The organism is Streptomyces sp. NPDC029159 (assembly GCF_055564055.1).
Map to the genome: position 1 here is coordinate 491,249 of NZ_JBVHWT010000001.1, position 56,218 is coordinate 547,466.

Genomic DNA, 56,218 nt, shown 5'->3' on the forward strand with positions numbered 1-56,218 from the left:
CGCGCGGGGCGGACGGGTGGTGAGTGGAGTCATCCGGTCTCCTCATCGGGGCAGGAACGCCGTCGACTCCACTCTTCGCCCCGGACGCCCGCCGGATACCGTTTCTCTGCCCGCCGCAGATTCGCCACGGGCAGAGCAGACCGCTCGCACCCTTCCTGACCTGCGACGTTACGGACGGGGAGCGGGGCCGCGGGAGCAGGGCCGCGGACGCGAGGCAGCGGGTGCGGTGCCACGGTGGCGCTGCAACCGGCCCCGCGGCACCGCCCTCCGCACCGCCGCTCCGGCCGCCCGTCACTCCCCCACGTACGCCGCCAGATGCTCGCCGGTGACGGTGGAGCGCGCGGCGACGAGCGCGGCGGGTGTCCCCTCGAAGACGACCCGGCCGCCGTCGTGACCGGCGCCGGGCCCCAGGTCGACTATCCAGTCCGCATGCGCCATGACCGCCTGGTGGTGCTCGATGACGATCACGGACTTACCGGAGTCGACCAACCGGTCGAGCAGCCCGAGGAGTTGCTCGACATCCGCCAGATGGAGACCGGTCGTCGGCTCGTCCAGGACATAGACGCCGCCCTTGTCCGCCATGTGGGTGGCCAGCTTCAGGCGCTGGCGTTCGCCGCCGGAGAGCGTGGTGAGCGGCTGGCCGAGGGTGAGATAGCCGAGACCGACATCGGCCAGCCGCTCAAGGACCTTGTGGGCGGCGGGAGTCCGCGCCTCCCCGGCGGCGAAGAACTCCAGCGCCTCCGCTACCGGCATCGCCAGCACCTCGGCGATGTCCCGCCCGCCGAGCCGGTACTCCAGGACCGCGGCGTCGAAGCGCCGGCCCTCGCAGTCCTCGCAGGTGCTGGCGACCCCGGCCATCATCGCCAGATCGGTGTAGATCACCCCGGCGCCGTTGCACGTCGGGCACGCGCCCTCGGAGTTGGCGCTGAAGAGCGCCGGCTTGACCCCGTTGGCCTTGGCGAACGCCTTACGGATCGGTTCGAGCAGCCCGGTGTACGTCGCCGGGTTGCTCCGCCGCGACCCGCGGATCGGGCTCTGGTCGACGGAGACGACGCCCAGCTCCTCCGGGATCGAGCCGTGGACCAGCGAACTCTTGCCGGAGCCCGCGACGCCGGTGATCACGGTGAGCACCCCGAGCGGCAGATCGACGTCCACGTCCCGGAGGTTGTTGGCGTGCGCACGGCGGATCTTCAGCGCGCCGTCCGGCTCCCGTACCGCCGCCTTGATCCGGGCGCGATCGTCGAGGTGGCGTCCGGTGACGGTGTCGCTGCCGCGCAGCCCGGCGACGTCCCCCTCGAAGCAGACCGTGCCACCGCCCGTCCCGGCGCCGGGCCCCAGGTCGACGACGTGGTCGGCGATCTCGATGACCTCCGGTTTGTGCTCGACGACCAGCACGGTGTTGCCCTTGTCACGCAGCCGCAGCAGCAGCTCGTTCATCCGCCGGATGTCGTGCGGGTGCAGCCCCGCGGTCGGCTCGTCGAAGACATAGGTGACATCGGTGAGCGACGAGCCGAGATGGCGGACCATCTTGACGCGCTGCGCCTCGCCGCCGGACAGCGTGCCCGCGGGGCGGTCCAGGGAGAGATAGCCGAGTCCGATCTCGACGAAGGAGTCGAGGCTCTGTCCGAGCGCGGTGAGCAGCGGGGCGACGGAGGGGTCCGTCAGGCTCCGGACCCACTCCGCCAGGTCGCGGATCTCCATCCGGCAGGCGTCCGCGATCGAGAGCTTTCCGATCACGGCGGACCGGGCGTGCGCGGCGAGCCGCGTCCCGTCGCACTCGGGGCAGGGCGTGAAGGTGACCGCGCGCTCCACGAACGCCCTCACGTGCGGCTGCATCGCCTCCTTGTCCTTGGCGAGCATCGACTTCCGGATGCGCGGGATCAGACCCTCGTAGGTCATGTTGATCCCGGCGATCTTCATCCGCACCGGCTCGTGGTGCAGCAGATCGTGGAGTTCCTTCTCGGTGAACTTCTTGATCGGCGTGTCCGGGTCGAAGAAACCGGACTCCGCGTAGAGGCGGGAGTTCCAGCCGCCGCCGGTGTAGCCGGGGATGGTGAACGCGCCCTCGTTGATCGACTTCGTGTCGTCGTAGAGCTGCGCCGGGTCGAGGGCGGAGACCGTGCCGCGCCCCTCGCAGCCCGGGCACATCCCGCCCACCTTGTTGAAGGTGACCTTCTCCTTCTTGCCGTTCCCCACGGTGATCGCGCCCGCCGCCGACACCGACGGCACATTGAACGCGAACGCCCCGGGCGGGCCGACGTACGGCTTGGCCAGCCGGCTGAAGAGGATCCGCAACATCGCGTGGGCATCGGTGACGGTGCCGACCGTGGACCGCGGATCGGCGCCCATCCGCTGCTGGTCGACGCTGATCACGGTGGTCAGCCCGTCCAGCACATCAACCTCGGGCCGCGCCGGACTCGGCATGAACCCCTGGAGGAACGCGCTGTACGTCTCGTTGATCAGCCGCTGCGACTCCGCCGCGATGGTGTCGAACACCAGCGAACTCTTCCCCGACCCGGACACCCCGGTGAACACCGTGAGCCGCCGCTTGGGGATCTCGATGTCGACGCCCCGCAGATTGTTCACCCGCGCGCCGTGCACCCGGATCATCTCGTGGCTGTCGGCGAGGTGCCGGGCACCCGCCACCTGTCCGGGCGCCCCGGTGTCCGTGCCCGCCCTGCCGGCCTCGGTGTCCGTGCCCGCCCTGGAATGCGTACTCATGCTGATCCGTTCTCCCCCACGTCCCCGACCCGTCCCTGTCCTGTCTCCTACGACCGCGCCTGGGTGAAGCGCAGCATGTTCCCCGCCGGGTCCCGGAAGGCGCAGTCCCGGACGCCGTACGGCTGATCGACCGGCTCCTGGAGCACCTCACCGCCCGCGGCCCGGATCCGCTCGAAGGTCGCGTCGCAGTCGTCGGTCGCGAAGATGACGCCGCGCAGCAGCCCCTTGGCCAGCAGTTCCGCCATGGCCTGCCGGTCGGCGGGCGATGCGTTCGGATCGGCGAGCGGCGGTTCGAGGACGATGTTCACCCCCGGCTGCGAGGGCGACCCGACGGTCACCCACCGCATCCCCTCGAACCCGACGTCGTTCCGCACCTCGAGCCCGAGAACGTCCCGGTAGAAGGCGAGCGCCCGGTCGTGATCGTCGACGGCGATGAAGCACTGCGAAAGCGTGATGTCCATGCGCTCGACGCTACGGTCCGACGGCCGCATCCGCTTCTCCAATCGTGACGGGTTCGGGAGCGTGGAGCCCTCGGGGCTGTGCGCCTGTCCCCCGCCTCCGCACCGGCCGCGTGAAGATCTTCGCCATACACGGCGGCACCGCGGCGCCCGCCTCATGATCACGGGCCCGGTAGGCGCTCGGGCTCTCCCCCACCAGCTCCGTGAAGCGCGAGCTGAACGAGCCGAGCGACGTACACCCGACCGCGAAACAGACCTCCGTCACCGACAGATCCCCCCGCCGCAACAACGCCTTCGCCCGCTCGATCCGCCGCGTCATGACATAGCCGTACGGCGTCTCCCCGAAGGCCGCCCGGAAGCTCCGCGAGAAGTGCCCCGCCGACATCAGCGCGACCCGCGCCAGGGCCGGGACATCCAGCGGCTCGGCATACTCCCGATCCACCAGATCCCGCACCCGCCGCAGCCGCACGAGCTCCTCCACCGTCATGCACCCAGAGTGACACGGGGCACTGACAATCGACCGGCGCACAAGGGAACGAGCCGGGGCCGGACCGACGGCCCGGCGCCCGACACCACGCCCCACCTCATCCTTTACCCCGCCCCACCCGCCGTGCAGGATGCCCCTCGTGACCGATTGGCTGAACCGGACCCCGCTGGACCCCCACGGTGCGCACCTCGGACGCGCCAAGGACCACCCCTCGCTCGCCGATCACGCCTACGTCAGCCGCCGGAACGCGATCGTGGCCGCGGCCAAAGGCCACCGCGTCGGCGCCCCCTCGCCCCCGGTCGCGTACAACGACGCCGAACACGCCGCCTGGCGCACCATCCACGCCGCCCTCACCGAGGCACAACAGGGATGCGTGTGCCAGGCGGTCCTACGAGCACGCGATACCGCCCCGATCCCCGGGGACCACGTCCCGCAGCACGAAGAGGTCTCCGACCGCCTGGAACCGCTGGCGGGATTCCGCTTCACGCTCGCCGGCGGCGTCGTCCCGACCAAGCGCCTCCTGGGCGCCATGGCGGACGGCTACTTCCACGCCGTCCAGTACGTCCGCCACCCCGCCATGCCGCTCTACACCCCTGAACCCGACATCCTCCACGACGTCTTCGGCCACGGCATCCACCTCTCCGACCCCTGGTTCACCGACCTCTACCGCACCGTCGGCCGCGCCGCCGCCCGCGTGGAGTCGGCCGACGCCCTGGACCTGATCGGCCGCGTCTACTGGTTCACCCTCGAATACGGCCTCGCCTGGGAGAACGGCCACCCCAAGGCATACGGCGCCGCCCTCCTCTCCTCCTACGGCGAACTGGCCCACTTCCCCCGCACCACCATCCGCCCCTTCCACCTCCCCGACCTCCTCCGCCTCCCGTACCAGGTGGCCGGCTACCAAAGGGTCCTCTTCGCCGTCGACTCCCTGCCCCAACTGGCAGGGACCCTGCACGATTTCCTCGACGACTTCGACGAGGACACCCGCGACCGGTACGGCCTGCCACCGCTCGCCGAACGAGGGTCCATGGCACGGCCGGGATCGCTTGCGTCCAAGAGCTGAAACCCTCCGGTGCGGCGAGCGCCCAGGCACCGGACGGAGGGAAGAACAGCCCGGCCGGGCAGCGCCGGGACCGCATCCGCCACCTGTGGCAGGATGCCGCGATGACCTCCCACTCGCCCCTACCGGCGGTAGTTCCAGCAGGGCGAATGGCCACTACGGAGCAGCCGGTACTCGGCCTCCCCCACGGCCTGGAGCTACGCCCCTGGCGCCTGTCCGACGCCGACACCTTGATGACCGCCGGCCAGGACCCCGAGATCCGCCACTGGAACCGCCTGCTGGTGGAGACACCGGAAGACGCGCGCCGACGGATTGCCCGCATGCACGAGCGGTGGCGCGCCGAGCTGAGCGCGATCTGGGCCATCGCACGCCCGGACGGCGAAGCCCTCGGGCTGATCGGCTGGGGCGACATCGACCTCACCGGCGGCAGCGCCGAAATCGTCTACTGGCTCCTCCCCGCGGCGCGCGGCAGCGGCGTGGCCGTCGAGGCCACCCAACGCGTCACCGAGTGGGCCCTGAACGACCTCGGCCTGCACCGCCTGCGACTGTGCCACTCGGTGGCCAACCCGTCGTCCTGCCGCGTGGCGTTCAAGGCCGGATACCCCCTCGAAGGCACCCTGCGCAGCGCGCTGCTGCACGCGGACGGCTGGCACGACCAGCACCTGCACGCCCTCGTCCAGGGCGACATCTGAACCGGGACAGCACTCCGCAGTACCGCCCCGACGCCACCCTCAAGGCACACGCAAAAGGTCCCCTCCTCATCACGAGGAGGGGACCTTTTTCAGAGCGCCCGGCAGGCCTTGCACCTACATTTCCCACCGGTTGGTGGGCGTCTTTCCTTGGACCACAGACGCACGCTCCACCCGCCGTCCCCGGGGGCGAAGTTGCATCATGATCATATCTGATCCCCGAACCTCCGGACACCACCCACCACCGTCCGGTCACGCGCACTTGGGCCGACGAGGCAGATCGCCGACGGGTCAACGCGCGAGCAGCGGCCCGAAGGTCTGTGCGCCGATGCGTTCGGCCTGGTTCCGGTCGACGATGTGGCCGGGGACGTCCGGGTGTTCGGCGATCCAGGTGTGCGCGGTGGTGGGGCCGGTGAAGAAGTTCACCGCGTCGCAGCAGGCCGTGGCGGCGGGCCCGCCGCCGGGCCGCTGTCCGACGAACACCACGGCGTCCCGCGGCTCCCACACCGTCGTCCCGCCGCGGCTGGTGACGGTCACCGGCTCGCCGGTCACCGGGTCGGTGGAGGAGATCACCACGCCGGTGCCCAGCATGGCGGGGATGCCGAGCGCATCGATCGCGCACATCGACCACACCGTCACCCCGCCCGCGAGGGCGACGCGGTGGCGGGTCGGGACGGCGGAGAACGGGTACGCCGCGCGGATCCGCCCGCTCCCGTCCAGGGTGAGGAAGTCTTCGGCGGCCAGCTCGGCCAGCACCTCCCCGGCCGTACGGCCCGAAGGCGCGGCGACCGGCTCCAGCACTTCCGCCGCCGGGGCGGTGCCGGTGTCGACGAAGTGCCGCAGCACCGCCTGCTGCACCGCCCGCAGCCCCCGTTCCACGGGCGCGCGGCGCCCCCGCCCGCCACGCCCGACCACGTCGAACGCCTTCTCCGTCGCGCAGCAGTCCCCCGGCGCGGCCGCCTCCGATCCGCCACGACCAACCACATCGAGCGCCCCCTCCGTCGCGCACCAGCCTCCCGGAGCCGCCGCCCCCGGCCCGCTCGCGCCGCCGTCGAGGACCGCGCGGAGGGCCGCCACGCTCGGCGCCCCGGCCACCGTGCCGTCCTCGCCCCGGTACAAGCGGCACGACACGCTCGGCACCGCCCCGACCGGCGCGAACGGGTCCCGGCCGTCCACCAGGATCGTCGGCGAACCGTTCATCCCGTACGCGACGGCCTGCGCCTGATCATGGACCTCGATCTCCTCCACCTCCGCCCGCCGGCCCGCCAGCGCGGCGGCGACCCGTTCCATGGCCAGCGGGGCGTTCGGGCACCCCGGAACCGTCAGCACCGTGATCTGCATCCTGCTCGTCCTCCCGGCTCGTCCAGTGTCCGAACGCTTGACCTTCCAGTGCGCTGGAAGGTCAAGTCGTAGCCTGGAGACATGCGCATCGGCGACCTCGCCGCGGCCAGCGGACTGACCACCAAAACCCTCCGCTTCTACGAACAGGAAGGGCTGCTCCCCGCGCCTCCCCGCACCCCCGGCGGCTACCGCGACTACCCCGAGCAGACACGCACCCGCCTCGCCTTCATCCGCGACGCCCAGAGCGCCGGCCTCACCCTCGCCGAAATCCGCTCCGTCCTCACCCTGCGCGACAGCGGCCAGCCCCCTTGCGGCCACGTCACCACACTGATCGACGAGCACCTCGCCGACATCGAACGCCGCCTCACCGAACTCACCAAGACCCGCGATGTTCTACACGGTCTCGCTCGACGGGCCGCGGCCACCGATCCGGCGGGGTGCACCGGGGAGGATGTCTGTTCCATCCTCGCCGCGGGCGAGCGGGCTTGAGCTGATCGCTGTGCGCCTGCGGGCCACATGGTGGGGGCATGCGCACGAGGGTTCTCCGTCGGGCGCTTCGCACGTGGGGGCGTGGGGGAATGCAGGGGCCGAGGGTTCCGCCGCGGGCCTTGATCTCATCACGGACCGGGCGCAGGAACCCCAACGTGAAAAGGGGCACCCGATCCACTCGGGCAACCCTTCCGACCAGCCACTTCGCTGACCTCTGCGGAGGCTGTGGGTTTTGAACCCACGGTGAGGGGTTACCTCACGACAGTTTTCAAGACAATGCCCGCGAGCGGAACGGCACTGCTCCTGACCTGCCTATTCGGCCTTACGTTGTGCAGTCTCGTCTCTGCTCGTCCACGTCTCGTCCATAGACACCCAAGCTTGCGGCAGCACGAAGCTTTCGATGGTGCCGCCTGGTGCCGGCGCCTACCCTGCTGCCAGACCGTAGGGAGGCGGGTACACGTTGCCCGAGTACATCGGACTTGTCTGCGATGAAGCGTCGACCTCAGTTGTGGTCCTGGATCCCGGCTCCCGGGCCAGTGCGGTAGGGAAGTGCTGCACAGGCTGACGGGACTGAGCTCGTGGCACAGCAAGAGCCGGCCGGAGGAGGCCCACAGTGCCGACTTGGGCCCATGTGCCGAGTGAGCGCTGTGGGCCAGCAGGAGCTAATCAACTGGAGCCCATGCCCCCGCGCAGAAGCGCTTTCGTCCAAGCGATGAGATTCCTCATCACTGCTGCACTTCGTTCTGCGCCCGAGGAGCCAATGAACGGCATGAGCATCAAGGCCGGCAGGCTTGCCAGCGTTACGAGCAGTAGCGGCAAGAGCCCGAGGGCCACGATCATGACCTTCTGGATTCCACGTACTTGCATAACCACGGTTGTCAACGCGTCCACAGAGTCGCTCGTCTCCAAGTCAGTTGTCCGTTCCTTGACCAACACCCTGACTCCGAAGGTGTAGTTGCGGTAGAAAGCAACTATTGCCAACGCGTAGCACCGACGAGCTACTGAAAAGTAAGGTCCCCTGTGCACGAAATCTCCAGGTCAACGACTCGCCGCAGTGAAGTGGAGGTCAGCCAGCTCCCAGAGGTTGCAGAGCTTGCAACAGCGTTGACGACCATGTTCAACGCGCTAGAGGTCTCGCAGCAGCGCTACGCGGCTCGCACGCTCATGGATAAGAGCACGGTCTCCCGGTACCTCAACGGCCGCCGCGTAGCGACTCAAGACTTCATTGATCGAATGCTTGCAGAGATCGAGCGGTATCGCGGAACTCCAGTAACCCAGGAGACGAAAATGCGTCTCAGGTGCTTACGCCTTGCCGCACTTAAAGTGAGCGACCCTCAGACGTTTGAGCTCGAAAACCTACGAAATCAAGTTGATAGATCTCATCGAGAGATCCGGAACCTGAGCCGCCAGCAGGAAGCATTGGAAATGCTCCTCGACCAACGAGAGGCTGCAGCGGATGAAGCAAATAGACAGCTAGCAGAGCTCCGCAGCGACTGGGTAGCAGATCGACTGGAGAATGAATCCTCGCTGGAGATACTTTCCAGTAAATATCGGCGACTGGAAGCCGACCAAGAAGAACTTAGGGATGAAATTTCCCGACTCCGCCGACAACTCGATGAGGTCAACAAGCTCAAAGAAGAAACAGAGGAGAAATGCGAACTACTTGAGCAGAAACTCATGGAAGCCGAGGTGGCACTCGCCGAGCGCCTACGTGAAAGCGCAGAACGCTCATTCACCCTTTCCCTCGAAGAAGCCAAAGAGGAGATCGGGCGAGCGTACGAAAATCAACTTTTCCACGAGGCAGCCCGGCTACTATCCCTATCGGCCGCCCACTTCCCTGAAGCCGAAACAACTGAACTTACAGTATGGCTTCTCACCGAGAGTCGAGATCTAGATGCCTTTCGACTCCTCGATGACGCCATTCGATTCAACTCGATCGAATTCACCGACAATCTGGTGCGGGATTTCATCGAGCAATCACTAGTTGCTTCCGAACTGGAACAACACCTCTGGGCTAACCGGATCGCATCGAGGATCGCAACTTCCAAGTCGAGAGTAGAGCTACAGGAGCTTTACGAGCGCTGGCACCGTGGACCTCGCATGTACAAGCCTCTCGGAATTATCCGGAAAGCCTTAGTCGAATGGGCTTCCCGGGCAAGCGTCAGCGATTGTGCCGCAATGCTAGAAACTCTCAAAAAGCACAGCGACACCGTTATCGCAGTTCGCATGCTTCACCGACTTGGAGCCGGAAGTTCGCGAAGTGTAACGCGATTGATCGAACGATTCCGTCAACGCGGAATGGACTGGGAAGCGGACACAATTTCCTTCCGCCACGAAAAGGTATAGCTACGATCAGGATATCCCCCGTCGACCTCGTGCGGTCTACAGCCTCCGGAGCGCAGCGGGTGCCCGTCCGCTCGGGCGGCGTCCTGCACCGCCCTGCCGGCGGTTTGGGACGCCTCTCAGCTGAGACTCCTCTCGTGCTGAGTCTGACGTGCTGACCGTACGGATTCCTCCAGCACGGCAAGAAGATCCGTGGCCTGCGGCGTGGGCGGGGGTTCGATCTGCCCGCTGGCGGTCTTGGCGTCGACAAGTTGCTCCAGGTGTCCATCGCCCGTACTGCGCCCAGGCCCACGGGGGAGCCTGCTCACTGACGAAAAGCTGTGGCCGCGCTCGCCGACCCCGACGCCGCCGCAGTGTGTCCCGTCTGCCGTCCGGACCGAATCCTGCGGGGTAACCCCAAGCTGAGGGACGTTGCGTACGGCCTCTGCGCGGTCCCGCGGCGGCGGGATGACCTCTTATAAAGACCATGGGCGCATCCAGCACGTGCGCCCGCACTGCGCGAGGCACCGTTCTGGGTCACTCGCCGAAGCGAGACCCGAGCATGTCACCCGCTGCGTCCGGCCGTTCGGTATTCACGTGATACGAGCCATTCGTTGCCGTGTCCTTCGGCGTCAGCACCAACTTCACCCGGTGCACCGACGCCTCTGCATCCGCCGACACCACCCACGCCTTCACCCCCGCCTTGCCCTTGCCCTCCCTGCGCATCTCCACCGAGAACTCCAGCTCCACCGGCCCCACCTCGAACAGCGGCCCCGCATCACCACCGGTCGCCGCGGCCATCAGCTCCGCCCGCAAATGCGCCACAGCCTCCGCAATCCCGATCTCCTCAGCCACCCGAATTCCTCTTTGAACTCACGACACCGTGTGCACGTGGCAGCGCATCATCACAGACGGCGGACACCACCCGGCCAGTTCCCCGACCACATCGGCAATGGACACCGAACCGTGATTGACCACTCTGCGCCTTTCATTGAGAGAAAATTAACGTCCTATATTCGTTTTGCGGCGTGATGTCTTCGGCTAAATCGATAAGCCAGTAGGCCGGTGGTGACGATGTATTCCTGACTATTACTGTCGGGACCAGCTCTCAGGCCGCGGCCGCTCGGCTCTGCCGGGGTCAACGGCGGGTGGGATAGGAGCTCCCACGCACACCCCCACGGGGAGTCAGCGACGGCACCCCTCCACCTCGGTGCCGACCGATCCCTGTCGAAGGCACCGCTATGGCCTTGACCAGCCTGCGTGCGGTACTCGACTCATATTCCCGGCTCATCCACCGACGCGCGGCACGGGCGCCGACCAGGCTGGAGCGGGGCGAAGACAGGAGCGCTCAGACCAGCCCACCGACTCAGCGCAGATCAACGCCCCCGACACGCAGCACCGAGGGTCCCACCCTGGCCACAGGTTGGCCACACGCCTTGATCAACACCGAGATGCGGGCGAGCAGAGGTGAGACACCCCCAACGCAAAAGGGGCACCCGATCCACTCAGGCGCCCCTCCTGACCAGCCACTTAGCTGACCTCTGCGGAGGCTGTGGGATTTGAACCCACGGTGAGGGGTTACCTCACGACAGTTTTCAAGACTGTTCCCTTAGGCCGCTCGGGCAAGCCTCCCCGCGGCAGCGCCGGGGCGGTGCCGCGGGGTCAGGGTAGCGCGTCACTTGTCTCCTGTGCGCTGGCCCAGGGTGACTTCGGCGGTGTGCTCCTTGCCGTTGCGCTGGAAGGTCAGGGTGATCTTGTCGCCGGGCTTGTGCTGCCAGATCTCGCTGATCAGGGTGGGGCCGCTGTCGATGACGGTGTCGTCGAGCTTGGTGATCGTGTCGCCGGGGCGCAGGCCCGCGCGATCCGCCGGGCCGTTCGGGGTGACGGAGTCGGAGCCGCCGTTTCCGGTCTCGGCGATGGTCGCGCCGTTGCCGGTGTCCTTCATCGAGACCTGGACGCCGATCTGCGGGTAGATCGGCTGGCCCGTACGGATCAGGTCCTGGGCGACGCGGCGGGCCTGGTCGATCGGGATGGCGAAGCCCAGGCCGATGCTGCCGGACTGTTCGCCCTCGCCGCCCATGCCGCCGTTGCCGGCCGACTGGATGGCGGAGTTGATGCCGATGACGTTGCCGCCGGCGTCCATCAGGGGGCCGCCGGAGTTGCCGGGGTTGATGGAGGCGTCGGTCTGCAGGGCGCTCATGTACGAGGCGCTGGAGCCGCCGCCGTCGCTGGAGGCGACCGGGCGGTCCTTGGCGCTGATGATGCCGGTGGTGACGGTGCCGGAGAGGCCGAAGGGGGCGCCGATGGCGATGGTGGCGTCGCCGACCTGTACCTGGGAGGACTTGCCGAGCGGCAGCGGGTTCAGCTTGGCGTCCGAGGCGTTCTTCAGCTTGATGACGGCGACGTCGTAGCCCTGGGCCCGGCCGACGACCTCGGCGGCGTACTTCTTGCCGTCGGAGAACGTCGCGGTGAGCTTGCCGCCTTCTGCGGCGCTGGCGACGACGTGGTTGTTGGTGAGGATGTGGCCCTGTTTGTCGTAGACGAAGCCGGTGCCGGTGCCTCCCTCGCCGGTCGCGCCCTGCGCCTCGATGGTGACGACGCTGGGCAGCGCCTTCGCCGCTATCCCGGCGACGGAGGTGGGCTTGCGGTTGAGCGCGCCGGAGTTGCCGGGACCGGTGACCGTCGTCGAGGCGTGGTCGTCGCGGCCCGCGGCCCAGAAGCCGATGCCGCCGCCGACGCCGCCCGCGACCAGCGCGGCCACCAGGACCGCGGCGACCAGGCCGCCGTTGCGCCGCCGGGGCGGCTGCGCATCCGGGGCGCCCCAGCCGTTGCCGCCGCCCCCGCCGCCGTACGGGGGCTGCTGTCCGCCCCAGCCACCGCCGCCGCCGTACGACGGCAGCTGGGTGGTGGGCTCACCACCGGGGGCGCCCGGAGCGCCGTACGCGCCGGGGGCGGACGGGCCGGAGGCGCCGGGCCCCGGCTCGCCGGGGTGCCCGGTCGGGCCGTGCGGCGGCTCCTGGCCGGAGGCGGCGGGACCGGAGGGCGCGGCGGGTGCGGGGGCCGCGCCACCGGGTGCGCCTGCCGGGGCGTGCTCGGCCGTCCCCGGGGCGAACCCGGGGGCCGGGGGCGCCGCGGGCGGGGGCGGGGGCGGGGTGCCCGGGGCCGGTGGGGCAGCCGGGGCGGCGGAGGCGGACGTGGGTGTGCCGGCCGGCGCCTGGGGCGCCGGCTGCGGCGCTGCCTCCGGCGGGACGGAAGCGCCCTCGTTCTCGGTGCTCACAGCTCTCTCCTCGCTCACGACTGTGCCGGCCCGCGGGCCCGCCCCGGGAGGACCGGTCGGCCGGGGCGCCCTGTGGCGCTCCGGTCCGCCGCGGTACGGGGCCGGGCTCCGGTGTCCGGACGTTCCGGTCCTCGGTGCCGGGGACGCGCCCGCGGGACCCTGAACCGGGCTCCAGGATTCCGGATACCGGCGGTCCGGGCGAGTCCCGGCCGATCCGGGGCGGCCTCGGCCTCAGCCTTTCCCACCGTGCGTCAGCGCACCGTAAGGCGAGGCTGTGACCGTCCCCATCCTTGATGCCGGACCCGTACGGCGCATCCCCTGTAGCCGTCCCCGGTCAGCGCGGAGCGGCCCCGGGACGGCGGATGGCACGATAACGCGGTGAACTGTGCACGCCCCGCCCAGGACTCCGGTCCGGGCCGTCCCGCCCCGTCCGTCGTCGCCCACCGGGGCGCGTCCGAGGACGCCCCGGAGCACACGCTCGCCGCGTACCGCAAGGCCATCGAGGACGGCGCGGACGCCTTGGAGTGCGACGTCCGGCTCACCGCCGACGGCCATCTGGTGTGCGTGCACGACCGGCGGGTGAACCGCACGTCCAACGGGCGCGGCGCCGTCTCCGCCCTGGAGCTGGCCGACCTCGCCACGCTCGACTTCGGCTCCTGGAAGGCCGCGGCGGACGAGCCGGAGGCGCCGGACCGGCGGTACGCGGACCCGGAGCGGACCGGTGTGCTCACCCTGGAGCGGCTCCTGGAGCTGGTCGCGGACGCCGACCGGCGTGTCGAGCTGGCCGTCGAGACCAAACACCCCACCCGCTGGGCCGGACAGGTGGAGGAGCGGCTGGTCACCCTCCTCGACCGCTTCGGGCACACCGCCCGGCCGGGGCGCCCGGCGGCGGAGCGGCCCGCGGTGCGGGTGATGAGCTTCTCGGCCCGTTCGCTGCACCGGGTGCAGGTCGCGGCGCCGGAGATCCCGTCGGTCTATCTGATGCAGTTCCTCACGCCACGCCACCGCGACGGACGGCTGCCGTCCGGCGTCTCCATCGCCGGTCCCGGAATCCGCATCCTGCGCGCCCATCCGGAGTACGTCGAGCGCGCGCACCGCGCCGGGCACCGCGTCCATGTGTGGACGGTCAACGAGCCCGAGGACGTCGCGCTCTGCCGCGATCTCGGCGTGGACGCGGTCATCACGAACCGCCCGAAACAGGTACGAACCCAGCTCGGCCTCGGGTAGCCGCCCCCTGGGGCCGTGCGCCCGCGCCTGCGCCCTCTGGGTCCACATGTCGGATGCGTCACTGCTCGGCAGGTGGCCGGTTTCCGGTCCAGTCCATTGGGGAATTCATCCCGTGGCGTGGGGCAAAGGAGGTCTCGGGGGTGGCGTTGATGGTGGCACAGGAGGTGCCGACGTCGTCGATCATGGCCGTTCCCCATGGTCCGGCGGGCGTCGGAATAGCCAGGCGGCGCATGCGCAGCGAGCTGTCGGCAAGAGGAATTCCGGACACGGTCATCGATGATGCGGCGCTGGTGCTGACCGAGCTGCTGAGCAACGCCTGCCGGCACGCCCGCCCGCTGGACGCGAAGCATCTGCCCGACACGGTCCGTGACGACTCCGGCCGCCCGGGCAGCACGTACGGCTCCCGCCACGGGGGCGGCACCTACGGGACGCGCCAGAAGGGCGCCGCGTACGGGCCGGAGGACGACCGCGGGGAGGCGCCGCACGAGGCGGTGCTCGCCTCCTGGCGGGTGGACGACCGGGAGCGGCTGACGGTCGCGGTCACCGACGGCGGCGGGCCGACCCGTCCCCGCCCGGCCACACCCTCGATCACCGCGCGCGGCGGCCGGGGCCTGGCCATCATCCGTTCGCTCTCCCGTGACTGGGGCGTGCGCGACGTGATCGAGGGCGAGACGACGGTCTGGGCCGAGCTGTCGCTGCGGGACGCGTTCGCCGACCGCATCGCGATGACGCCGACGGCCACGGCGTCCGCCACCGTGCCCGCCCCGAGCCCGAGCCCGGAGGCCACGTACCCGGAATTCGGCGGTCCCGCCGCCCGGGCCGGTCGGCCGAGCCTGCCCGAGCTGTCGGACCTCGCCGATCTCTCCGCCTTCCCGGACCTCGACGACCCGCTGCCGCCGCACTGAGACGGCGGGCGGGCGGCGGACGCCCCCGGCGCGCACCCCGCGCCACGCGCCCCCGCAACACCCGCTCCCGCCCCCGGCCGGTCCGCACCCCGCGCCACGGCCGCCCCACACCGCCCGGATCCGGCCACGCCGCGGGCCCGCGCGCACGGCGCGCGACGTACCGCGTCGTCGGCCGGAGCGCCCGCGCGCGTACTCCTCTAGGCTCGCGCCGACACGCGTCCCGACGCACCGGATCGACCAGGAGACACCGCCGCCATGGCCAAGAAGCGCCGCCCCCAGCCCCAGGCCGCCGCACGTTCCGCCCACGACGGGCCGGTGCCGGTCGTCGGCGCCCGGGAGCCCTGCCCGTGCGGTTCCGGCCGCCGTTACAAGGCCTGCCACGGCCGGAGCGCGGCGCAGGCCGTCACCGAGCTGGTGCGGCGGCCCTTCGAGGGGCTGCCCGGCGAGTGCGACTGGGTCGCGCTGCGCGAGCTGGTGCCCGCCGCGACCGTCCCGCTGACGCTCAAGGGCGGGCTGCCCGAGGGCGTGCCGTCGGTGACGCTGGCGACGGTGCTGCCGATGGCGTGGCCCGCGCTGCGCCGGGACGACGGTTCGGTCCTGATCGGGCTGCAGAACGACACCTCCTCGGGCGACCTCAGCCGCGACCTCGCGGACACCCTGCAGCGTGCCCTTGTCGCCGAGCCCGGCACCCCGGTGACCGCCGGGCGGCCGGACGCCGACGGCCCGCGTCTCCAGGACCTGCTGGACACCGAGGCGCCCTTCACGCCGGAGGTCCACACCGGGTTCGAGTTCTGGGTGGACAACGCCGACCAGGCGTCCCCCGAGGTCGCCGCGTCCCTGGAGCGGGCGAACGCCGCCGCGCTGCCCACCGCCCGGATCGCCGGTCTGGAGGGTGCGTACTGGTGCGAGGCGCCCGGCAAGAACCACCTGCGCTGGGTCACCGCGCACCCCGAGGAGCAGCTGCTGGACGCGCTCGCCCGGTTGCACGCCGCCGGGGAGTCGTCGCTCGGCGAGGACACCCGGCTGGTCGGCTCGTTCCGCGCCCACGGGCTCGTCGTGCCGGTGTGGGACCTGCCGTCGTCGATGAGCGCCGAGGACGTCACGGCGCCGGCGGTCGCGTTCGGTGAGCGGCTGGCGAAGGCGCTCGCCGACCGGTCGCCGCTGACCTCGGAGGAGCGCCGGGCGCGCGGCGGCCTCACCAACCGTCAGGTCACGCTCAGCTGACAGTGACGGACCCGGGCGCCTCCGACGTGACTCCTGTCACAACCCCCTCTACTTACGGGTAAAGAGGCGTCCGGAATCCCGCGATCGAATTTGCGAACCGCCGATCTCTTGTTACGGTTCTAGGAGCCCGGTCGCTGGTGCATCCCCCGTCGCCAGCGACCGGGCGTTTCCATGTCCGCGGCCGGGTGTTCCGTCCCCGCCGCGCCCGCGCCTCCCGCCCGCCTCTCCGGCCGCCCGGCGCGCCCCCACCGCCGCTCCGCCCGGCCCCGAAGCCCCGCCCCGTACGGCCTGTACGGCGTTTCCGCGAACGCTCGCGCATGCGAATCCCCGCCGGGCACTGCGGAGTTGCCCCTGCCGCGCACGGCGACGCACGGACGGACGGCACAGGGAGCCGGGCGTACCCCGCAGGGCTCCGGTGACGTCACAGGGCGTCAGCTGCTGCCCCTGCCGCGGGATTTCCCGGCGTACTGCTGCGCCATCCGGGTGATTCGCGGGGCACTTCGGCGGCCCGGCCCGCGGGGGCGCGCGCACCGCACGCGCGCGCCCGCCGGGGGCCGTGGGCGCGCCCCGCCTCAGTAGGCGAGGCGGCTGCCGTCCGGGGTGCGGTTGCTCGCGGTGACCAGGGCGTCGACGATCGTGGCGACGTCGGGGAGCCAGGGCGCCGCGGCGGTGGCGGCGGGGGCGCGCTCCCAGCGGACCGCGCCGGCGCCGGTCTGCGAGGGCGGCAGCACCAGATAGCCGCCGTCACCGTGGAACCGCAGCGAGCTGGGCACCTCGTCCCGCGAGTGCAGCAGCTCGCCCAACTCCGCGAGGTCGTACGGCGCGACGAGCAGCGCGACGCGGGTGGGGGTGGCGACCACCGGGCCGAGGCGGACGCCGAAGTGGTCCAGGGCGGCCAGCGCCCGCGCACCGGCGGTGGCCGGGAGGCTCACCGCGCACGGCGCGCGGCCGCCGGTGGCGAGGATCACCGGGGCGTCGGGCCGGTTCGTCCACCACCAGCGGACCATCCGGGCGTCGGTGGTCGCCGCGAGCAGCCCGGGCTCGAAGGGGTGCGCGCCCGGTACGACGCACCCGGCGTCGGGACAGCTGCACCGTGGAGCCGCGCGTTCGCCGCGTCCGGACCGGGTACCGGGCGGCCGGGCGGCCGTGCGGAGCCGTACGCCGGGCACCACCGGCCACTGCCATTCGGTGGCGCAGTGGAGCGCCGCGCCGGCCAGGGCCGACTTCCCGGTGCGCCGGAACAGGTGCTTGAGTCGCCTGCCGAGGATCTCGCGCATGAGCGCTCGTTCCTTTCGTTAACGCCGAGGGTTGCGTCCATCGCACTGCATGCCGGTTCATCCCGCTGCGCGGCGTGTGGTGCGTCCCGCTCGTCCGGCCCGGGGCCGGTCACGCCACGTGGAGCTTGGTCACCGCGTTGTCGAAGGGGCAACGCATCACGCCGTACGCCGAGCGTGGAACGTGGCGGGAGGTGACGCGCCGGGGGCGCTTGCGGTGCGGTGGTGCGATCTCGCCACTTGTGGGTGCGTCGCGGTCGTCTTCCGTAAGGACGCCCGTGCCCGCCGGTGGGTTCCGGTGCGGCCCCAACTGGCCCCGCATCTCTCGGAGTACGTACCCGCCATCGTGCATATGACGCGCTGCCGATCGCGGCCAGTCGACCTCAAATGGCCTTGGGCAGGGCCCTTTTCAGGCCATACGGAAGGGGCGAACGGGGGCGGCAAACCCTCGCGGAACAGTGCTGGACATCACATCTCCGGTCCGTGTAGATGTGGAGGCGTGGAGAGCTGAGCGGCACGATATGGGGGTTTGCGATGCCATTCCGGGCAGCGAATCGGTGGCAGGACCGCGCCACATCGCTCAACAAAAAGCGGCATTTCCCACCCCGAAAAGCGCTGAGCTGGGGAAATGACCGGCCCGTCGGACGTCGCCGCTCGTGAGCACCCCCCATACCCCGAATGTGGCCGGAATCGACCCTTCTTCTTCCGGGTACGCGCACACTGCCGCCACCCCGGCGGCGCCCCCGGCCGCCGGTCACCCCCATCCCGCCGACCCACCACCGGGACCGGACGCCCCCGAAACCGGCGCCGCCCCGGGGCCGGACGCCCCCGCCGGGGCCGCGCCGCTCGACCGGACCGCCGTCGTCCAGGACCGGCTGGCGGGCTGGATCTCCGGGCTGACGGCCCTCCACGACCTCACCGAACGGCTCACCCGCACCCGGACACCGGACGCGGCGCTCCACGAGGTGCTGCGGGCCGGCGCCACGCTCGTCGGCGCGCCCCGGGGGCTGCTCGTCCTCGAACCGGCCGACGGCCTCGGGCCCGTCACCACCGCCGGCCTCGGTCTCGACCACGCCGAGCTGGGCCAGCTCGAAACCGTCCCGCGCGCCGCCCTGGCGTACGGCCGCCTCCTCGACGGCCTCCCGGAGCCCACCGCCGGACCGGACCCCGCCCCCGCCGCCCGACCGCACCCGGCGCACGACGAGCCCCCGCACGCCCCCGGCGCCGACGCCTGCCCCGGGCCGGCCGCCGGCGCCGAGCCCGCCCTCGGCCACCCCGTGCCCCCGGCCGACACGGAGCTGCCCGCCGCGGCCGGGCACCCCGGGGTCGCCGAGCCCGACGTCCTCGGGACGCCGGGGCTCGATCCGCGGGTGCGGGAGGTCGCGACACGGCTCGGGTACGCGGCCAGTTACGCCGTACCGCTGGACGCCGCGCCCATGGGGCGGCTCGGGGTCGCCGTCTGGCTCTACGACGAACCGGCCGAGCCCGACGACCACCGCCGCCATCTGCTGGACCTGTACCGCGCCCACGCCGCCGGACACCTGGCCCGCGTGCTGGAGCTGCACCGGGAGCGACAGCACACGGCGGCGGTCGCCGAGGGGCTGCTGCCGCACCGGCTGCCCCGGGTGCCCGGTATCCGGCTGGCGGTGCGGCACGCGGCCGGGCCGCGCGGCGGCGGTGACTGGTTCGACGCACTCCCGCTGCCGGACGGCGCCCTCGGGCTGGCCGTCGGCTCGGTCTCCGGGTACGGGCCCGACGCGGTCGCCGCGATGGGACGGCTGCGGGCGTCGCTGCGCGCCTACGCGGTGATGGAGGGCGAGGACCCGGTCGCCGTCCTCTCCGACCTGGAGCTGCTGCTGCGGCTGACCGAGCCGGACCGCTCCGCCACGGTGCTCTTCGCCTTCACGGAAGCCCCGGGCGGCGCGCCGTCCGGGACACCGGGCGGGGCGGTGGCGGCGGGGTCCGGCGGAACGTTCCCGCGCACGCTGACGCTGGCCGCGGCCGGGCACTGTCCGCCGCTGCTCACCGGGGAGCGGCGCACCGAGTTCGTCGAGACCTCGCTCTCCGCGCCGCTGACGATGCTGGCGTGCTGGGAAGCGCCGAGCGTGGAGATCGAACCGGCGCCCGGTGAGACGCTGCTGCTCTACAGCGACGGGCTGCTGCGCCGCACCGGCGACTGCGCCGACCGCGCCTTCGCCCGGCTGCACGCGGCCGCCGCCGGGGCGCCCCGGGCCGCTCAGCGGGACCCCGAGGCCCTCGTCGATCACGTTCTGGGCCGGCTGCTGCCCCAGGGGCTGGACGATCCGTCCTCCGCGGAGGACGTCGTTCTGCTCGCCGTCCACTTCGAGGCGTGAGGGGGCGTGCCTGGCGGGGGCGTGCCGACAACGCTCAGGAACCCTCCCTGACAGAAACCCCACCCGCAGCTCCGCCCGCGTAAGGACGAAGTGCCGGAGACGTCACACCTTCCGCCCTCTGGACCGCTTTCTGTCCGCACATACGATGGAGTGCGGTTCAGTCTTTATTAGGAGGCACCGTGACGGACGAGTTCACCCCGGAGACCCCGGACGAGGACGAGCAGCCGATCAAGCAGCGCAAGAACGGCCTGTACCCGGGCGTTTCGGATGAGCTCGCCGCGAGCATGCAGAGCGGCTGGGCCGACACCGAGCTGCGCGACCTGGAGCCGATCGAGCAGGCGCCGAACGCCGCGCGCCGCCGCGCCGCGCTCTCCGCGCGCTTCCCCGGCGAGCGTCTGGTGATCCCGGCGGGCAACCTCAAGACCCGCTCGAACGACACCGAGTACGACTTCCGCGCGTCGACGGAGTACGTCTACCTCACCGGCGACCAGACCGACGACAGCGTCCTGGTCCTGGAGCCCCGCACCGGCGCGGACGGCCACGACGCGACCATCCACCGGCTGCCCCGCTCCAACCGGGAGAACGGCGAATTCTGGCTCGACGGCATGGGCGAGCTGTGGGTCGGCCGCCGCAACAGCCTCGCCGAGTCCGAGGCGCTGCTCGGCGTCCCCTGCAAGGACGTCCGTGAGCTGGCCGCCGCGCTGACCGAGGCGACCGGCCCGGTCCGCGTCGTCCGCGGTCACGACGCCGGTATCGAGGCGGCGCTGCGCGACAAGGTCACCGCCGAGCGGGACGAGGAGCTGCGCGTCTACCTCTCCGAGGCGCGCGTGGTGAAGGACGACTTCGAGGTCGGCGAGCTGCAGAAGGCCGTCGACTCGACGGTCCGCGGCTTCGAGGACGTCGTGAAGGTCCTGGACAAGGCCGAGGCGACCTCCGAGCGGTACATCGAGGGCACGTTCTTCCTGCGCGCCCGCGTCGAGGGCAACGACGTCGGCTACGGCTCGATCTGCGCCGCCGGCCCGCACGCCACCACGCTGCACTGGGTCCGTAACAACGGCCAGGTCCGCTCCGGTGACCTGCTGCTCCTCGACGCCGGTGTGGAGACCAACAGCCTCTACACCGCGGACGTCACCCGCACCCTGCCGATCAACGGCCGCTACACCGACCTCCAGCGCAAGATCTACGACGCGGTGTACGAGGCCCAGGAGGCCGGTATCGCCGCGGTGAAGCCGGGCGCGAACTTCCGCGACTTCCACGACGCCTCGCAGCGTGTGCTGGCCGAGAAGCTGGTCGAGTGGGGCCTCGTCGAGGGCCCGGCCGAGCGCGTCCTGGAGCTGGGTCTCCAGCGCCGCTGGACGCTGCACGGCACCGGCCACATGCTCGGCCTGGACGTCCACGACTGCGCCGCGGCCCGCACCGAGGCGTACGTCAACGGCACGCTGGAGCCCGGCATGGTGCTGACCGTCGAGCCCGGTCTGTACTTCCAGGCGGACGATGTGACCGTCCCCGAGGAGTACCGCGGCATCGGCGTCCGGATCGAGGACGACATCCTCGTCACCGCCGACGGCAACCGGAACCTCTCCTCCGCGCTGCCCCGCCGCTCCGAGGACGTCGAGGCGTGGATGGCCGAACTCCGCGGCTGACCTGCACCTTCGCACGCCACGGCCGGTGGTCCCGGAAGGGGCCACCGGCCGTGCCGTGTCCGCAGCCGTCTTCAGGCCGGGATCGGGCGCGAGGTCCGTCCCGATGCCTTGTCGATCTCGTCGTGGGCCTTGCTCAGCAGCCGTTGCTCCACTTCGTGCAGGGCTCTGGCCGCCGCGACCTCCTCACCGACGCGCGGCTGGTTGGAGTCGACCGGGTGGCGGCTGGCGTAGCCGTGCCCGCGGATCTCCGTGCCGTCCGGTAGCCGGACCAGCGCCGCGGCGCGGGTGTGATGGGTGTCCTCCTGGAACTCCATCTCGATGTGCCAGCCGACCACGGTGTTCACCGTCATGACGCTCACCTCCGAGGAGACTCCCCTCCCTCCAGGGTGCGCCCGTCCGGCCCGGCCGTCAGTCCGTAAGGGCCGGACCGGACTCGGTGGGCTCCGTGCGCTGCCGGACGACGACCGGCGCCGCGCCGCCCACCCGGTACGCGCCGGCCAGGGTCGCCGCCCAGACCGCGGTGGCGGTGGACTCGGCGAGGTCCGCGTCGACCGGGCCGCGGGCGATGAGGATGCGGTAGTAGAAGGGCGCGCCGACGGCGGACATCACCGCTTCCGGGTCGGTGTCGGGCGGTACCTCGCCGCGTTCGATGCCGCGCCGCACCAGCCCTCCGGCCAGCCGCAGCCGGTCGTGGAAGAAGTCGGCGAGCACGGTCTCGGCGCGGGAGTTGCGTCCGGCGGAGGAGACGACGGCTTCGACGAGGCGGCGCATCGGCGCCGCGGTGTAGAAGGTGCCGATGCGGCGGGCGAGCAGCCGCAGGTCCTCGGGGAGGCTGCCGGTGTCGGGGAGCGGGATGCCGGTGGACGCCTCCGTGAGCAGTTCGCAGACGAGCCCCTCCACGGAGCGCCAGCGCCGGTAGATCGTCGCGAGGTGGATGCCGGAGCGCTGGGCGATGCGTTCCATGCTCAGCGCGGCGAATCCGCCCTCGCTCAACTCGTGCTGCACAGCGGCGAGTACGGCCGCGCGGGTGCGGGCGGTGCGTCCTCCGGGACGGCTCTCTCCCGGCGGTTGGTGCGCGGGGGTCACAGGCGCTCCGTATTGCGGTGTGGGGTCATGCAACGTATCGTCCGTGAAACACTAACGCGAGCGATTTCGCGTTAGGGTGCTGGTGTCGCTCTTACAGGGACGGGGACACGGCGGGGGATGCCCTCTCGCCCTGTGAGACGACGCCCCTTTCCTTGCGCGGCCTTACCCGGGCACTCCGGACACTCGTCACGGCATGACGACTCTCACATGGCGTCCGGCCGCCGCCGCATGATGCAATCGGGCGGGCGACCGCGTCACAGGGCTGGAAACTTCGGCACTTAGTCCGGTTTCGTACCTGCACACTGCGCGTATACCTCTTGCGTATACCTGGCGTTTATAGTTGCGGTATGACCCTCCCTCTCCCCCCACTCGGCATGGGCATGACCTCTGCCCGCCGAGCCGCCCGGCCCGCCCTGCTCGTCCCCGGTAACCGGACCCACCGAGAGGCAGGCCACTGATGGCCGCGGACACCACCCGCCCCGACGGCACGGCGGCGGCCCCCACCCGCCGCGGCGGCCGGCGCTGGGACTGGCCGGTCCTCGCGGGCTGCGCCATCGCGGGCCTGAGCGTCGGACTCGCCTCCCCGCCGAACACCTCGCAGCAGGCATGGGGCCTGTGCAGCGCCGTCGGCTACGCCCTCGCCGCGATCATCGCCGCCTGCTCGGTCCGCCGCTGGGGGCGGTGGCCCGCGATCATCTCCGTCGTCGGCGCCGGTCTGGTGCCGCTGATCTACCTGACGGTGATCGACAAGGAGCAGATGGAGGTCGGCGTCATCCAGCGCGGCGCCGCGCTGCTGCTGAAGTCCGGGACGCCGTACAACGCGGACCCGCACACCGTCCCGCAGTTCAACCCGTACCTGCCCGGGATGTCGCTGTTCGGCATACCCGACGCGCTGTTCGGCGACAACCCGCTGACCAGCGCGCGCCTCTGGTCCCTCATCGGATTCCTGGCGGTCGTCCTGTGGGCGGTCCGCGTCCTGACGAAGGACCGCGGCCCGGCCCCGCTCGCCACGCCCGGCGGCGTCACCCCGAGCACCGGCGCCCTGTGGCTCATCGCCTGCCCCGTCCTCATCCTGCCGCTGACCATCGGCGGCGTGGACCCGCCGGTCATCGGCCTGGTCGTGCTCGCCCTCGCCTTCCTCCAGCGGGACCGGCCGGGCGCCGCGGGCCTCGCGCTCGGCGTCGCCTCCGCCCTCAAGTGGACGGCGTGGCCGGCGATCCCGGTGGCGCTCGCCCTGCTCTGGGTGACGAAGGGGAAGGGCGCCGCCGCCAAGTGCGCGGCCGGTTCGATCGGCATCGCGGCGCTGGCCGCGCTCCCCGCCGCACTGATCGACTCCGAAGCCTTCCTCCAGAACGCGATCCTCTACCCGCTCGGCATGGGCGAGGCCAACTCGTCCGCGCAGAGCCCGCTCCTCGGCCATCTGATCGTCCTGCTGCTGCCGGAGATCGGTAAGACGGTGACGGTCGCGCTGATCGGCGTCAGCGCGGTCGGCGTCGCCGTCTCGCTGCTGGTCCGCCCGCCGCGCACGGTCATCGCCGCCGCCGACCGCCTCGCCATCGGCCTCCTCCTGGCGATCGTCCTCTCCCCCGCGACCCGCCTCGGCTACGCGATCTACCCGGTCGTCCTGATCTTCTGGCCCCGCTTCGCGGCGGCACTCTCCCCGACGGACACGCCCCCGCCGATCCCGCGCCAGAAGTCGGACGAGCCCGCGGTGACGGCCGGTGGCGCGGATACGTCCGACGCCGGTACGGATGCGAAGTCCGGTGCGAGCGCGGAAACCGCCGCCAAGAACGGCTGACGCCTCGCACATGAACGGCTGACGCCTCGCGTACGAAGAGGGCCGGGCCCGGGGAACTCCCCCGGGCCCGGCCCTTTCCGCATGTTCGGTTCCGTACGCCCGGCCGGCCGCCGCTCAGACCGTGAGCGTCCCGCCCTTGACCGCCGTCACGAACCGGCCCCACGCACCGGCACCCACCACGAGGGCGGGGCCACCGGGCACCTTGGAGTCGCGGACCGGGACGATGCCGGGGACGTCGTCGAGGATCTCGATGCACCTGTCGTCGACGGCGGTGCTGTAGCTGCTCTTCCGCCAGCGGGCGCCGCGGACGTCCTTCCTGCTGTTGCACTGCATTCCCGTACTCCTCCGCCGCCGCACCGATCAGGACCGGGCCACGCATGGTGAGCACGGCGTGACCCCGCGCAGATCGTACGGCCCGCAGCACTCGTCACCGCCACGCTCCCAGCGGCCTTCCGGCACCTGGTCTGCGGCTTCCCGCCGGTAGCGCGGTCGGCGCCGTGACGGCGGGCACGTCCGCGGATACGTCGGACTCTTCACCTGGCAGCTCAACCCACCACCGCATCCGGCCAGTTCCCCAGACTGACCTTCGACCGCCCTCCCCCACTTCCACGCCACGGCGGACCGCGTCACTCTGTGAGGGACCTTCGCAGAACGCACTGGAAGGGTGGACCATGACCGACCACTTCTCCCCCGACGCACCCTCGGACGACACTCCGCGCGACGCCGAGGAGCAACTGACCCTGCTCCGCGACGCCTTGCAGGCCAACGCCATCACGCTCCCGTCCCTCGGCCTCGACCTCCCGAACTTCGCCGCGCGCTACGCCCAGCCACTGATCGCCCTCGGCAACTGCAACCTCGCCACCGCCGAGGCCCTGACCGCCGCCCTCCTCAAGGCAGCTGCGCGGTGACGGAGTTGCGATAGCGGATCTCCGGGGCAGGGGCCACCCAGGAGACCGTACCGGGCATGCGCCGGGTGATACGGGGGAGAAGGGGCGGGTTTCTTTCAGGAAGGGTTCCTGTGAGCAGCGGGGGAGCGGGAGGCCCGGCACCGGTGTCCGGCCAGTTGGTGCCACGGCGTTCTGCCGAGGCGTCAGCGCTCGCCGTATAACGACGGTTTCGGCCCCGACCTGCGGCAAAAGGCGTCGGGCTCTGGTAGGTCCGGGTGACACCTCGCACCTCCACGGCACCTTTCACCAGTAGGTATTCCGCGGACATGACAGTCTCGACGCCGAACGGCGCTCCCCCGCCGTTCATCGCCGAGCCCCACGAGGACCACGTATGCCCTTCCGCCTCCGCCGCTCCTTCGCCCTGGCCGCCGTCGTCGGCGCGACCGTGTTCGCCACCACCGCCTGCGACGGCGACGGTGACGCCCCCGCCGTCGTGGAGGGCAGGGACGCCGGGTCCCCGGCCGCCAGTTCACCTGCCGGTTCGCCCGCCGCCGGGACACCGTCCGCGTCCGGCGACGGTCAGGCGTCGGCGTCGTCCGGCGCGGGACCGGGCGGCGAGTCCGGCAAGGAGGTGGGGGACGCCTGCACCACCGACAAGGTGCAGGTGGAGTTCGCGGACGCCGGAGGCACCCAACCGGCGGTCCTCATCAAGGCCACCAACATCTCCGACACCGCCTGCACCGCCTACGGCCTGCCGGTCGTCGGCCACCCGGCCACCAAGGCGCCCGTCACCACCGCCCCGGGCACCGACGCCCACGCCACGGTCGCCCTGGACCCGGGCGAGACCGCGTACGCCGCGCTGCTCCTCCCCGAGAAGGGCGCGCACCCGCACACCACGACCTCGTTCACCCTCGGCCTGCGCGACAAGGACGGCGACCCGCTCGACGGCACCGCCACCCTGAAGGCACCCGGCGAGGGCCTGACCGTCAACGACGCCTCCCGGGTCACCGCCTGGCAGGCGGACCAGGAGGACGCGCTCGGCTGACGCACGCGTCTCCCCGTACGGCGCGGTCGGCGCCGTACGGGGAGGTCACCGCCGTACGCACGCACCGGGCGCCGAAACCTGGGCCGGGGAGGTTCCCCCGAACGGCGGCACCCGGGTGGTGGCCGGCGGCCGGGCCCCGGACGGTGGGCGTATCCGACCAGAGGAGCGGTCATGGCGCATACGGCGACTCCGCACAACCACCCGCAGCACGGCGACGCACCGGAATCCCCCGACCGCCCGTGGGCGGTCGGCGGCACGGTGTTCGCGGGGATCGTCCTGATCGTCGGCGGTGTCCTCGACATCCTCAAGGGCATCACCGCGCTCTCCTCCGACGCCATCTACACGGCCGTCAACGAGTACGTGTACCGGTTCGACCTCACGGCCTGGGGCTGGGTGCTGGTGGCGCTCGGCATCGTCGCGGTGATCACCGGACTCGGCCTGCTGACGGACGCGATGTGGGCACGGATCCTGGGCGTGATGATGGCGTCCCTCAGCCTCATCGCCAACTTCATGTGGCTGCCCTACCAGCCCCTCTGGGCCATCATCTCCATCGCCCTCGCCGCCTGGGTCATCTGGGCCCTCTGCGCCCACCGACCGCAGCACCCGACGCTCTGAGGCAGCGCCTCCGGCCCCCGAAGGCGGCATTCGTACGGTGCCCGCCGCGCGTTGCGTGGCGGGCAGCGGGGCGTGCGGGGGGAGCGGGTGCCGGGGGCGGGTTTCCTTCAGGGAGGGTTCCTGTACGTGGCGAGGACGGCCGCCTCCACCCCTGCCTGCCCCTCCCCCGGGGGCGCTCCGCCGGACAGCCCCTAGCGGACGGTGCCGAGCAACGCGTAGTACGCCGCCGGGATCAGGACCGAGAAGGCCGGAGCGGCGGTCAGGAGGACGATGCGGGTGGTCGCGTACCGCTTGTACGAGGGCAGCGACGAGCCGACGATCAGCAGGACGAGGGGGAGGAGCAGCGCGCCGCAGTAGCCCCAGAAGTAGAGGGCGAAGCGGTGCTGTTGGGCCTTGTTGCAGGAACCGCACCACATCGGCGAGAGGAAGGCGAAGAGCGCGCCGAACCCCAGCATCGACGTGGTGACGATGCTCGACACCGCCGTCCAGAGGATGGCCCAGGGATCGCGGCGCTCCGGCCGCCAACTCGGCAACGCGGCGAGCGGACCTCCGGCGTACGGGCCGGTCCCGTAGTTCGCGGGCAGCCAGGTCCCGGGCTCCGCACCGATCGCCCCGGCATCCGGCCACGCCCGCTCCGCCCGGCGCTCCGCACCCGCCGCACCCGCCGCGCCCTCCTGCAGGAAGCCGGGCGGAAGCGGCGGCACGGGACGGGGCGGAGGGGGCGTGCGTCGGGGGCCGGCGGGCGGGAGAGCGGTCATACGGGCATCCAACTGCGGCGTCACCTGGGGCACATGAGTCGCGGTACTCAGACGGGAGGGCGGCGGCTGGTGGCGGCGGTCGCGGTGGCTCCGGTGGCGAATCCGGTGCGGCATCGACGGGTCGAATTGATTCAACAGGGGTAGTGTTTATCTGGTTGGATAAACACTACTAGTCGCCTCGGCCGAGGCGACTACCGGATCTGCACCCTGGGGGACCCATGGCACGAGCCACACAGAGTGAACAGGCAGGAAAGGCAGGAAAGGCAGGAGGGCAGGCGAAGCAGGGGGAACAAGCGGGGCGGGCCGAACGAGCCGCCAAGGCCGGGCCCGGTCCGGCAGCGGACTCCGGGGCGTCCCCAAGAACGTTCACCAATGCCGCCCGGCGGGCCCAGATCGTCGCGGCGGCGATCGACACCATCGCCGAACTCGGTTACGCCAAGGCGTCGTTCGCGCGGATCACCGAGCGGGCCGGGTTGAGCAGCCCGCGGATGATCTCGTACCACTTCGCCGACAAGGACGATCTGATGCGCCAGGTCGTGCGGGAGGTCTTCACCGCCGGGGCGGAGTTCATCGGGGGGCGGATGGCCGCCGAGGAGACGGTGGCGGGCAGGCTGCGCGCCTATCTGGAGGCCAATCTGGAGTTTCTGCGGGACCATCCGCGGGAGATGCTGGCGCTCACCGAGATCGGCCCGCACGCCCGGGACGCGGAGGGCGCCGCGTACACCTCGCGCAGCGCGCAGGAGCCGAGTCTGCGGGGGCTGGAGGAGTTGCTGGCGGCGGGGCAACGGAGCGGTGAGTTCCGGGAGTTCGATGTCGCGTCGATGGCGGTGATGATCCGCGGCGCCGTGGACGCCGCCGCGGTGCGCCTGCGCGGCGAACCGGCCCTCGACGTCGACACGTACGCCCGGGAACTGGTCACCGCCTTCGCCCGCGCGACGGAGTCGGAACGGTGACCGGCGGCGCGCCCGACACCGACGGCACGGCCCGCGCCGGCGGCACGGCCGGCCCGGGTCCCCGCACCGGCGGCGCGCTCAGCCGGGCGCTGCTGGTCCACGCCGGGCTCCCACTGGCGCTCTTCTACGGGCTGCGGTGGATGGGGGCGAGCCCGTTCGCCGCTCTGCTCGCCGGGGCCGTGATCCCGGTGGTGGGGGCGGTGCGCGGGGTCGTCGCCGAGCGCCGCGTCGGAGGGCTGCAACTCTTCCTGCTCGGCACGATGGGGCTGACCGTCGCGATGTCGTTCGTGACCGGCTCACCCCGGCTGCTGCTGGTCCGCAACGGGTGGGGGATGGCCGCGCTCGGCGGGTGGATGCTGTGCACGCTGCTGTTCCGCCGGCCGTTCCTGTACGAGGCGCTGCGGCTCGTCGTGGACGAGGAGCGGCAGCGGACACTGGCGGAGAGCTGGGAGCGGCATCCCGCGTTCCGGCGGATGCTGTGGCTGTGCAGCGCCCTCTGGGGCGTCGCCTGCCTGGTCGACAGCGCGGTGCGGGTCGCCCTGGCGATGACGCTGCCGATCGATGTGGTGCCGGTCCTCGACGATGTGCTGCTGGCCGTGACACTGCTGACGCTCTTCGCCGTCCAACGGCTCTTCGGCCGCGCCTACCTGCGGCGCAACGGGCTGCGCCGTGAAGGGGTGGCGGTCCTTCCGCTCGCCGTACCGGGGAGGGCCGGGTGACGCCCGCGGCGGACGGGGCGCGGGCCGCCGCGCCCCGCACCGTTCTGATCACCGGCGGCGCTTCCGGTATCGGTGCGGCGACCGCGCGGCGGCTGGCCCGGGGCGGGTGGCGGGTGGCCGTCGTCGACCGGGACGCCGCGGGCGCGGGGGCCGTCGCCGGGGAGTGCGGCGGGCTCGCCGTCGCCGCCGATGTGGGGGTGCCCGAGGAGAACGCGCGGGCGGTGGCCCGTACCGTCGAGGAGTTCGGGCGGCTCGACGCGGTCGTCCTCGGCGCCGCCGTCCCGGGCCGCTGCACCCTGGACGACTTCACCCCGCAGGCGTACCGGGACACCCTCCGCACCGATCTGGACGGCGTCGTCTACGGGCTGCACGCCGCGCTGCCGCCGCTGCGGAGCCGGGGCGGCAGCATCGTCGTCCTCGGCAGCCTCGCGGGGCTGACCGGCTCCCCCGACGTCTTCTACGCCACCGCCAAACACGCCCTCGTCGGGCTGGTCCGCTCCGCCGCGCCGCTGCTGGCCGCGGAGGGGATCCGGATCGACGCCGTCTGTCCGGGGCTGGTCGACACCCCGGCCGTCGCCCCGTTCCGCGCCGCGCTGCTCGCCCGCGGACTGCTGCTCGCGGCGCCGGACGAGGTGGCAACCGCCGTGGAAACCGTCCTCGCCGACCCGGACACCGGCCGCGTCTGGACCGTCCAGGCGGACCGCCCCGCGATGCCCGCCGACCTCCCCGTCATCCCACTGTTCACCCGCTGACACGCCGCTGACCTGGCGCTGCCTTGCCGCTGACCTGCCGCTTTCCGGAGTGCCTGAGCCGTTCCGCACGCCCGCCCAACACCCCTTCTCCTGCCGCGTGTTGACGGAACGAACCCCTCCCATCGGGCCTCCCTTGGGTGCGTCGGGCGGAGGAAACCCCTCCGCCCTCGGGCGGCGTTGATGTTCTGTGACGGCTTTCGGTCCGCCCCGCACCCGGCGGCGGCCCGGCCCCGTGCCGGCCGCCACGGGCGGCCCGGTCACCCACGGTCCATCGCCACGGGCACGACGGAAAGGAACACCATGAGTTTCCTCCAGCGGGACGACGGCACGACCACTCCCGAGCAGCCGCGCAGCCCGGACGGCGGCGGAGTCCGCCTGGTGAAGGCCGGCGAGGGCCCGACCGTGTGGCTCAACGGCGACGTCTACACCGTGAAGGTCGGAGCCGACGGGACCCACGGCGCCCTGGCCATGCTGGAGGCGTCGGTCCCGCCCGGCGGCGGCCCTCCGCTGCACAACCACACCCACGAGGACGAGGCGTTCTACCTGCTCTCCGGCCAACTGGAGATGTACGCCGACGACACCGGCTACGAGGTGAGATCCGGCGACTTCGTCTTCGTCCCACGCGGCATCTACCACCGCTTCCGCAACACCGGACTACACCCCGCCCGACTGCTCGCCGTCTTCACCCCCGCCGGCTTCGAACACCTCTTCCTGGAGGCCGGCCGCAAGGCCCGCCCAGGCGAGCCGATCCCCCCGTTCAACCCGGCGGACAACCCCAACACCAAGGAGATAGGCGAACGCTACGGCTCCTTCCAGGCACCGGATGCAGCGACGGGGTGACTACTGCGCGGACGGAGGAGCAGGGGCCTGTGCGGCTTGCTCCCGGCGGAACCGTTCGAGCAACTGCAGGTTCTTCTGCTGCCACTTCCGCTTGTAGTGGGACCCGGCGGTGAAAGCCACGAGGGCCAGAACCCCCAGGATCACGACGCCGGCAAGGAACTCGCCACGGCCGGCGATCCCTGCGAAGGGCAAAATTACGGCCCCGAGGAGGCCACATGCGAAGACCAGCTGAACTGGGTGCCAGTCCTCGGATGCCATGAGTTGTCTGCGTGCTCGGGCGGCGAGCTCCGGATGGATCAACGCAGGGTCCCAGGGCTGCCCCGGCGGATACCACGCGCCGGTGGACCGTATGCGAGCCAGCGTCGCTGCCGCCCGCTGCCGGGAGAGGGGCTGTCGTCCCGGAAGAATGTCAGTCGGAAGTGGCCACGCCCGTAGGACTCATATCTGCTGGGTTCGTAACCGAGCTCGGTGCCGATCCATATGGCGCGGTCAGCCCAGGAGGTCTGGTAGGCGGTGAACATCAGCTCAACCACGGGCCGTCCGTCGAAGTAGGAGACCGTGGTCAGGTCCTGCATCGTCAGCCGTCACTCTCTTCCGGAACTCCGCCGTCGGCCAGGTGCGCTCTTGCGCCTCAGTCTGCCCGACGCCGACCTATGAGTACGGCGAGGGCGGCTGCGAGCCGTACTCTGCATGACCGGGCAGCCTGCGACGCCGACCTCAACTGCCGCTCTCCTACGGTTCGTTCATCTCCAGCGAGGATCGAGGATCAGCTCGGCTTCGCCCCGGCGTCGTCCACGCCCGCCACCGGATCAAGCCGACTCTTCAACGGAGGTGTACGCCCCGCTCACGGACGACCGGGTCCGCACCGCCCCGCGCCGGACCGCACCGGACCGACCGGCAGCCGTGATCAAGGCCCGGTGAAGACGTACCTACCGGAGCCGGAAGCCCGGGCCCACCAAGGCCCTCGTCGCGCGTCGCTCACGACGCCATCGGCAGCGCTGCGCCCTCGCGCCATTTGAGGATCTTGTCGAAGCTCACCACGGCGCCTCTTCGGCCGGTGCCGGTGGCGTAGCGGACGTGGTCGGTGAGGGCCTCGATGAGGAAGAGGCCGCGGCCGTCCTCGGCGTCGGCGGGGGCGAGGGGCGGGGTGAGCAGGGTGGGGTCGGTGGAGCGGGGGGCGCGGACGAAGCCGGGGCCGGAGTCGCTGACCTCGATGTGGCAGGTGTCGCCGTCGATGTAGGCGGTGACGCGGTAGTCCGAGCCGTCCTCGCCACCGCCGTGTTCCACGGCGTTCGCGCACGCCTCGGAGAGCGCGACCGACAGGTCGTAGCAGATGTCCGGGTCGACCCCGGCGGTCTCCATCGCCCCCAGAAGCAGTCGCCGGGCAAGCGGCACACTCGCCGGTTCCCGGCGCAGATGGAGTGACCACCACATGCTCATCGCTCCAGCCTCCTGGCCGCGGCTCGACATACCGTTACGTATTGCCGCCGTAGGAGCGACGTAAGCATGCGCGGGGCGGCACACCGCTCGTTCGGCGGATGCGGAGTACCGAGCGCGCCGTGTAAGTGCGCTCCGGGGTGTGCGCCCCCGCGCGCCCCGGCGTCCCCCGGTGGGCCCCCTCGGGCGCCCCTGCGCGCCGACCTGCCGTAGGCGGCCGGTAAGGCGGGTGGGATGATGGCGCCGCCATGACTGCCCCCGCCCGCCACGCGCGTGCCGCCGCCGATCTGCGGCTGCTGAGGGCCGCGGTGTTCACCGCGGTCTGCGTCGTGCTGGCCGCGACCGGGCACATGGCCGGATCCCTCGCCTCCGTTCCGCTGTGGACGCTGGCCGCCGGCTGCGGCGTCGTCCTCGTCGTCGCCGCCCCGTTGGCCGGACGGGAGCGATCTCTACCCGGAATCGCCGCGGCGCTCACCGTCGGACAGCTCGCGCTGCACGCGCTGTTCTCCGCCGGCCAGCACTGTGCGGCGCCCGTGGCAGCGGCCGGCGGGCGGCTCGACGACGCCACCGTGATCACCCTCGCCCGCCGTCTGACCTGCGGTCTCGACGGCGTACGGCTCGGCGGCGAAGCGGCGCACCGCATCGTCGCGCAGAACGGTTTCGACCCGTCCGACCCGCGCACCGCCGAGGTTCTCGGCAGCGGCGGCGCGGACGGTATGGCCGGGATGGGGCACCTCGCGGGCGCGCCGATGGCGCACTCCGTGCTGCCGTCACTGCCGATGCTGCTCGGTCACCTCCTCGCCGCGCTGGCCGCCGGATGGCTGCTGCGCCGTGGCGAGGCGGCGCTGTGGCGGCTGATCCGGCTGTCCGCGCCGGTGGCGCACGAGGCCGCGGCGCAGGCGCTGGCCGGGGCGCTGCGCTCGGCGCTGACGCTGGTCCGCGCCCTCCTCGCCGGGCTTCCCGGCCACCGCACCGGCCCCACGGCGCCGCTCGCCCACGCGGCGGGCCCGTCCGGGCCGGAGGATCCCGCACTGCTGCACAGCGTCGTCCGGCGGGGCCCGCCCGCCGTGGCCCCGGGGCACGTCCGCACCGCCGGATTCGCCCTCGCGGCCTGACGCGCGCGCAGTACCCGCCCGACCGGGCCGGACTCCCGCGCCGTCATCGGCTGCGTCAAATCTTCCCCTTTGACGCTTTTGCCACTTGTGGCGTCGGCACCGTACGCCGACGCCCATGACGCCGATGTGGAGACATTTCGCCATGGCTTCTGAGATGACACCCGGGACGACGCCGGACACCACCCCTGACGCGCCGCGCCGCGGCCGCCGGATCGCGCGGCGCCTGCCGGTGATCGGCGGACTCGCGGCGGCGGGTGTGCTGGCCCTGGCCGGGCCGGCCTTCGCGCACGTCACCGTGGTGCCCGGCACCGCCGAACAGGGCGGCTACGCCACCGTCAGCATCAAGGTCCCCAACGAGCGCGACCACGCCTCGACGGTCAAGGTCGAGGTGAACCTGCCGACCGACCACCCGCTGGCGTCGGTCATGCCGCAGCCGGTGCCGGGCTGGAAGGTCGAGGTCACCGAGGCGAAGCTGGACAAGCCGCTGGAGATGCACGGCGAGAAGATCGACAAGGCGCCGTCGAAGATCACGTGGACGGCGGACGGCAAGGGCATCGGCCCCGGCCAGTTCCAGCAGTTCCCGCTCTCCGTCGGCCAGCTGCCCGACCACGCCGACCAGGTCGTCTTCAAGGCGCTCCAGACGTACGACAACAAGGAGGTCGTGCGCTGGATCGAACCGGCGAAGAAGGGCGCCCCGGAGCCGGAGAACCCGGCACCGGTCCTCGCCCTCACCCCGCCCGCCGGCGGGGCCGGCGGCGCCGAGCCCGCCGCCTCCACCGCGGCCGCGGACGCCTCCGGCAGCGACACCACGGCCCGGGTGCTCGGTGTCGTCGGCATCGTCGTCGGCATCATCGGAGTGGGCTTCGGCGTGTTCGCCGGACGCCGCCGCTCCGCCTGACCGCCTCCGGGCCGGCGTCCCGCGACGCCGGCCCGGTCCCCCGTTCACCGACCCCCGGACATATCGCCATGCGTGGAAAGACCCTGATCGCGGCCGTCCTCACGGCCGCTGCCGCCCTCACCCTGACCGCCTGCGGGCCCGACGACGACGGCGGCGACAAGCCCGCCGCGTCGGTCTCCGGCGCCACCGCCAAGCCGATCGTCACGCTCGATGACCCGATCGAGAAGCCGGACCTCACCCTCACCGACTCCGACGGCAAGCCGTACGACCTGCTGGCGAAGACCAAGGGCCACCCGACCCTCATCTACTTCGGCTACACCAACTGCCCGGACGTCTGCCCGCTGACGATGGCCAACATCGCCGTCGCGGTGAAGCAGCTGCCCAAGGCCGAACAGGACGATCTGCGGGTCCTGTTCATCACCTCCGACCCGGAGCGCGACACCCCCCAGGCCCTGAAGAAGTGGCTCGGCGGGATCAACAAGAACTTCACCGGCCTGACCGGGAAGTTCGCCGACATCCAGCGCGGCGCCCGCGACGTCAACATCGGCATCGAAAAGCCCGTGGTGAAGAAGAACGGCGACGTCGTCTCCACCCACGGCGCGCAGGTCCTGATGGCCTCCCCCAAGGACGACCGCATCCACTGGATGGGCATGCAGGAAGCCACCGCCGACAACTACACCTCCGCACTCCCGAAGCTCATCAAGGGGCAGAACCCGTGAACCGCCGCACCCTCACCGCCACCGCTCTCGCCGCCGTCTGCGCCCTCGGCCTCGCCGGATGCGGCGGCTCCGGTACGTCCGCGTCCGACAAGCCCGACGCCGCGAAGAGAGCCCCGCAGCTGAAGGTCTCCGGGGCGTACATGCCGCAGCCGGTCACCGACAAGATGGCCGGGGCGTTCCTCACCGTCGAGAACACCGGTGGCGCCGACAAGCTCACCTCCGTCACCAGCGATCTCTCCGACGATGTGTCCCTGCACACCACCAAGGGCAACGCCATGGAACACGTCAGCTCCCTGCCCGTTCCGGCGGACGGTGCACTGAAGCTGGCCAGCGGCGGCGACCACATCATGTTCATGGGCCTCAAGCGCAAGCCCGCCGAGGGCCAGAAGGTCACCATCGAGCTGCACTTCGCCAAGGCCGACGCGATCACCGTCCAGGTGCCGGTGAAGTCCGCGACGTACCGGCCCGCCACCGGCGGCGGTCACGACGCGGGCTCCGGGGACATGGACCACATGGATCACATGGACCACTCCGGGCACGCCCGCAAGTAAGCCGCCCGGGGCACGCCCCGCCGCCCTGGGGCACGCCGGTCCGCCGCCCGCCCCAGGGCACGCCGCCCCGGCCCACCGCCCGTAGGCCCGGGTACGTCCGCTCCGTACCCGGGCCCCGCGCCCACGCACTCGACGCACACGACGCACACGACGCACACGAAGGGGAGCATCCATGACGCCGCCCACCGGCACCGCGCCCGCCCGTCCCCGCCCCGGTGCCGCCCGGCTCCGGCGGCCGGTGGCCGCGCGCCTGCTGGCCGTCGCCGTCGCCCTCTGCGGCCTGCTGCTCGCCACCGCCGCACCGGCCCAGGCCCACGCGGCGCTGACCGGCAGCAACCCGGCCCAGGGCGCGGTGGTCGCGCACGCCCCCGAGCAGGTCACCCTCAGCTTCTCCGAGGGCGTCGCGATGGGCGACGACTCCGTACGCGTCCTCGACCCGCACGGCACCCGCGTCGACCGCGGCAAACTCCGCGACCTGTGCAGCGGCGAGACCGTCAAATACGGCACCGGCCTGCCGCCCGGCCTCCCCGACGGCACCTACACCGTCGCCTGGCAGGCCGTCTCCGCCGACAGCCACCCGGTCTCCGGCGCCTTCACCTTCTCCATCGGCGCCCCGTCCGCCACCAAGGCACCGCTGCCGCAGCAGGAGGCGGGCGGCGGCCCGGTCGGCGCGCTCTACGGCGTCGCCCGCTACCTCGCCTACGCCGGTTTCGTGCTGCTCTTCGGCGGCGCCGCGTTCGTCCTGGCGTGCCGCCCCGCGGCCGCCGGCGTCCGCTCCGTGCAGCGGCTGACCGTCCACGGCGGCTGGGTCCTCCTCACCGCCGCCACCCTCGCCCTCCTCCTGCTCCGCGGCCCCTACACCGGCTCCGGCAACCTCGCCGACGTCACCGACCTCGACGCCCTCCGCGCCGTCCTCCCGACGAAGACCGGCATCGCCCTCACCGCCCGCCTGCTCCTCCTCGCGGGCGCGGCCCTCTTCGTCACCCTGCTCTTCGGGGCGTACGAACGGACCCGGCGGGCGGTCGCGGAGCACCGCGACGGGGCCGCCCCGGGTGACGCGGCGGACCTCGCCCCCCGGGGCGACGCGGCCCGGACCCGGCTGCGGCGGCTCACCGCCGGACTCGCCGTGGGCGGCACACTGCTGGCCACCGGGACCGCCGCGACCTGGTCGTTCGCCGAACACGCCTCCACCGGTCTCCAGCCGGGCCTCGCGATCCCCGTCGACCTGCTGCATCTGCTCGCCGTCGCCACCTGGCTCGGTGGCCTCGCCGCCCTCGTCGTCTCCCTGTACTGGGGGCCGCCGGTGGAACGCACCGCCGTCCGCCGCTTCTCCCGCCTCGCCTTCGCCTCCGTCCTCACCCTGGTGGCCACCGGCCTCTACCAGTCCTGGCGCCAGGTCGGCACCGTCCACGCCCTGACCGGCACCGCCTACGGGCAACTGCTGATGCTCAAGGCGGGCCTGGTGCTCCTGCTCGTCGGCCTCGCCTGGGTCTCCCGCCGGTGGACGGCACGTCTGACGGAACGGGCGGATACGGGGGCGGGCGCCGGGGCCGAAACCGCCGGGGCCGCCGAGGCCGGCACCGCGGCATCGGCCAGTACGGTTCCGGTTCCCGGTCAGGCACCGGCCCCGGAGCGCACGGCGCACCCGGAGCGCACCACCGCCGACGCGCTCCCCGCGCCCGCGCTCCGGGACGCCCCCGACACCGACCCCGAGAACCCGGACCCCGCCCCCGTACGGGCAACCGCCCCGGAACCCGAGGCCGACACCCCCGACCCCGTAAGGGCCGCCCAACTCGCCCGGCAGCGGGCCGCGCTGAGCACCGCCCGCGTCAAGCGGCTGCGCGACGCCGATCCGCAGCGGCTCGGACTGCGGCGCTCGGTGCTGGCCGAGGCGGGCGTCGCCGTCCTCGTCCTCGCCGTCACCACCGTGCTGACCGGCACCGAACCGGCCCGCACCGAGGCCGCCCTCCAGGCCGCGGGCGCCGAACGGTCCCCCGACGCCAACCAGCCACAGGTGCTGACCATCCCGTTCGACACCGGCGGCGCACACGGCAAGGGCACCGCCCGCATCGACCTCGACCCCGGACGCGCGGGCGGCGGCAACCAGCTCCGGGTACGGCTCTCCGACCCCTCCGGGGCCACCATGGACGTCCCCGAGCTGAAGGTCTCCTTCACCCTCGGCGCCAAGCACCTCGGCCCGCTCCCGGTGACCGCCGCCCACACCGGCAAGGGCCACTGGCGCGCCGGCGACGTCCAGCTGCCCGTCGCCGGCCGGTGGCAGCTCTCCCTCCTCGTCCGGACCTCCGACATCGACCAGGTGACCGAAACCAGGAACGTGAAGATCGACTGATGAGCACGAAGAAGCCGCACGGCAACCGCGAAGCGACCCCGGACGCCAAGCCGGTCCCCCCGCAGACCCCGCGCCCCGCAGCCGCCCCGGCCGCACCGGCCACGGCGGGCACCTCCCCCGCCGGTGCCGCGCCCACCGTGGAGCTGTCCCGCCGCCGTCTGCTCGGCACCGTCGGCGCCGCCGGGGCGGCCGGACTCGTCGTCGGCGGCGCCGGCGGCGTCATCGGCGCGACCGCCGCCCGCGGCGACGCCCCCGCCCCGCTCACCACCATCGGCACCACCCGCGTCCCCTTCCGCGAAGACCGCGCCGCCCACCAGGCGGGCATCACCACCCCGCTCCAGGCCAACGGCCACCTCCTCGCCTTCGACCTCGCCCCCGACGCCGACCGCAAGGCCGCCGGCGCCCTGCTGCGCCGCTGGACCCGCACCGCCCAGGACCTCATGGCAGGACGCGCCCCGGCCCACGACACCGCCGTCGCCACCGACGCCGGACCGTCCTCCCTCACCGTCACCTTCGGCCTCGGCCACTCCTTCTTCGACCGCACCGGCCTGACGAAGCAGCGCCCCGTCCAGCTCGACCCGCTGCCCGACTTCTCCGCCGACGCCCTCGACCCCAAGCGCAGCAACGGCGACCTCTGGCTCCAGATCGGCGCCGACGACGCCCTCGTCGCCTTCCACGCCCTGCGCACCCTCCAGAAGGAAGCCGCCCCCACCGCCCGGCTGCGCTGGCAGATGAACGGCTTCAACCGCACCCCCGGCGCCACCGCCCACCCCATGACCACCCGCAACCTCATGGGCCAGATCGACGGCACCAACAACCCCAAACCGTCCGACCCCGACTTCGACACCCGCATCTTCGTCGACCGTGACGCCGACGCCACCTGGATGCGCGGCGGCTCGTACGCCGTCGTCCGCCGCATCCGGATGCTCCTCGACGACTGGGAGAAGCGGCCCCGCACCGACCAGGAGAAGATCATCGGGCGGCGCAAGGACACCGGCGCACCCCTGACCGGCGGCGACGAGACCACCCCCATGCGGCTCGACGCCAACCGCCCCGACGGCCTCCCCGTCATCCCCGCCAACGCCCACGCCCGCATCGCCGCCCCCGAGTCCAACCAGGGCGCCGCCCTGCTCCGCCGCCCGTTCTCGTACCACGACGGCTTCCGCGACGACGGCGCCCCCGACGCCGGACTCCTCTTCATCTGCTGGCAGGCCGACCCGCTGCGCGCCTTCACCCAGATCCAGCGCAAACTCGACCGCGGCGACGCCCTCTCCCCCTTCCTCCGCCACGAGGCCAGCGGCCTGTACGCCGTCCCGCCCGCCCCGGAGTCCGGCGGTTACGTGGCCCAGCCGCTGCTGGAGGGCTGATCCGACTCCGATATCCACAGGGTGGCGTCCGGCGGTGGCCGCCCTGTGGACACCCGACCGGCCCACGCCGCGGGCTCGGTATCGTGACGGCACAGGGAGATCGGCGGGGTGTCCCCCGCAAGCTCGGCGGGACATTCCCCGCAAGAACGCGAGGGAGACACCCGCATGTCGGCCAGTCGCTACACCTACCTCGGCCCGGCGGGCACCTTCACCGAAGCGGCGCTGCGCACGCTCCCGGAGGCGGCCACCCGTGAGCTGGAGCCGATGGTCTCCGTCCCCGCCGCCCTCGACGCCGTCCGCAACGGCGAGGCGGCCGCCGCCCTCGTCCCCATCGAGAACTCCGTCGAGGGCGGCGTCACCACCACCCTCGACGAACTCGCCGCCGGCGAACCGCTGATGATCTACCGCGAGGTGCTGCTGCCGATCACCTTCGCCCTGCTGGTCCGCCCCGGCACCACCCTCGCCGACGTCAAGACCGTCACCGGCCACCCCGTCGCCCAGCCGCAGGTCCGCAAGTGGCTCGCCGCCCAACTCCCCGACGCCGCCTGGGAGTCGGCCGCCTCCAACGCCGACGGCGCCCGCCTCGTCCAGGAGGGCCGCTACGACGGCGCGTTCGCCGGCGAGTTCGCCGCCGCCACCTACGGCCTGGAACCGCTGGTCACCGACATCCACGACGCACAGAACGCCGCCACCCGCTTCGTCCTCGTCGGCCGCCCGGCCCGCCCGGCCGCACCGACCGGCGCCGACAAGACCTCGCTGGTCCTGTGGCTGCGCGCCGACCACCCCGGTGCGCTCCTCGAACTCCTCCAGGAGTACGCGGTCCGCGGCGTGAACATGATGCGCATCGAGTCCCGGCCGACGGGCGAGGGCATCGGCAGGTACTGCTTCTCCGTCGACTGCGAGGGCCACATCACCGACCGGCGCGTCGGCGAGGTCCTGATGGGCCTCAAGCGGGTCTGCCGCGGCGTCCGCTTCCTCGGCTCGTACCCCCGTGCCGACCAGGTCGCGGCCACCGTCCGCCCCGACATGACCGACGCCGCCTTCACCGATGCCGCCGACTGGCTCAACCGCTGCCAGGACGGCCGCCTCTGAGAGGGGCGGATTCCTGACGGGGCGAGGCGTCCGGAGCGGCGATTCCGGCCACTGCCGGGAGACCGTACGGACCCCGTCCCGACGCCCTCACCACGGGCGTTCCACCCCACTGTGGACTATCCACAGAGTTATCCACAGGGCCGTCCCGGTGCCTGTGGGTAAGCGTTCGCGGGATTCGGACAGAGCGGACAAATCACTCTACCGAGCCCAGACCCCGCCACGCCGCCCCACATCGCCACACGCCGAGCCACGTCATCCCTTTTTCCGTGATCAGCCCTTTAGGGCTAGGTAACGCCACCCGAAAGAGTGCATGAAGAGGGTTTGGGTGCCCGATTCACCGCGAATGATTCGCCACCCGGAAGGCGAAGTTCCGAGTTCCACAGTTCTCACACACAGCCTGTGGATAAGAATGCCCACGCCACCCACACCTGTGGACAACTCGACTTTTCTCCACAGCCCGCCCCCCGGAATCCCCCACCTCGCGCCGCATGTCTCGCCCGGCGGACACCCTCCCAGGGCCCATCGAGGCGCCCTCGAAAAACCGCCATCCGGCGACGCGAACGACGCCCCGTCCACCCCGTCCGGAATGCCATCGAATTCCCTCCGCCATTCCGTCCCGCCGCGACGCCAGGAGGCTCCACACGACCACCCTTACCCAGGGAATAAACGGCCCAAAACGGACATTGCGACATGCGGAGGAATATCGCGTCGAGCCCCGCCGTCCGCCCCGGTAGCCTGGGAGGGTGATTGACCTTCGCCTGCTCCGTGAGGACCCCGACCGTGTGCGCGCCTCCCAGCGCGCCCGTGGAGAGGACGTCGCACTCGTCGACGCACTCCTCTCCGCCGACGAGCGGCGCAGGTCGTCCAGCGTCCGCTTCGATGAACTGCGCGCCGAGCAGAAGGCGCTCGGCAAGCTGATCCCCAAGGCCGCCGGCGACGAAAAGGCCGTGCTGCTGAAGAAGGCCGGCGAACTCGCCGCCGCCGTCAAGGCCGCCGACGCCGCCCAGGACGAAGCCAAGGAAGAGGCCCATGCCCTCCTCCAGAAGCTCGGCAACCTCGTCCACCCCGACGTCCCCGTCGGCGGCGAGGAGGACTTCACCCTCCTGGAGACCCACGGCACCATCCGTGACTTCGCCGCCGAGGGCTTCGAGCCCAAGGACCACCTGGAGATCGGCGAACTCCTCGGCGCCATCGACGTCGAACGCGGCGCCAAGGTCTCCGGCTCGCGCTTCTACTACCTCACCGGCATCGGCGCCCTGCTGGAGCTGGCCCTGGTCAACGCCGCCATCGCCCAGGCCACCGCCGCCGGCTTCACCCCGATGCTCACCCCCGCGCTGGTCCGCCCCCGCGCCATGGAGGGCACCGGCTTCCTCGGCCAGGCCGCCGAGAACGTCTACCACCTGGAGAAGGACGACTACTACCTCGTCGGCACCTCCGAGGTCCCCCTCGCCGCGTACCACATGGACGAGATCATCGAGGCGAACCAGCTGCCGCTGCGCTACGCCGGGTTCTCGCCCTGCTTCCGCCGCGAGGCCGGCACCTACGGCAAGGACACCCGCGGCATCTTCCGCGTCCACCAGTTCGACAAGGTCGAGATGTTCTCGTACGTCACGCCCGACGACGCCGAGAACGAGCACCGCCGCCTCCTCGACTGGGAGAAGCAGTGGCTGACCGGCCTGGAGCTGCCGTTCCAGGTCATCGACGTCGCCACCGGTGACCTCGGCGCCTCCGCCTCGCGCAAGTTCGACTGCGAGGCATGGATCCCCACCCAGGGCAAGTACCGCGAGCTGACCTCCGCCTCGAACTGCAACGAGTTCCAGGCCCGCCGGCTCTCGGTCCGGATGCGGGAGACCGTCGACGGCAAGCCGAAGGTCCAGCCGCTCGCGACGCTCAACGGCACGCTCTGCGCCGTCCCCCGCACCATCGTCGCGATCTTCGAGAACCACCAGCAGGCCGACGGCTCCGTGCGCGTCCCGGCCATGCTCCGCCCGTACCTCGGCGGCCGCGAGATCCTGGAGCCCGCCTCCAAGTGACCCCCTCCGGACCGGCCCCCACGCCAGCCCTGCCCTACCAGCTCATCGCGACGGACCTCGACGGGACGCTGCTGCGGGAGGACGGAACGATCTCCCCCCGCACCCGCGCGGCCCTCGCCACGGCCACCGCGGCCGGCGCCGCCCACATCGTGGTGACCGGCCGCGCGGTGCCCTGGACCCGCCACATACTGGAAGCGCTCGACTACCAGGGCATCGCGGTCTGCGGGCAGGGCTCGCAGGTCTACCACGCGGGCGAACAGCGCCTGCTGACCTCCGTCACCCTCGACCGCCAGCTCGCCGCCCTCGCCATCGCCAAGATCGAGACGGAGACCGGCCCGCTGCGACTCGCCGTCAGCCGCGACGGCCTCGAAGGCGAAGTACTGGTCGGCCCCGGCTACCACCACAAGGAGGGCCCGCTCCCGGCCCTCCCCGTCGACGACCACGCCGAGCTGTGGACTGCCGCGGTCAACAAGGTCTACCTCCAGCACCCGACGCTGGACGACGATGCGCTGGCGGAGGTCGCCCGCGCCACCGCCGGCGACCTCGTCGGCGTGACGGTCTCCGGACCCGGCATCGTCGAACTGCTCCCCCTCGGCCTGACCAAGGTCACCGGCCTCTCCCTGGCGGCCCGCCGCCTGGGCGCCAAGGCCGACTCCACCATCGCCTTCGGCGATATGCCCAACGACCTCACCATGTTCGCCTGGGCCGCCCACGGCGTCGCGATGGGCAACGCCCACCCCGAACTCAAGGCTGTCGCCGACGAGATCACCGCGTCGAACGAGGACGACGGGATCGCTGTGGTGTTGGAGCGGTTGTACGGGAGCGGGTAGCGGGAGCGGGTCAGGCGGCGCCCTGGGGAAGGTGTCGCCTTCGGGGCGTGCGGACCGGCGGTACGAACTGCTGGCAGTGCGAACTGCCGGTGGTACGAGCTGGGCGTGTGGTTTGCCTATCGGGTAGTGCGGGTCGGCGGTTCGGTCTGTCTGGAGCGTCATCGGTCGGCGGTGTTCGCCGGGTGGGTGGTCCGTCGCGGCTTCGATTACTCTCCGTGAACGAATGCGTGGGTCGCATCGTTCCAGTTACTTAGCGCAATAATTACAGAGAGTGATGTGGGTGTCGAGTGGCTGCGCCGCCTCTTCCCTGGTCGCTTTCGTGACCCCCTTCGCCGATCGCCTGCGCTGATTACCTTCGCTCGCTGATTGCCTTCGCTGACCTCCTTCGGGGTGCGCGACCTCGCCTCAGATCGGGCGGGCGCTCAGCCCGCAATGAGTCCGTGTACCGTGAACTTATAAGTTGTAGGATGACTGGGCAACCGGGCAGGAAGGGCGTGTGAGGGCGGATGGTGCTGCAGGCGGCGGGGCGTCGGTCTTTGGTGGACACGGTCGTCGAGGCGTTGCGGGCGCAGCTCGTCGCCGGGGAGTGGAAGGTCGGGGAGCGGATTCCCACCGAGCACGCGCTTGCCGAGCAGCTGGAGGTCGGACGTAACACCGTGCGGGAGGCGGTGCGGGTCCTGGTGCATGCCGGGATGCTGCGGTCCCGGCAGGGTGAGGGGACCTTCGTGGTGTCCGCCACCGACCCGGGTGCGGTCATGCGCGGGGTGCAGCGGGCCGGGATCCGGGACGTGCTGGAGGTCCGGATCGCGCTGGAGGCGGAGGCCGCGCGGCTGGCGGCGGTCCGTCATGAGCCCGCGGACCTGGAACGGATGCAGGCGGCGCTCGACGCCCAGGCACAGCTGGAGGGGGAGGACGGGCTGCCCGCGCACGGCAATCTGGAGCTGTATGCGGATCATGACGTCGCGTTCCACCGGGCGGTGGTCGAGGCGGCGCACAACACCGCGCTGACGGCCACGTACGGCTGGTTCAGCAGTTCGGTGCGGGAGGCGCTGGTCACGGCGTTGGACGACCAGGCGATTCCGAAGATCGTGCACGGTGATCACCATGCGGTCATGACGGCCATCGCCTCCGGCGACCCGGAAGCGGCGGAGCGGGCGGTCCGGGCGCTGCTGGACAAGCCGAAACGTGCCGTGGAGACGCTGCTCGACGGGCGGTGACGCGGCGGCACAAGGGGGAGAGAGGCGCCGGTTCGGGGCGGGGTTTCCCGGTGACGGGTCGGCTGGAGCGGTCCGGGGTGAGCGGTGGTGGGCTGCTCGGGCGGCGGCTCGTCCTGCCGTTCGTGGTGCTCTTCGTGGGCTGCTCGTGGTGCCCTTCGTGGCGCCGCTTGTGACGGGCCGTCTGGCGGGCGGTGTGTGCGGCGTTGTCGTTCTCCGTTCGTCGGGGCTTGCTGCGCCTGTCCCTTCGGGGGCTCAACTTCCTTTGTCAGTCCCCTATTTCTTCGAGTTGTGATTGGTGAGGTGTGTACGCATGTCCGGTAGCAGAGCCGAGGCTCCGTTGTCCGAGGTCCCGTTGGCCGAGGTCCCGTTGATTGATGCCGAGGAGGACCTGGCGGCGGCGCCGCAGGTCGTCGTGGCGCGACGGCAGTTGCGGGCGCATCCGGCGCTGTTGCTGGCCGGGATCGTGCTGGCGTCGTTGAACATGCGGGCGGCGCTGGCGGGGATGTCGCCGCTGCTCGCCGAGATCGGTCACCACTTCGGGCTGGCGGCGACGGCGACCAGTCTGGTGACGGCGATTCCGCTGGTGTTCATGGGGCTGGGGTCGATCGTTGCGCCGAAGCTGGCGCGTCGGTGGGGTACGGAGACGGTGCTGTGCGGGGCGTTGGTGCTGCTGTGCGGCGGCATCGTGCTGCGGATCGCGCCGCCGGTCGTGGCACTGTTCGCCGGGTGTGCGGTGGTGGGGACCGCGATAGCCCTGCTCAACGTGTTGATGCCGGGGCTGATCAAGCGGGACTTCCCGGAGAAGGCCGCCGGGATGACGGGGCTCTACACGACGGCGATGGTGCTGGGCGCGACGGTGTCGGCGGCGACCGCGGTGCCGTTGGAGGAGGCGCTCGGCAGTTGGCAGGGGGCGCTGGTCTCGTGGGCGTTGCTGGCGGGGGCGGCGGCGCTGGTCTGGGTGCCGCAGGCGGTGATGTCCCGTAGGGGTACGCACCACGGGGAGGCGGCGGCGCGTCCGGCGCACACCGTCGAGGACGGGCCGCGGCTGAACCGGTCGGCGCTGGCGTGGCAGGTGACGCTGTTCATGGGGTCACAGTCGCTGATCGCGTACGTGATGATCGCGTGGATGCCGACGATCTTCACGGATCACGGGATGGGCAAGGGCAAGGCGGGGCTGATCTTCGCGTTCAGCACGTTGGTGCAGATGGCGGGTTCGTTCGTGGTGCCGATGCTGGCGGGACGGATGCGTCAGCAGCGGCTGCTGGGTGTGATGGTGTCGGCGCTGATGGCATGCGGTGTCGTGGGGCTGATGGTGGCGCCGGTCGCGGGGGCGTGGCTGTGGGCGGTGCTGCTGGGGCTCGGTCAGGGCGGTGCGCTGGGGCTGGCGCTGACGATGATGGTGCTGCGCTCCGGGGATGCGCATACGGCGGCCCGGGTGTCGGGGATGGCGCAGACCGGCGGGTATCTGCTGGCGGCGGTCGGCCCGTTGGCGCTGGGTGCGGTGCATCAGGTGACCGGTGGGTGGAGTGTGCCGCTGGTGCTGATGCTGGTGGTGTGTGCGGGGCTGGCGCTGCTGGGCATGGGCGCGGGCCGAGACCGGCGGATCGGGGCTCCGGCGGCGTAACCGGCATCGGGGACATGGAGGAAGCGGGGCGGTGGCCGGGAGGCGCCGCCTCGCTTGGTGTTCGGGATGCGTGGGGGTGCGGGGCCCATCCCGTGCGGGGAGGGTGGCGGAGGCAATTCCCCTACGGGTGGAACGGGCCGGGCCCGTACGGGTGGAACAGGCTGGCCCCGTAAGGGTGGAACGCGCTCCCCCGTACGGAGCCAGGGCGGGGCGGGGCAGCGGTACACACGCGGGTCGGCCCCCGGCGCCCGGCCCCCTGGCAGGAACCCGGTTACGACGGCGTAGCGCGGAGACGCGCATCGCGGGCGACGGCTTCGTGGGTGGCGCGGTGGACGGCGTGGGCGAGGCGGGCGCCCCAGAGGGCGCGGGGGCCCGCGAAGTGTTCGGCGGGGGTGGCGTTTCCCGGGGTGCGGGCGGCGATGCAGACCGCGTCGGTGGGGGTGCCGGAGGCGTCGTAGCCGTTGTCGTGGAGCGCCTGGACCTTGGCTTCGGTGGCGGTGGCGACGGCGTTGACGAGGGCCGCGTCGGTGAGGGGTACCGGGAGTGCGACGAGGATGTTGATGGTGCCGGGGCCGGGGTGGGGCACGGTGTGCAGGGCGGGTACGGCGGCCCAGCCGGAGACGCCGACACCGGCGGTGACCAGGGCTTCCGCGCCGTCCTCGGTGGTGTGGGCGGCGGTGGCGAGGATGTCGGCGGCGGTCATCAGTGCCACGCCGGGCGGGAGCGGGGCCGAGGGGGATGCGGGTGGCGTGGTGAGGGCCGGGGCGGCTATCTCGGTGAGGTGGTGGTGCGGGTCGCGGCGGGTGTAGCCGTGGGGGACCTGGGCGTTGAGGAACCAGTGGCGTTCGCCGATGCCGCCGCCGAGGACGGCGCTGGAGATCATCCGCCAGCCCGGTCCGGCCCGCCAGAGGAGCGCCGGGAGGGTGGCGGGTGCGCCGGGGGCGCCGGGGTGGTGCAGCGTCTCGGTGGTGATCAGCGGGGAGGTGGCCGGTGCCGTGGTGGCCGGTGCCGTGGTGGGGGCGGGTGGTGTCGGGGAGGGCGTCGGGGGCGTCACGCGGTCACCTTACGGAGGGCCCGTAGGGGGGGCGGCGCCTGCGCCGGCTCGGCCTCAGGCCAGAGTCCGTACGACCGGCTCCGGGCTCGGCCCGCACATCCGGGACTGCACCCCCAGCTCCGGGCCCGGGTCCGCACATCCGGAGCCGCACCCCGGCTCCGGCCTCAGGATCGGCCTCGTCTCCGGCCTCAGGCTCGGCCTCGTTCACGTACGCCCGGCCTCGGCCCACTCCGTACGCCGTTACGTCGCCCCCGCTCCGTACAGCGGTCGGCGACGCTTCGGATCCGAGCGCCGTGGTCGGCAACCCGCCGTCGTACAGCGGCAGTCACTCCTCCCCGGCGAGGGTGAGGGCGCGGAGGCGGCGGGTGGCGTACCAGGTGGCGGCGGTGGTGGCAGCGATGAGGAGGATCGCGGCGGTGGGGAGGGTGACGGCGGAGGCGATGGTGGAGTCGGGGGCGAGGCGGCCGCCGAGGGCGAGGGCCCACTGCTGGATGCTGAGGGTACGGGCGCCCGGGACGAGGCTGCCGAAGAGAGATTCCCAGACGAGGGCGTAGACCAGGCCGATGACGACGGCATGGCGGGTGATCGTGCCGAGGAGCAGGAAGACGGCGGCGTAGGCGATCGAGGCGACGGCTGCGGCGGTGGCGTAGGCGACGGCGATCTGCTGGCTGTTGCCGTTGAGGACGTAGCCGGCGACGAGGACGGGGACGGCGGAGAAGACGAGGGCGGTGCCGGTGGCGACGGTGAGTTTGGTGAGGACGATGGTGCTGCGGCGGATGGGCTTGGCGAGGAGGTAGACGACGGAACCGTCGTCGATCTCCGGGCCGATGGCGCCGGTTCCGGCGATGACGCCGATCAGGGGGACGAGAGTGGCGAGGGCGAATCCGCCGAGGATCTGCTGGGCGGTGGTGTCGTCGGCGCCGGTGAGGGTGCGGACGGCGACCGCGATGACGAGGAGGAGGGCGGGCAGGGCGAAGAGGATCAGGGCGCGCCGGCTGCCAAGGAGGGTGCGGTAGGTGAGGCGGGCGACGGTGGGGTGGAAGAGGGCGGGCGGCAGGGGTGCGGCGGGGGTGGGTGGGCTGGTGGTGGACATGTGCGGGTTCCTTCCGGGGCGGGCGGGAGCGCTGCGGGCCGGGGCGGGCGCGGGCCGCGTCGGTGCAGGTCAGGCCGTGACGAGGTAGGAGAAGACGGATTCCAGGGATTCGTCGGAGGGGGTGACCGTGAGGAGGCGGATGCCCTGGTCGTGGGCGACGCGGGGCAGCAGCGTGGTGAAGCGGGTGAAGTCGACGGCCTGGATGTGGAGGGCGCCTTCGGTGTGGTCGACCTGGATGCCTGCGGTGGAGGGGTCGGCGATGAGGGCGGCGGCGAGGGCGCGGTCGTTGTCGGAGCGGACGAGGTAGCGGTGCGGGCGGTCCGTCATCAGGCGGCGGATCTTGCGGAAGTCGCCTGAGGCCGCGTGGCGTCCGGCGACGACGACCTCGATATGGGTGGCGAGTTGTTCGACCTCTTCGAGGATGTGGGAGGAGAAGAGGACGGTGCGGCCCTCCTCGCCCATGTGGCGCAGGAGTTCCATGAGGTGCATGCGCTGGCGGGGGTCCATGCCGTTGAACGGTTCGTCGAGGAGCAGGACCGTGGGGTCGTGGACGAGCGCGGAGGCCATTTTGACGCGCTGGCGCATGCCTTTGCTGTACGTGGCGATCTTGCGGTCCTGGGCGTACGTCATGTCGACGGTGGCGAGGGCGGCGGCCGCCTCGGTGCGGCCGAGGCCGTGGAGTTCGGCGTTGGCGAGGACGAATTCGCGGCCGGTGAGGACGTCGTACATGGCTTCGCGTTCGGGGACGATGCCGAGGTGGCGGTAGCTGCGGGCGTTGCGCCAGACGGGGTCGCCGTCGAGGGTGACGGTGCCGTGGGAGGGGGCGAGGAAGCCGCCCATCATGTTGATGAGGGTGGATTTTCCGGCGCCGTTGGGGCCGAGGAGGCCGGTGACGCCGGGGCCGATGGTCATGGTGATGTCGTTGACGGCGACGACGTTGCCGAACCAGCGGGAGACGTGGTCGATGCGGAGGGTGCTCATGGGCGCGGCTCCTCGTCGGTGCGGGTGGCGGGGTGGGTGTGGCGGGCGGTGTGGGTCACAGGCCGGCCTTGCGGTAGCGGCGCATGAGCAGGGCGAACGAGGCGGCGACGGCGGCCAGCACGACGAGGAGGTAGAGGACGCCCGCGGTGGTGGTGGGGGCCAGCGACTGGGGGAAGGAGGTGGTGCCGCCGAGGAAGGTGGCCTGGACGCCGTCGATCAGGGTGATCGGGGAGAAGAGGCCGAGCCAGCCGACGGCGGATTCGTGGCCCTGGACGTAGGCGATGCCCTGGAGGGCGCTGACGGCCCCGTAGGGGAGGGTGAGGGCGGCGATGACGGCGGCGACGCCGAAGCCGCGGCGGGGGGTGGCGGCGGCGATGACCAGGCCGATGCCGGCGAAGAGGAGGGAGAGGAGGGCGACGGTGAGCAGGCCCTGGGCGAAGCCCGCGGTCTGGTCGGCGAAGTCGAGCTTCGCGAGGAGGGCCCCGGCGTAGAGGATCACCAGCGGGGTGGCGGTGAGGAGGAAGAGGGCGGCGGCGAGGGCGGCGAATTTCGCGGTGACGTAGTCGATGCGCTCGATGGGGCGGGAGAAGTAGAGCGGTACGGAGCGGAAGCGCAGGTCGCGGGAGACGGACTGGGGTGCCTGGGCCGCGAGGTAGAGGCCGATGACGGCCTGGAGGTAGATCGCGTAGCGGCTGGGGTCGAGGGGGAGGCTGTGGGCCTTGGTGACGACGGTGACCGCGACCATGATTCCGGCGGGCAGGCACATGACGCCGAGGAGGAGCATCGGCAGCACCTTGGACTTGGCGGAGCGGCCGAGTCCGTAGGCGCCGCGCAGGCTCTGGACGAAGAGGGAGCGGCGGGCGTAGGCGCGGCCGAGGCGGGGGCCGTCGTAGTGGCGGTAGCCGATGTTGTGCAGGGACGCCCCGGCCGGTGGCTGCGGGGCCGTCGCGGTGTTCTGCGGCTCGCTCATGCCGTGGCCTCCGTGGGTCGGGGCCGGGGGTGGCCGGTGGTGGGGGCGGTGTCGGGGGTGGGTGGCCCGTAGGGGGCGGGGCGGTGGTCGCCCGGTGTGGCGGCCGGTGAGGTGGGGTCAGCGGGCATCGGGGGCGCCTCCCTTCGGGGCGGGGTGCGGGACGGGGGCGGGGATGGCGGGTTCGGCCGGGGTGCCGGGTGGGGTCTCGGCTCCGGTGGCGCTCGCCGGGGTGCGGAAGACCTCGGCGAGGTGGTGGCGGCGGGGTTCCATGCGGACGAGACCGAGGCCGAGGACGGCGACGGTGTCGCGGACGAGGTCGTGGGGGTCCGTGCCGCCGGGCGCGCCGGCCTCGATGTGGAGGAGGTGGCCGGCGGTGGTGGCCGGGGCGGCGCCGGGCACGTCACGGGTGACGGTGGCTCCGGCGGCGGCGAGGGCCGAGTGGAGGGCGGCGGTGCCGTCGGGGTGCTCATCGGTGTCGGTGACCTCGACGACCAGGGAGGTCGTCTCCCGGGTGAACTCGCCGGTGGCGGAGGAGCGCAGCAGCGCCCCGCCGTCGATGACGACGACGTGGTCGCAGGTGCGTTCCAGCTCGCCGAGGAGGTGGGAGGTGACCAGGACGGAGATGCCGAAGTCGGTGTGGACGCGGCGGATCAGGCCGAGCATGTCGTCCCGGCCGACGGGGTCGAGGCCGTTGGTCGGCTCGTCGAGGAAGACCAGTTCCGGGTCGTGGACGAGGGCCTGGGCGAGTTTGACGCGCTGTTTCATGCCCGTGGAGTAGCCGCCGATGGGGCGGTAGCGCTCCTCGTAGAGGCCGACGTGGCGGAGGGTGTCCGCGGTGCGTTCGCGGGCCGCGGTGGGGGGCAGGCCGGACATCCGGGCCATGTGGACGACGAATTCGGTGGCGGAGACGTCCGGGGGCAGGCAGTCGTGTTCGGGCATGTAGCCGACGCGTTCGCGGATGGCGGCGCCGTGGGTGGTGACGTCCATGCCGAGGACGTGTGCGGTGCCCTCGGTGGCCGGTGCGAGGCCGAGGAGGATTTTGATCAGGGTCGATTTTCCGGCCCCGTTGGCGCCCACCAGGCCGGTCACACCGGGCGCGATGTCCACGGTCAGCCGGTCCAGGGCGGTCACCCGCGGGAACCGCTTGCTGAGGCTTTCGGTCAGGATGACGGTCACGTCTCGACGGTAGTGGTGCCCGCCGTACGGATCATCAGCCCAGGCGACGGTCCGGCCCTACCTCTCGGGGACGACGCCCCTTAGGGGATGCCCTTCCCACGGGGCATGGCGGAGGTGACGGGCGGGGTGCGGGCTCCGGGGCGGATTCGGCTGCGGGGGCGGTGCGGGTGGCCGGTCGGCGGATGCGCAACAGGGTTCGGGCGGTGGGCCCGCGGCAGGTTTCGGGCGGGTTCGCCGCACGCCTCTTGACGTAGACGTCAGCAATTGTCACATTCATCGGTGTCAAGTTACGCGCACGTACCGCGACGATGCCCTGCTGACGGACGGACGGTTGACGATGCCTGCAGTGACCTCACAGAATCCGGCCGGCACCCTCGGCGCGCGGCTACGCGGCTTCCGCGAGGTCCAACGGCTCGCCTACGAGTGCGCCGAGGCCGTCGCCGCGCAGCTCAAACCGGGCGTCACCGAGCGTGAGGCGGCGCGGATGCAGCGGGTGTGGCTGCGCGAGCGCGGGGTGCGGGACTGGTTCCACCTGCCGTTCGCATGGTTCGGCGACCGGACGGCGTTCGCCGGGTTCCGCGTGCCGCTGCAGTTCTTCCCGACGGGGCGGCGGCTGGAGCCGGGGATGCCGTTCATCCTCGACATGGCCCCGGTCCACCGCGGCTTCACCGCCGACATCGGCTACTCCGGCTGCCTGGGCCTCAACCCCGTCCACGATCGGCTGATGGCCGACCTGGAAGCACACCGCGAACTGATCCTCCGCGAGGTGCGCGAGCGCCGTCCGCTGCGGGAGATCTACGAGGACGTCGAGCGCCTGATGGTGCGCCAGGGGCACACGAACCGGCATCGCGCCTACCCGTTCGGGGTCATCGCCCACAAGGTCGACCGGGTGCGGGAGCGGCGCTGGGCGCCCACGGTGTTCGGCTTCGGGACGCAGTCCCTGAAGGGGCTGGCGTCGGACGCGCTGCACGGGCACCGGGAGGGCTGGTCGCCGCTGTGGAGCCCGTACTCCTTCTCCGACCATCCGCCGCAGCCGGGCCTGTGGGCCGTCGAACCTCATCTCGGATTCCGCGGTACGGGGGCGAAGTTCGAGGAACTCCTCGTCGTGACGGACTCCACGGACCCGCAGGAGAGCGCGTTCTGGCTGGATGACGATCTGCCGCATGTGCGGCGGTGGCAGGAGGAGAAGGCCGGGTGACGCAGCTTCCGGATCCGGTCGGCAACGCAGTCGAGGAAGAGGGCGAGGAGAGGGACATGGCGGACGCGGTGGAAGGGCGCGGGGCGGCGGATGCTGCCGGCGCGGCGGACTCCGGGAGCGGTGGCGCGGCTGCCGGGGCCGGTCTCCCGGGGGCCCGGGAGCGGTGGGTGCGGACCGGCGGCATCGAACTGTGCGTCGCCGAACTGGGTGATCCGGAGCGGCCCACGGTGCTGCTGGTGCACGGCTATCCGGACAGCAAGGAGGTCTGGTCCGAGGTCGCGCGGCGGCTCGCCGACCGCTTCCATGTGGTGCTGTACGACGTGCGGGGCTGCGGGCGCTCGACCGCGCCGCAGCCGCTGCGCGGGGGGTTCACGCTGGAGAAGCTGACCGATGACTTCCTCGCCGTCGTGGACGCCGTCAGCCCGGACCGGCCGGTGCATCTGGTGGGGCACGACTGGGGCTCGGTGCAGTCCTGGGAGTTCGCGACGGTCCGGCGGACCGAGGGCCGGATCGCGTCGTTCACCTCGATGTCGGGCCCGTCCCTCGACCACTTCGGCCACTGGATCAAGGGGCGCCTCAAGCGGCCCACCCCCCGCCGCGCCACCCAGCTCCTGTCCCAGTCCCTGAAGTCCTGGTACGTGTACGCGCTGCACACCCCCGCGCTGCCGGAGATGGCCTGGAAGGGCCCGCTCGGCAAGCGGTGGCCGGCGCTCATGGAACGGTTCGAGAAGGTGCCGGGCGGCGACTACCCGACGTCGTCCCTGCCCCGCGACGCGGCCCACGGCGCCTGGCTGTACCGCGACAACATCCGCTCCCGCCTCGGCCACCCCCGCGACGACGCCTTCGCCCACTGCCCGGTGCAGCTCATCACCCCGACCGGCGACGCGTTCCTGTCGGAGCGGCTCTACGACGACCTCGACCGGTGGGCGCCCCGGCTCACCCGCCGCACCCTCCCGGCCAAGCACTGGGTGCCGCGCACCCGGCCCGACCAACTGGCCGCCTGGATCACGGAGTTCGTCGCCGCCCAGGAGGAGGGCGACCCGGCGAAGGCGGTCGCGGCGTCCGGGGCGTACGCGGACCGGTTCGGCGGACAGCTGGTGCTGGTGACCGGCGCGGCGAGCGGCATCGGCCGGGCGACGGCGTTCGCGTTCGCGGAGGCCGGGGCGCGGATCATCGCGGTGGACCGGGACGCGGAGGGCGCCGCCCGGACCGCGGACATGGCCCGGCTGATCGGCGCGCCGCAGGCGTACAGCGAGGTGGTCGACGTCGCGGACGCGGCGGCGATGGAGAAGCTCGCGGACCACGTCGACGCCGCCTACGGCACGGTCGATGTGCTGGTCAACAACGCGGGTATCGGGCTGTCGGGCTCCTTCATGGAGACGTCGGTGGAGGACTGGCAGAAGGTTCTGGACGTCAATCTCTGGGGCGTCATCCACGGCTGCCGGACCTTCGGGAAGCGGATGGCGGAGCGCGGTCAGGGCGGGCACATCGTCAACACCGCGTCCGCCGCGGCGTTCCAGCCGTCCCGGGCCCTGCCCGCGTACAGCACGTCCAAGGCGGCGGTGCTGATGCTCAGCGAGTGTCTCCGCGCGGAGCTGGCGGGGCAGGGCATCGGGGTCTCGGCGATCTGCCCGGGGCTGGTCAACACCAACATCACCGCCACCTCGCGGTTCACCGGGGTGTCGGCCGACGAGGAGAAGGCCCGCCGAACGAAGGCCACCCGGGCCTACGGGCTGCGCAACTACCCGCCGGAGAAGGTCGCGGACGCCGTCCTGCGCGCCGTGGTCCGCAACCAGGCGGTGGTCCCCGTCACCCCCGAAGCGCGCGGTGCGCGGTTCCTCTCCCGGGTGGCGCCGCGCGCGCTGCGGGCCGTCGCCCGCATCGAGCCTCCGCTGTGAGACGGGCGGGAGCGGGCTCCGGGGCGCGTCCGGCCAGGGTCTGTTCTGGCCTGCGTCCGGCCGAGGGTTGTTCCGGCCGGCGCCCGGCTGGGGCCTGTTCCGGCCTGCGCCCGGCCGGGGTTCGCCTCGGCTCGGGCCGGGTGGTGGCTGGCCCGGTGGTGGCCGGTCGGGTGGCACCCCGTCCCACCGTGGCCCGGGTGCGGACGGGGCCCGGCGCGGGTCCCGTCCGTGCCTGCCACCGGCGTACCGGGTCCGCCCGGGACGAGGTCCGGGCGCGTCGGTCCGGCCTGGGCAGCAAGGCGGTGCGGGGGCAGGTGAGGCGCCCGTACCATCCCTCGCAGGACGGGGCGTTGCACGGCCGTCGCCCCGCCGGCGCCTCCCGGGTCGTACGCGCCGCGGCGGGTGCGGTGGGCGGCGCGGCCGACCTGTGAGGAGCACCGCCTTGACCGACCAGCCGCAGCCGGAGTACCGCATCGAGGACCTGGCCCGCCTCAGCGGCGCCACCGTCCGGACCATCCGCGCCTACCAGGACCGCGGTCTGCTGCCCCGCCCGGAGCGCCGGGGCCGCGCCAACGTCTACGGCGACGCCCACCTCACGCGGCTGCGGCAGATCACCGACCTGCTGGAGCGCGGCTACACCCTCGCCAGCATCAAGGAACTTCTGACGGCCTGGGACGCCGGGCGGGACCTCGGCGGGGTCCTCGGGCTGGCCGCCGAGGTCGACGGGCCGTGGAGCGAGGAGCAGTCCTCCCTCGTCACCGCCGAGCAGCTGCACGACGCGTTCGGCGGTGCGGCGGGCGGCTCGGGGATCGACGGCGCGGCGCTCGCCGAGGCCGTCGAACTGGGCATCCTGGAGCCCGTACCGGGCCGGGCCGGTGTGTACGCGGTGCCCAGCCCGCAGGAGCTGGCCGTCGCCGCCGAACTGCACTCCGCAGGCGTCCCGCTCGCTGCCGTCGCCACCCATCTGCGGGAGGTGCGCGCGCAGGTCGAGCACATCGCCTCCCGCTTCCTGGACTTCACCACCGAGCACGTCTTCCAGCCGTTCCTCGACCAGCCGCCGACGGAAGCCGCGGCGGCCGAGGCGGCGGCGTTGATCCGGCGGCTGCGGCCGCTGGCCCGGCAGACCATCGACGCCGAACTCGCCCGGGCGATGCGCACACTCGCCACCCGCCATCTGCGCGAGCACCTCGCCGGTGCGCTCCCGCCGGGTGACGCTCCCGGTACGCCCAGGACCGACGCCTCCTGCAAGGGCGGGACCGGCACCTTCGACGGACGCGTGCCCGGCGGCGGGGCGGGTGCCCGCGGGCCCTTCGCCGCCGGACCGCGCCGGTGCGGCGGTGTGCCCCGGCCCGCACGCGAGGGTGGCGTCGCGCCGCTCGCCGGGGCCGGCTCCGCCCCGGGCCCCCGTGCCGAGGCGGGCCGGGCCGCGGTCGTGCTGCCCGCCGACGCGGTGGCGGCCGTGCGGGAGCTGGTCGGCCCGGAGCACACCGCCGCGTTCATCACGGCGGCCGCGCTGCGGGAGGTGCAGGCCCGTGCCCTGGACGCCCTGGTCCCGCCGCTCCCCCACGGCGCGGGGCCGGGCGGGTCGGCGCCCGCACCCGGGCCGGACGGTCCGGGCAGCTCCGGCGAGACCCGCGGCACCACCGGCGGCTGAGACCGCGGGCCGGGCCGCGGCCGGTACCGGGGCCCGT

Annotated in this window: 52 protein-coding genes and 1 tRNA gene (1 of these 53 only partly in view); 31 read left to right on the top strand and 22 right to left on the bottom strand. The window is 72.3% G+C overall.

Annotation, left to right across the window (positions count from 1 at the left end; all coding sequences use genetic code 11):
* The 4 genes from ACZ4U4_RS02225 to ACZ4U4_RS02240 all read right to left on the bottom strand — a co-directional run.
* Positions 1 to 33 carry the 5' end (the start) of an ATP-dependent Clp protease proteolytic subunit gene (locus tag ACZ4U4_RS02225; protein WP_467868389.1) on the bottom strand. The gene continues 606 nt to the left of window position 1, outside the view, so 33 of the gene's 639 nt are visible here — the first part of the coding sequence; it begins with the start codon at positions 31 to 33; the stop codon falls past the left edge of the window.
* Between the two features lie 258 nt (positions 34 to 291).
* Positions 292 to 2,610 carry an ATP-binding cassette domain-containing protein gene (locus ACZ4U4_RS02230; RefSeq protein ID WP_467868926.1) on the bottom strand — a complete coding sequence of 773 codons (2,319 nt, stop codon included), beginning with the start codon at positions 2,608 to 2,610 and terminating at the stop codon, positions 292 to 294.
* Positions 2,611 to 2,768: 158 nt separating this feature from the next.
* Positions 2,769 to 3,182, bottom strand: coding sequence for a VOC family protein (locus ACZ4U4_RS02235; RefSeq protein ID WP_030288615.1), 414 nt, complete (start codon positions 3,180 to 3,182; stop codon positions 2,769 to 2,771).
* A gap of 10 nt (positions 3,183 to 3,192) precedes the next feature.
* Positions 3,193 to 3,666, bottom strand: coding sequence for a helix-turn-helix transcriptional regulator (locus tag ACZ4U4_RS02240; RefSeq protein WP_467868391.1), 474 nt, complete (start codon positions 3,664 to 3,666; stop codon positions 3,193 to 3,195).
* A gap of 139 nt (positions 3,667 to 3,805) precedes the next feature.
* On the opposite strand from ACZ4U4_RS02240, the gene ACZ4U4_RS02245 reads away from it, so the two are divergent.
* Positions 3,806 to 4,729, top strand: coding sequence for a phenylalanine 4-monooxygenase (locus tag ACZ4U4_RS02245; RefSeq protein WP_467868392.1), 924 nt, complete (start codon positions 3,806 to 3,808; stop codon positions 4,727 to 4,729).
* A gap of 146 nt (positions 4,730 to 4,875) precedes the next feature.
* Positions 4,876 to 5,418, top strand: a complete 543-nt coding sequence (locus ACZ4U4_RS02250) for a GNAT family N-acetyltransferase (RefSeq protein ID WP_467868394.1) — start codon at positions 4,876 to 4,878, stop codon at positions 5,416 to 5,418.
* Between the two features lie 288 nt (positions 5,419 to 5,706).
* Here the strand turns inward: ACZ4U4_RS02250 and merB are convergent, their stop codons facing one another.
* The gene (gene merB / locus ACZ4U4_RS02255) at positions 5,707 to 6,756 is read right to left on the bottom strand and encodes an organomercurial lyase (protein WP_467868395.1); all 1,050 of its coding nucleotides are present in this window, start codon (positions 6,754 to 6,756) and stop codon (positions 5,707 to 5,709) included.
* An 81-nt stretch (positions 6,757 to 6,837) separates the two neighbouring features.
* Between merB and ACZ4U4_RS02260 the strand changes: the two genes are divergently transcribed.
* Entirely contained in the window at positions 6,838 to 7,245 is a 408-nt protein-coding gene (locus ACZ4U4_RS02260; protein ID WP_467868397.1) for a heavy metal-responsive transcriptional regulator, read from the top strand.
* 666 nt (positions 7,246 to 7,911) lie between these two features.
* On the opposite strand, the gene ACZ4U4_RS02265 is transcribed toward ACZ4U4_RS02260, so the two are convergent.
* Entirely contained in the window at positions 7,912 to 8,226 is a 315-nt protein-coding gene (locus ACZ4U4_RS02265) for a hypothetical protein (protein ID WP_467868398.1), read from the bottom strand.
* Positions 8,227 to 8,265: 39 nt separating this feature from the next.
* Here ACZ4U4_RS02265 and ACZ4U4_RS02270 point away from each other — a divergent pair, with 39 nt between their 5' ends.
* Entirely contained in the window at positions 8,266 to 9,591 is a 1,326-nt protein-coding gene (locus ACZ4U4_RS02270; protein ID WP_467868400.1) for a hypothetical protein, read from the top strand.
* A 513-nt stretch (positions 9,592 to 10,104) separates the two neighbouring features.
* Here the strand turns inward: ACZ4U4_RS02270 and ACZ4U4_RS02275 are convergent.
* The 3 genes from ACZ4U4_RS02275 to ACZ4U4_RS02285 all read right to left on the bottom strand — a co-directional run bounded on the left by ACZ4U4_RS02275 (position 10,105) and on the right by ACZ4U4_RS02285 (position 12,844).
* On the bottom strand, positions 10,105 to 10,422 hold the full coding sequence (locus ACZ4U4_RS02275) for a trypco2 family protein (protein ID WP_467868402.1): 318 nt from the start codon (positions 10,420 to 10,422) through the stop codon (positions 10,105 to 10,107).
* 689 nt (positions 10,423 to 11,111) lie between these two features.
* Positions 11,112 to 11,199: transfer RNA gene (locus ACZ4U4_RS02280), tRNA-Ser, on the bottom strand.
* Between the two features lie 43 nt (positions 11,200 to 11,242).
* Positions 11,243 to 12,844 carry a S1C family serine protease gene (locus ACZ4U4_RS02285; protein ID WP_467868404.1) on the bottom strand — a complete coding sequence of 534 codons (1,602 nt, stop codon included), beginning with the start codon at positions 12,842 to 12,844 and terminating at the stop codon, positions 11,243 to 11,245.
* Positions 12,845 to 13,222: 378 nt separating this feature from the next.
* On the opposite strand from ACZ4U4_RS02285, the gene ACZ4U4_RS02290 reads away from it, so the two are divergent.
* Positions 13,223 to 14,071: a glycerophosphodiester phosphodiesterase gene (locus ACZ4U4_RS02290; protein ID WP_467868405.1), complete on the top strand. Its 849-nt coding sequence runs from the start codon at positions 13,223 to 13,225 to the stop codon at positions 14,069 to 14,071.
* Between the two features lie 58 nt (positions 14,072 to 14,129).
* Here the strand turns inward: ACZ4U4_RS02290 and ACZ4U4_RS02295 are convergent, their stop codons facing one another.
* On the bottom strand, positions 14,130 to 14,255 hold the full coding sequence (locus ACZ4U4_RS02295; RefSeq protein WP_467868946.1) for a hypothetical protein: 126 nt from the start codon (positions 14,253 to 14,255) through the stop codon (positions 14,130 to 14,132).
* Between ACZ4U4_RS02295 and ACZ4U4_RS02300 the strand changes: the two genes are divergently transcribed.
* Both ACZ4U4_RS02300 and ACZ4U4_RS02305 read left to right on the top strand, forming a co-directional pair.
* Entirely contained in the window at positions 14,221 to 14,976 is a 756-nt protein-coding gene (locus ACZ4U4_RS02300; protein WP_467868927.1) for an ATP-binding protein, read from the top strand. The genes ACZ4U4_RS02295 and ACZ4U4_RS02300 overlap by 35 nt on opposite strands.
* 255 nt (positions 14,977 to 15,231) lie before the next feature.
* Positions 15,232 to 16,200 (top strand): DUF5926 family protein, encoded by a 969-nt coding sequence (locus ACZ4U4_RS02305; protein ID WP_467868407.1) that lies wholly within the window; start codon positions 15,232 to 15,234, stop codon positions 16,198 to 16,200.
* 572 nt (positions 16,201 to 16,772) lie between these two features.
* On the opposite strand, the gene ACZ4U4_RS02310 is transcribed toward ACZ4U4_RS02305, so the two are convergent.
* Positions 16,773 to 17,477 carry a bifunctional DNA primase/polymerase gene (locus ACZ4U4_RS02310; RefSeq protein ID WP_467868409.1) on the bottom strand — a complete coding sequence of 235 codons (705 nt, stop codon included), beginning with the start codon at positions 17,475 to 17,477 and terminating at the stop codon, positions 16,773 to 16,775.
* A 653-nt stretch (positions 17,478 to 18,130) separates the two neighbouring features.
* Between ACZ4U4_RS02310 and ACZ4U4_RS02315 the strand changes: the two genes are divergently transcribed.
* Positions 18,131 to 19,828, top strand: a complete 1,698-nt coding sequence (locus ACZ4U4_RS02315) for a PP2C family protein-serine/threonine phosphatase (protein ID WP_467868410.1) — start codon at positions 18,131 to 18,133, stop codon at positions 19,826 to 19,828.
* Between the two features lie 179 nt (positions 19,829 to 20,007).
* Positions 20,008 to 21,471: an aminopeptidase P family protein gene (locus ACZ4U4_RS02320; protein ID WP_467868412.1), complete on the top strand. Its 1,464-nt coding sequence runs from the start codon at positions 20,008 to 20,010 to the stop codon at positions 21,469 to 21,471.
* Positions 21,472 to 21,542: 71 nt separating this feature from the next.
* On the opposite strand, the gene ACZ4U4_RS02325 is transcribed toward ACZ4U4_RS02320, so the two are convergent.
* Positions 21,543 to 21,821, bottom strand: coding sequence for a DUF1876 domain-containing protein (locus tag ACZ4U4_RS02325; RefSeq protein WP_467868414.1), 279 nt, complete (start codon positions 21,819 to 21,821; stop codon positions 21,543 to 21,545).
* Positions 21,822 to 21,879: 58 nt separating this feature from the next.
* Entirely contained in the window at positions 21,880 to 22,557 is a 678-nt protein-coding gene (locus ACZ4U4_RS02330; RefSeq protein WP_467868416.1) for a TetR/AcrR family transcriptional regulator, read from the bottom strand.
* A 457-nt stretch (positions 22,558 to 23,014) separates the two neighbouring features.
* Between ACZ4U4_RS02330 and ACZ4U4_RS02335 the strand changes: the two genes are divergently transcribed.
* A complete protein-coding gene (locus tag ACZ4U4_RS02335) occupies positions 23,015 to 24,355 on the top strand; it encodes a glycosyltransferase family 87 protein (RefSeq protein WP_467868418.1) in 1,341 nt (446 codons plus the stop codon).
* 114 nt (positions 24,356 to 24,469) lie between these two features.
* Here ACZ4U4_RS02335 and ACZ4U4_RS02340 read toward each other — a convergent pair whose 3' ends face one another.
* Entirely contained in the window at positions 24,470 to 24,688 is a 219-nt protein-coding gene (locus ACZ4U4_RS02340; RefSeq protein ID WP_467868419.1) for a DUF397 domain-containing protein, read from the bottom strand.
* A gap of 338 nt (positions 24,689 to 25,026) precedes the next feature.
* Here ACZ4U4_RS02340 and ACZ4U4_RS02345 point away from each other — a divergent pair, with 338 nt between their 5' ends.
* The 3 genes from ACZ4U4_RS02345 (at position 25,027) to ACZ4U4_RS02355 (ending at position 26,902) form a co-directional block, all read left to right on the top strand.
* Entirely contained in the window at positions 25,027 to 25,263 is a 237-nt protein-coding gene (locus ACZ4U4_RS02345) for a hypothetical protein (RefSeq protein WP_467868421.1), read from the top strand.
* 370 nt (positions 25,264 to 25,633) lie between these two features.
* Positions 25,634 to 26,287: a DUF4232 domain-containing protein gene (locus ACZ4U4_RS02350; RefSeq protein WP_467868423.1), complete on the top strand. Its 654-nt coding sequence runs from the start codon at positions 25,634 to 25,636 to the stop codon at positions 26,285 to 26,287.
* A gap of 171 nt (positions 26,288 to 26,458) precedes the next feature.
* A complete protein-coding gene (locus ACZ4U4_RS02355; RefSeq protein WP_467868425.1) occupies positions 26,459 to 26,902 on the top strand; it encodes a DUF7144 family membrane protein in 444 nt (147 codons plus the stop codon).
* A gap of 191 nt (positions 26,903 to 27,093) precedes the next feature.
* Here ACZ4U4_RS02355 and ACZ4U4_RS02360 read toward each other — a convergent pair whose 3' ends face one another.
* Positions 27,094 to 27,606: a hypothetical protein gene (locus tag ACZ4U4_RS02360; RefSeq protein ID WP_467868427.1), complete on the bottom strand. Its 513-nt coding sequence runs from the start codon at positions 27,604 to 27,606 to the stop codon at positions 27,094 to 27,096.
* Positions 27,607 to 27,878: 272 nt separating this feature from the next.
* Between ACZ4U4_RS02360 and ACZ4U4_RS02365 the strand changes: the two genes are divergently transcribed.
* The 4 genes from ACZ4U4_RS02365 to ACZ4U4_RS02380 all read left to right on the top strand — a co-directional run bounded on the left by ACZ4U4_RS02365 (position 27,879) and on the right by ACZ4U4_RS02380 (position 30,924).
* Positions 27,879 to 28,613 (top strand): TetR/AcrR family transcriptional regulator, encoded by a 735-nt coding sequence (locus tag ACZ4U4_RS02365; protein WP_467868428.1) that lies wholly within the window; start codon positions 27,879 to 27,881, stop codon positions 28,611 to 28,613.
* Positions 28,610 to 29,332, top strand: a complete 723-nt coding sequence (locus ACZ4U4_RS02370) for a VC0807 family protein (RefSeq protein ID WP_467868430.1) — start codon at positions 28,610 to 28,612, stop codon at positions 29,330 to 29,332. Before ACZ4U4_RS02365 ends, ACZ4U4_RS02370 begins: the two co-directional genes overlap by 4 nt.
* Positions 29,329 to 30,084 (top strand): SDR family NAD(P)-dependent oxidoreductase, encoded by a 756-nt coding sequence (locus tag ACZ4U4_RS02375; protein ID WP_467868431.1) that lies wholly within the window; start codon positions 29,329 to 29,331, stop codon positions 30,082 to 30,084. Before ACZ4U4_RS02370 ends, ACZ4U4_RS02375 begins: the two co-directional genes overlap by 4 nt.
* A 300-nt stretch (positions 30,085 to 30,384) precedes the next feature.
* The gene (locus tag ACZ4U4_RS02380; protein WP_467868433.1) at positions 30,385 to 30,924 is read left to right on the top strand and encodes a quercetin 2,3-dioxygenase; all 540 of its coding nucleotides are present in this window, start codon (positions 30,385 to 30,387) and stop codon (positions 30,922 to 30,924) included.
* Here ACZ4U4_RS02380 and ACZ4U4_RS02385 read toward each other — a convergent pair whose 3' ends face one another.
* Positions 30,925 to 31,182, bottom strand: coding sequence for a hypothetical protein (locus ACZ4U4_RS02385; protein ID WP_467868435.1), 258 nt, complete (start codon positions 31,180 to 31,182; stop codon positions 30,925 to 30,927).
* Between the two features lie 720 nt (positions 31,183 to 31,902).
* The gene (locus tag ACZ4U4_RS02390) at positions 31,903 to 32,364 is read right to left on the bottom strand and encodes an ATP-binding protein (protein ID WP_467868437.1); all 462 of its coding nucleotides are present in this window, start codon (positions 32,362 to 32,364) and stop codon (positions 31,903 to 31,905) included.
* A gap of 245 nt (positions 32,365 to 32,609) precedes the next feature.
* On the opposite strand from ACZ4U4_RS02390, the gene ACZ4U4_RS02395 reads away from it, so the two are divergent.
* The 11 genes from ACZ4U4_RS02395 to ACZ4U4_RS02445 all read left to right on the top strand — a co-directional run bounded on the left by ACZ4U4_RS02395 (position 32,610) and on the right by ACZ4U4_RS02445 (position 46,157).
* Positions 32,610 to 33,476 carry a hypothetical protein gene (locus ACZ4U4_RS02395; RefSeq protein WP_467868439.1) on the top strand — a complete coding sequence of 289 codons (867 nt, stop codon included), beginning with the start codon at positions 32,610 to 32,612 and terminating at the stop codon, positions 33,474 to 33,476.
* Between the two features lie 142 nt (positions 33,477 to 33,618).
* Positions 33,619 to 34,374 (top strand): YcnI family copper-binding membrane protein, encoded by a 756-nt coding sequence (locus ACZ4U4_RS02400; RefSeq protein ID WP_467868440.1) that lies wholly within the window; start codon positions 33,619 to 33,621, stop codon positions 34,372 to 34,374.
* Positions 34,375 to 34,442: 68 nt separating this feature from the next.
* Positions 34,443 to 35,093: an SCO family protein gene (locus ACZ4U4_RS02405; RefSeq protein ID WP_467868442.1), complete on the top strand. Its 651-nt coding sequence runs from the start codon at positions 34,443 to 34,445 to the stop codon at positions 35,091 to 35,093.
* Entirely contained in the window at positions 35,090 to 35,644 is a 555-nt protein-coding gene (locus ACZ4U4_RS02410) for a copper chaperone PCu(A)C (RefSeq protein ID WP_467868444.1), read from the top strand. The genes ACZ4U4_RS02405 and ACZ4U4_RS02410 overlap by 4 nt, the downstream gene beginning before the upstream one ends.
* Positions 35,645 to 35,816: 172 nt before the next feature.
* A complete protein-coding gene (locus tag ACZ4U4_RS02415) occupies positions 35,817 to 37,994 on the top strand; it encodes a copper resistance protein CopC (RefSeq protein ID WP_467868446.1) in 2,178 nt (725 codons plus the stop codon).
* On the top strand, positions 37,994 to 39,361 hold the full coding sequence (gene efeB, locus ACZ4U4_RS02420) for an iron uptake transporter deferrochelatase/peroxidase subunit (RefSeq protein ID WP_467868448.1): 1,368 nt from the start codon (positions 37,994 to 37,996) through the stop codon (positions 39,359 to 39,361). Before ACZ4U4_RS02415 ends, efeB begins: the two co-directional genes overlap by 1 nt.
* Before the next feature lie 165 nt (positions 39,362 to 39,526).
* Complete coding sequence (gene pheA / locus ACZ4U4_RS02425) at positions 39,527 to 40,453, top strand: prephenate dehydratase (protein WP_467868450.1); 927 nt, start codon at positions 39,527 to 39,529, stop codon at positions 40,451 to 40,453.
* 743 nt (positions 40,454 to 41,196) lie between these two features.
* The gene (serS, locus tag ACZ4U4_RS02430; RefSeq protein ID WP_467868452.1) at positions 41,197 to 42,486 is read left to right on the top strand and encodes a serine--tRNA ligase; all 1,290 of its coding nucleotides are present in this window, start codon (positions 41,197 to 41,199) and stop codon (positions 42,484 to 42,486) included.
* A complete protein-coding gene (locus ACZ4U4_RS02435) occupies positions 42,483 to 43,316 on the top strand; it encodes an HAD family hydrolase (protein ID WP_467868454.1) in 834 nt (277 codons plus the stop codon). The genes serS and ACZ4U4_RS02435 overlap by 4 nt, the downstream gene beginning before the upstream one ends.
* A 506-nt stretch (positions 43,317 to 43,822) precedes the next feature.
* The gene (locus tag ACZ4U4_RS02440) at positions 43,823 to 44,533 is read left to right on the top strand and encodes a FadR/GntR family transcriptional regulator (protein WP_467868456.1); all 711 of its coding nucleotides are present in this window, start codon (positions 43,823 to 43,825) and stop codon (positions 44,531 to 44,533) included.
* 310 nt (positions 44,534 to 44,843) lie between these two features.
* A complete protein-coding gene (locus tag ACZ4U4_RS02445) occupies positions 44,844 to 46,157 on the top strand; it encodes a CynX/NimT family MFS transporter (protein WP_467868458.1) in 1,314 nt (437 codons plus the stop codon).
* Between the two features lie 271 nt (positions 46,158 to 46,428).
* On the opposite strand, the gene ACZ4U4_RS02450 is transcribed toward ACZ4U4_RS02445, so the two are convergent.
* The 5 genes from ACZ4U4_RS02450 to ACZ4U4_RS02470 form a co-directional block, all read right to left on the bottom strand.
* The gene (locus tag ACZ4U4_RS02450; RefSeq protein WP_467868928.1) at positions 46,429 to 47,130 is read right to left on the bottom strand and encodes an adenosylcobinamide amidohydrolase; all 702 of its coding nucleotides are present in this window, start codon (positions 47,128 to 47,130) and stop codon (positions 46,429 to 46,431) included.
* 406 nt (positions 47,131 to 47,536) lie between these two features.
* The gene (locus ACZ4U4_RS02455) at positions 47,537 to 48,304 is read right to left on the bottom strand and encodes an ABC transporter permease (protein ID WP_467868459.1); all 768 of its coding nucleotides are present in this window, start codon (positions 48,302 to 48,304) and stop codon (positions 47,537 to 47,539) included.
* A gap of 69 nt (positions 48,305 to 48,373) precedes the next feature.
* Positions 48,374 to 49,285, bottom strand: coding sequence for an ABC transporter ATP-binding protein (locus tag ACZ4U4_RS02460; protein WP_467868461.1), 912 nt, complete (start codon positions 49,283 to 49,285; stop codon positions 48,374 to 48,376).
* Between the two features lie 55 nt (positions 49,286 to 49,340).
* Entirely contained in the window at positions 49,341 to 50,255 is a 915-nt protein-coding gene (locus ACZ4U4_RS02465; RefSeq protein WP_467868463.1) for an ABC transporter permease subunit, read from the bottom strand.
* Positions 50,256 to 50,372: 117 nt separating this feature from the next.
* On the bottom strand, positions 50,373 to 51,431 hold the full coding sequence (locus tag ACZ4U4_RS02470; protein ID WP_467868465.1) for an ABC transporter ATP-binding protein: 1,059 nt from the start codon (positions 51,429 to 51,431) through the stop codon (positions 50,373 to 50,375).
* A 337-nt stretch (positions 51,432 to 51,768) separates the two neighbouring features.
* On the opposite strand from ACZ4U4_RS02470, the gene ACZ4U4_RS02475 reads away from it, so the two are divergent.
* From ACZ4U4_RS02475 to ACZ4U4_RS02485, 3 genes are all read left to right on the top strand, one after another.
* Positions 51,769 to 52,629, top strand: coding sequence for a M24 family metallopeptidase (locus tag ACZ4U4_RS02475; RefSeq protein WP_467868467.1), 861 nt, complete (start codon positions 51,769 to 51,771; stop codon positions 52,627 to 52,629).
* A complete protein-coding gene (locus ACZ4U4_RS02480) occupies positions 52,626 to 54,527 on the top strand; it encodes an SDR family oxidoreductase (protein ID WP_467868469.1) in 1,902 nt (633 codons plus the stop codon). Before ACZ4U4_RS02475 ends, ACZ4U4_RS02480 begins: the two co-directional genes overlap by 4 nt.
* 442 nt (positions 54,528 to 54,969) lie before the next feature.
* The gene (locus ACZ4U4_RS02485; protein ID WP_467868471.1) at positions 54,970 to 56,181 is read left to right on the top strand and encodes a MerR family transcriptional regulator; all 1,212 of its coding nucleotides are present in this window, start codon (positions 54,970 to 54,972) and stop codon (positions 56,179 to 56,181) included.
* Positions 56,182 to 56,218 lie beyond the last annotated feature (37 nt).

Bases quoted from the DNA above. Each gene is read 5' to 3' on its own strand.
- ACZ4U4_RS02230 (WP_467868926.1), bottom strand. From the start codon at position 2,610: ATGATCCGGGTGCACGGCGCGCGGGTGAACAATCTGCGGGGCGTCGAC.
- ACZ4U4_RS02235 (WP_030288615.1), bottom strand. From the start codon at position 3,182: ATGGACATCACGCTTTCGCAGTGCTTCATCGCCGTCGACGATCACGAC.
- ACZ4U4_RS02240 (WP_467868391.1), bottom strand. From the start codon at position 3,666: ATGACGGTGGAGGAGCTCGTGCGGCTGCGGCGGGTGCGGGATCTGGTG.
- ACZ4U4_RS02250 (WP_467868394.1), top strand. From the start codon at position 4,876: ATGGCCACTACGGAGCAGCCGGTACTCGGCCTCCCCCACGGCCTGGAG.
- merB (WP_467868395.1), bottom strand. From the start codon at position 6,756: ATGCAGATCACGGTGCTGACGGTTCCGGGGTGCCCGAACGCCCCGCTG.
- ACZ4U4_RS02260 (WP_467868397.1), top strand. From the start codon at position 6,838: ATGCGCATCGGCGACCTCGCCGCGGCCAGCGGACTGACCACCAAAACC.
- ACZ4U4_RS02300 (WP_467868927.1), top strand. From the start codon at position 14,221: ATGGTGGCACAGGAGGTGCCGACGTCGTCGATCATGGCCGTTCCCCAT.
- ACZ4U4_RS02295 (WP_467868946.1), bottom strand. From the start codon at position 14,255: ATGATCGACGACGTCGGCACCTCCTGTGCCACCATCAACGCCACCCCC.
- ACZ4U4_RS02305 (WP_467868407.1), top strand. From the start codon at position 15,232: ATGGCCAAGAAGCGCCGCCCCCAGCCCCAGGCCGCCGCACGTTCCGCC.
- ACZ4U4_RS02310 (WP_467868409.1), bottom strand. From the start codon at position 17,477: ATGCGCGAGATCCTCGGCAGGCGACTCAAGCACCTGTTCCGGCGCACC.
- ACZ4U4_RS02325 (WP_467868414.1), bottom strand. From the start codon at position 21,821: ATGACGGTGAACACCGTGGTCGGCTGGCACATCGAGATGGAGTTCCAG.
- ACZ4U4_RS02335 (WP_467868418.1), top strand. From the start codon at position 23,015: ATGGCCGCGGACACCACCCGCCCCGACGGCACGGCGGCGGCCCCCACC.
- ACZ4U4_RS02340 (WP_467868419.1), bottom strand. From the start codon at position 24,688: ATGCAGTGCAACAGCAGGAAGGACGTCCGCGGCGCCCGCTGGCGGAAG.
- ACZ4U4_RS02345 (WP_467868421.1), top strand. From the start codon at position 25,027: ATGACCGACCACTTCTCCCCCGACGCACCCTCGGACGACACTCCGCGC.
- ACZ4U4_RS02350 (WP_467868423.1), top strand. From the start codon at position 25,634: ATGCCCTTCCGCCTCCGCCGCTCCTTCGCCCTGGCCGCCGTCGTCGGC.
- ACZ4U4_RS02355 (WP_467868425.1), top strand. From the start codon at position 26,459: ATGGCGCATACGGCGACTCCGCACAACCACCCGCAGCACGGCGACGCA.
- ACZ4U4_RS02365 (WP_467868428.1), top strand. From the start codon at position 27,879: ATGGCACGAGCCACACAGAGTGAACAGGCAGGAAAGGCAGGAAAGGCA.
- ACZ4U4_RS02380 (WP_467868433.1), top strand. From the start codon at position 30,385: ATGAGTTTCCTCCAGCGGGACGACGGCACGACCACTCCCGAGCAGCCG.
- ACZ4U4_RS02385 (WP_467868435.1), bottom strand. From the start codon at position 31,182: ATGGCATCCGAGGACTGGCACCCAGTTCAGCTGGTCTTCGCATGTGGC.
- ACZ4U4_RS02390 (WP_467868437.1), bottom strand. From the start codon at position 32,364: ATGAGCATGTGGTGGTCACTCCATCTGCGCCGGGAACCGGCGAGTGTG.
- ACZ4U4_RS02395 (WP_467868439.1), top strand. From the start codon at position 32,610: ATGACTGCCCCCGCCCGCCACGCGCGTGCCGCCGCCGATCTGCGGCTG.
- ACZ4U4_RS02400 (WP_467868440.1), top strand. From the start codon at position 33,619: ATGGCTTCTGAGATGACACCCGGGACGACGCCGGACACCACCCCTGAC.
- ACZ4U4_RS02405 (WP_467868442.1), top strand. From the start codon at position 34,443: ATGCGTGGAAAGACCCTGATCGCGGCCGTCCTCACGGCCGCTGCCGCC.
- ACZ4U4_RS02415 (WP_467868446.1), top strand. From the start codon at position 35,817: ATGACGCCGCCCACCGGCACCGCGCCCGCCCGTCCCCGCCCCGGTGCC.
- efeB (WP_467868448.1), top strand. From the start codon at position 37,994: ATGAGCACGAAGAAGCCGCACGGCAACCGCGAAGCGACCCCGGACGCC.
- pheA (WP_467868450.1), top strand. From the start codon at position 39,527: ATGTCGGCCAGTCGCTACACCTACCTCGGCCCGGCGGGCACCTTCACC.
- ACZ4U4_RS02440 (WP_467868456.1), top strand. From the start codon at position 43,823: ATGGTGCTGCAGGCGGCGGGGCGTCGGTCTTTGGTGGACACGGTCGTC.
- ACZ4U4_RS02445 (WP_467868458.1), top strand. From the start codon at position 44,844: ATGTCCGGTAGCAGAGCCGAGGCTCCGTTGTCCGAGGTCCCGTTGGCC.
- ACZ4U4_RS02455 (WP_467868459.1), bottom strand. From the start codon at position 48,304: ATGTCCACCACCAGCCCACCCACCCCCGCCGCACCCCTGCCGCCCGCC.
- ACZ4U4_RS02460 (WP_467868461.1), bottom strand. From the start codon at position 49,285: ATGAGCACCCTCCGCATCGACCACGTCTCCCGCTGGTTCGGCAACGTC.
- ACZ4U4_RS02465 (WP_467868463.1), bottom strand. From the start codon at position 50,255: ATGAGCGAGCCGCAGAACACCGCGACGGCCCCGCAGCCACCGGCCGGG.
- ACZ4U4_RS02475 (WP_467868467.1), top strand. From the start codon at position 51,769: ATGCCTGCAGTGACCTCACAGAATCCGGCCGGCACCCTCGGCGCGCGG.